The organism is Bacillota bacterium (assembly GCA_013178305.1).
Classification (GTDB): domain Bacteria; phylum Bacillota; class Sulfobacillia; order JABLXB01; family JABLXB01; genus JABLXB01.
Map to the genome: position 1 here is coordinate 115,343 of JABLXB010000002.1, position 57,671 is coordinate 173,013.

Sequence of the window (57,671 nt, forward strand, 5' to 3'; positions counted from 1 at the left end):
GGCGTCTTTTCGCTGCTCGTCGTGCAGGAGGGTTCCGGCGCTGCGCCTGATGCGGGGTCCGGCGCAGTGGTCGAGGAGTGCGTGCGGACGCTCTCCCTGTTGCACACGCTCTCGTGCCACGCGCCGCCGAGCGCGGTCATCGACACCGCCGCCTCGGAACTCGGCGTAATCGCGCTGGCGGCCTCTGGCGAGATGGGGTCGAGCCGCGCAGGCAACGTGCTCAAGTTCATCGAGATGGCGAGGAGCGCCGAATCCAGGGGATATGCGACGTTCAGAGAGGTCGTCGCGTTCCTCGATCTGGCGGTGACTGAGGGCGAGGTTGACGAGATGTCCGCCTTCCCGGTCAGGCGCAACGCCGTCCGCCTGATGAACCTGCACAAGGCCAAGGGCCTCGAAGCCCCCGTCGTCTTCCTGGCCGACCCCGCCGGCGAGAGAGACCACGAACCGACCGAACACGTGGCGCGCGGCGAAGGCGGCCGCACCGCACACTTCACGATTTTCCGCGAATCCGGCCGCGGTCGCGAGGTGCTCGCAGTCCCGCCCGGCTGGGACGAACTTCGGGCCAGGGAAGAGCTGTTCCAGGAGGCCGAGAGGCGCCGCCTCCTCTACGTTGCGGGGACCCGCGCGCGGGACCTGCTGGTGATCAGCGAGTACGCGGGAAAGCCGGAGGCGAGTCCGTGGAATGCGCTGCTTGAGGGCCAGGACATCGAGGAATTGGCGCCGGCCGTCCCTCCTGCCGTCGTAGCCCCGGCGAAAGCCTGGGTGCCGCTCACGGCGCCTGAGTCCAGCGGCGACCCCGCGATGGCCTCCCGGCTCCGGAGAGAGGCGTTGCACAGGGTCACGATCCCCACCTACTCCGTGATCGCCGTCACAACCTGGGTGGACCGGGCCCGCCGCGACCTGCCGCCGGGGGAGCGTGCGCCGGAGCAGGCGACGCGGACCGCGCCGGCGAGCGTGGCCGGCCCCCAGGGCCCTCTCGGAGTGGGGGCGGCCGCCGGCAGGACGGCGCACCGCGTGCTCAGGGCGATCGGAGAAAATGAAGCGCTCGAGGCCGATATGCCGGCCGTGGTGCGCTCGATGGCGGAGGATGGCGGCGACGAACCCGGCGCGGTCGAAGGCCTCATCAACCTGGTTGTGCCCGTCGTACGCTCGCCGCTGTGGTCCCGCATGCGGAACGCGGAGATGAGGCTGTTCGAAGTGCCCTTCGCGACCCGGGTGGATGCCGGGTCACCGCTGACGGTGGTCACCGGCGTGATCGACCTTGTGTTCAAGGAGGCGGATGGCTGGGTGCTCGTTGACTATAAGACGGACACCGGCGCGGACGACCGCGAGCTGTTCCAGCGCTATGCCGCGCAGGTGCTGGCGTATTCGACATTGTGGGAAGACCTCACGCGGGAGCGTGTCAAGGACGCCTACATAGTAAGGTGCGCCACCGGCGGAGCGGTGGCGGTGCCTTGCACCCATAAGCTGGACAACGCCTGGGGCCAGTGATATGATATGTGCAGCGCTTTTTGCGCAAAGCAAATAGTTTGGAGGTAAGAAATTGCGAGGTACGGTAAAGTGGTTCAACGCTGAGAAGGGCTACGGATTCATCAGCAAGGAAGACGGCACCGGAGACGTTTTCGTCCATTACACCGCCATCCAGTCCGAGGGCTTCAGGAGCCTCAACGAGGGCGATGTCGTGGAGTTCGACGTCGAAGAGGGACGCAAAGGCCCGCAGGCCCAGAACGTGACGAAGGTTGTCTGAAACTGTAATACAGTGATAATGACAATCGAACAGAACTGCCGCTCTGGGGCGGCAGTTCTGTTGTTTAACGGGGCTGGACCCGGCTGTTCGGGCCGGATGCCCTACTCCATCTTCTTGATCCCGTCAGCGCGGGCGTCGCCCTCCCGTGTTACGAAGGTCTTGCAGCAGGTATCCATGCAGCTTTTCACCGGTGTGTGCGGGAAATCGGCCGCCTGCAGGGCGTTGAAGGTGTGGGGCGTGGTATCCCCGGTCCTATCGGAACTCACCATTATCTGCTCCGCGTTGCAGTAGTTGTCCTTCGCCCAGTAGTGGCAGTTGTTCACGCTGCACCTGATGGCTTTGTTTGCCACGGTATCACCTCCGGTTCTGTTTTTCCCGAACGTTACGTCAAGTATACTGTGCTTTACTTACGTGCGGCTGTCCGCTAGGATGTGGACAAAGGTTGCCAAAAATCGAGGCAAGGAACACAGACACGGGAGGGTCACATCATGTCACAGTTCAAGGTGTTCGTCACGCGAGAGATACCGCGGGCAGGTCTTGACCTGCTGGGAACGAGGTGCGAGTTCACGGTAGGGTCGTATGAGGAAAAGCCGCTCGCGGAGGCCGAGATAAGGAATGGACTGAAGGGGGCAGACGCGCTCCTTTGCCTCCTGACCGAACGAATCACGAGGGAGATCCTCTCCGACTGCCACGTCAAGATCGTCGCCAACGCTGCGGTTGGATACGATAACATCGATGTCAAGGCCGCGACCGAACTCGGTATCCCCGTCACGAACACGCCGGGAGTTCTCACGGAGACCACGGCGGACTTCGCGTTCTCCCTGCTCATGTCGTCGGCAAGGAGAATCGCGGAGGCGGACAGGTTCGTCAGGGCCGGGAAGTTCACCGGCTGGGGTATGATGATGCTCCTCGGCAACGACGTGTACGGCAAGACCCTGGGCATCGTGGGCATGGGCCGGATCGGGCGCGCGGTCGCGAAGCGCGGCAAGGGATTCGGGATGAAGATAGTCTACACTGACCAGGCGCGGAATCCCGAGGCAGAGGCCGAACTCGGCGCGGAGTTCGTCTCGAAGGAGACGCTGTTCAGGTCGGCCGACTTCGTCTCCCTCCACGTCCCGCTCACGCCCGAGACGCGCCACTTCGTGGGTGCCGCTGAGTTCGCACTGATGAAGCCCACCTCCCACCTGATCAATACTGCCAGAGGGCCGGTCGTCGACGAGCAGGCCCTGCTTCAGGCGCTCAAGGACAGGAAGATCGCCGGCGCCGGCCTTGACGTGTACGAGCGCGAACCTCAGGTGACAGCCGGCTTGATGGAACTGGACAACGTCACCCTCGCCCCGCACCTCGCGAGCGCGAGCGTGGAAACGCGGTCGCGAATGGCCACCATGGCCGTGGAGAACATCTTCGCGGTTATGGACGGCCGGCGTCCTCCGAATCTGGTAAACCCCGACGTCTACGCAGCGCGAGGCTGAGCTCGCTCTCCCGCCGCGAAAGAGAGAATAGGGGCAAGAAACGCCCCTATTCTCCCCCAACCAGATGAGCAAAAATCGGTGGCTACTCGACCTCCGGCTGGTAGAACACGCAGACGCATGCTCCAGCTACGTTGGCTGCTGCGACAATGCTGATAAGGGTTGCAAGGATGGTAAGTACCTTCTTCATGGTGTCACCTCCCCGCGAGTTGTGCGGTGGTTAGCCGCCGGTTTCCGCTCAAGGCCTCTCTAGTCGACGCCAACGGCATCAAGTAAACTGTCAACTCCCATTATCAGGCGGGCGCCGGGTTCCGTCACACTGCACGACTGCCAAAGGCAACCGGCGGCAACAGCACCTGCGATGGAAGACGCAAACGAGGAATGCCCTAAGTATTGGAGTGATAACAACAAGTAAGTCAGCAGAACGAAGACTGCTACCGGACGGAATCTCAGGTTTCTCAAGTCCCTCGAGTCTCGTGGGGCGGTCCGGGCAAACAGACACGCCGCCGACACAGTATAGGTTGCCGCGACAAAGATAGGACTCGTGGCCAAACCGTGGACAGCGGCGGCTTTCCCGATTGTACTGTAGACGACAACAGTCACCAGCGCGCACCTGCCGGAGGTGCTGCAGTGGGCCCCGGCCGAGAACACGCGCAGAATGAACGCGGCCGCAGCTGCGGTAAGGCCCTGGGCAAACGAGCCCAGAAGAAAAGACACCGCGGCTACCAGCCCCATCCCTGTAAGCCACGAGAACACGATGTCGAATCCAAACCGCAGGGTCTTTTCATGGGCGGCCCCCAGATCGAGTTGCCCAGCAAGCCACCGTCCTGCAGCCGCAGCAGCCGGAGTCGTGTTAAGCAGCCGGATGCGTCTTGCTTGCATGCCTACGAGTCCTCACTCCTCGAATCCAAAGCACGAGCATAACGTAGAGGGCCAGGACTGTCGGCGTCACAAGGCCGAAGACCGACCTCATAGCTATGTTAGCCAGCATGTCCTCGATGTGAATCCCAAGCACTCTGAGTACATAGAAGCATACGACTTCCTCTACAAATAGGAACAGCGTGAATCCGCCGAACGTGGCGCACGAGGCTGTCAAGAACGGTGGTCTGAACATGTAATAGATCAACGGAAGCAACACAAACATCATGAGAATAGTGTGAATTCCAAACCGTAGCGGCATGATCCGGATGACTTGAGCCGCAGTCGTGCCGATTACTCCAACGATCATGAGCCTCCTAAGATCGAATCTGATCCCCCAAGTTGCCATGCCGGCTGCGGATATTGTCATAAACTCGAGCCAGCCATGAATGATGGTTACTGCCAATGATGCTGCGTCCATCTGCTGCCTCCTCTACAAGCTCCCCCCGAAAGCCCATTTCTCTGGTCGTTTCCTGCAGTTTCGGCGAACCTGGCAGAATTACCTTCTGATGGTCCGCGTTTCCAGCAGGAGAACTCGTGTTTCCGCCGGAAAACCGCAATGAGTACGGGACTTGACCAATGGGATCTGACGGAGGTCATCGAGGATGGCTGAACGTGCTGACTGGATTCTGATTAACGCGACCATCCATACTGTCTCGTCTGGAGTTGCCCGTGCGATGGCACTGCGGGACGGCCGTGTCATGGTGGTCGGAGAGCGCGAGCTCGTTAAGGGTTACGCGGGCCCGCGCACGAGGGTCACCGACCTCGGCGGTGCGACGGTGGTCCCCGGACTGATAGATTCCCACCTGCACTTCGAGAAACTTGGGATGGCGAACCTGCAACTCGACTTCGCTCTGAAATCGAAGGACGAGACACTTGACATTCTGGCGGAGGCAGCGCGGGCAACGGCTACGGGCAAATGGTTGGAGGGCCGCGGCTGGAACAACGCGCTCTGGCCGGGCGGCGAGTACCCGACTCGTCACGACCTGGACAGGGTGAGCCCGTCCAATCCGGTGTTCCTCAAGAGGGCCTGCGGTCACGCATGCTGGGTCAACTCGCTCGCCCTGGCTATGGCCGGCGTGGACCGGAACACGCCCGACCCACCGGACGGCGAGATCGTCCGTGACGAGACGGGCGAGGCGACGGGTATCCTCGTCGAGAAGGCCATGGCGCTGGTGTCCAGGGTTATTCCCCCACCCGGCGCCGCCGAGCGCAAGAGGGCGATGGTGGAGGCGGACAGGCTCTGTCTCGCCGCCGGCCTCACCGGTATCCACGACGCGGGGGTGGACCTCGAAACAATCCCGCTCATCGAGGACCTGTTGAAGGAGGACGCCGTGCGCGTCCGCCTGTACGAGATGCTTCTCTGGGACGTCACCGGCCGTAATTATCTCAGGGAAGCCAGACCGGTCGCCAGCCGGTTCCATGACCGACTCACGGTGCGGTGTATCAAGGCGATCGCGGACGGCTCCCTGGGCACCCGCAGCGCGGCAATGCTGGATGGTTACTCCGACAGGCCGGATTGGTCCGGCGTCGTGAATTACTCGGAGGAACAGGTATCGGAAATGATAACCTCCTGCCTCGAGTCGGGGTGGCAGCTGGCACTCCACTGCATCGGCGACAGGGCGAACCGCCTGTTCCTCGACCAATACGAAGAGGCGGCGTGGGCCCGCGGCCTCGCGGGGCGGCCTACGGGTGACTCTCCGCGGTTCAGGTGCGAGCACGCGCAGGTGGTCGCCCCTGGCGACATACCGAGGTTCGCGTCTCTCGGCATCATCCCTTCAATGCAGCCCGTGCACGCCAGTTCGGATATGAACATGGCGGAATCCCGGGTCGGAGCAGAGAGGGTCCATGGGGCCTACGCCTGGCGTTCGTTCCTGGCTACGGGCGCGAGGATCCCCGCCGGGAGCGACGCGCCCGTCGAATCCCCGAATCCGTTCTGGGGGATCTATGCAGCTGTAACCAGGCAGGACTTCAACGGCAACCCGCCGGGCGGGTGGTACCCGGAGCAGCGTATGTCGAGACAGGAGGCGCTCCGCGCGTTCACTATCGACGCCGCGTACGCCGCATTTGAGGAGGACCTCAAGGGTTCGTTCGAGCCCGGAAAGTTGGCAGATGCGGTGATTATCGACCGGGACATCATGACCTGCCCCGCGCTGGAGATCCGTGACACCAGGGTCCTGGGCACGATCTCCGGCGGCAGGATGGTCTACAGGTCAGCCGATCTCGCTGTCCCCGAATGACGCTCAGGGTCGCGGCGAGCCAGCAGGTATCGGCCGTGTCACCGGGGAATACCTATTGACGCCCGGTGCCTCGCGAAGGAGGGCCCGCGCGCGGCAGGTGTACTCATGGCAACCCTGTTTCAGATGTTGAGCAAGCACTTTCTCGGCGGCATCAGATACGTGTGGATCGCGGCCCTCCCCGTGTCCGAACTGCGGGTCGCCATCCCTCTCGCGATACACGCCGGGGTCAATCCATTTGAGGCCTTGGCTTTGTGCGTAATCGGAAACCTCCTCCCCGTCCTGCCTCTACTGTGGGTATTCCAGCCGGTCACCTCGTGGCTCCGGAGACACGCCGCGCTCAAGCGGCCCGTTGAGTGGATGTGGGCCAGCAATCTCAGGAAATCCCGCTCGATCCGCGCTTACGGCCTCGTGGGGCTCGCCGTGTTTGTCGCCATACCGGCTCCCGGTACGGGCGCGTGGACGGGGGCAATCATTGCCTCTCTGCTCAAGATGCCGTTCTGGTCTTCGGCGGTTGCCCTTTCCATGGGCGTCGTGATCGCGGGGATAATCGTGACGGCCCTCAGTGTCATGGCCCTCTAAGCCCCCATGAAAAGGCCGAGCGCCCGGGCGGTTATTCCCCGGGCGCCCTGGGTGTCGATCAGAAGTCGCCGAAGATGAGAAGGATCAGGATCAGGAAGATGATGAACGCGAAGTTCCCTCCGAAGAAACTGCCGCCTTTACCCTCTACCACTGGTGTACCCCCCTTTCACTTGCACCTGCATTTTATGCGGGGGGCTATGCAGCCGTTACATAAGTGACGCTTACGGCTACACCGCTTGCTGCCGCGCCGCTTACGGCTACACCTCTTGCGGCCAGGGCGGGGCCGCTCAATGCTCAGGGCAGTCCCCGCGAGAGCAACCTCTCGACGAGCCGCACGTCGGCTCCAACCATCCGCCCGTCGTCCAGTTCACGGAGGCCTTCAAGGTCCACCCACCTGACGGATTCGCACTCGAGGGCTCGGGGCTCCCCGTCAACGATGGCGCACCTGTAGCACAGCAGCAGGACGCGGGACTCAGGGTAATCGTGGAAGAAAGCGTGATAGATGTCACCCGCCCTCACTTCTATACCGAGTTCCTCGCGGAGTTCGCGCTCAATGCACTGTTCGGGGGACTCGCCCGGCTCGATTTTCCCGCCCGGGAACTCCCACTTGTACGCCAGGTCGGAGCCTCTCCGCCTCTGCGCGATCAGCACCTTCCCCTCCCGCTCGACGATGCCGGCCGTGACGATGACGGTCGGGCGGGCACGTTCGTCTCCATACTGCAACACCTATTCCTCCATCGTGGCTCCCCCGCGGCGTGGCGCGGAGGACGTCAAGTACGCGAACAACGCGGCCGCCCCTACCATCACGGCCGCGGCGAGATAGAACGCCGGAGCGGGGTCCCCCGAGGGCGTGGCCAGGAAGCCAGCCGCAACAGGCCCGAGGCTGCCTCCCACCAGCGCGACACAACCGTGCAGCGATGATGCCGCTCCCCTATACGATTCCCCAGCACACTCTATGATGATCGACAAGAGCGACGGGTTTACGAGGCCCGAGCCCGCGCCCCAGAACGCGAACATGAGGGCCATGGAGCCCTCCGACCATGCCAGGGCCATGCCGCACGCCGCGATCGTGAGCAAGGCAAACCCCACCATCGTGAGCATCCTGGAAGAGAATCTCTCCGTGAGCCTCCTCAGGCTGAGCGCGGAGGCAGCCCAGGTAATTCCCATCGGGATCATGAGCAGCCCCGCCAGGAAGCTCGAACCGCGAAGGCGCAGCGCGACCATGAACGGCGCCGACGTGAGGAGCACGAAGTACGCGCCCGTGGCCGCGAACTTCGCCACCAGCGCGGCCAGCATGGCTCGCGACCCAAGGACTGGTGCGAGCCCCCGGGCGTATTCCGCCGTGCCACGCCTCGACAAACACGGGCGGGGCAGGACTGCGACGCAGAGAACGGCGGCGGGGATGGCAAGCGCGTACACGGCAAACGGGGCTTTCCAGCCCAGTTGCGCGAGGGCGCCCCCCACGAGGGGGACGGCCACCTCCGAAATGGCTATCGTCCCCGTCACCGTCCCGAGCACCCTGTTCCTGTCCTGCGGACAGGTATAGGCGTCTCCGATGAGGCCGTAGACACTCGACATGAGGCCGGCGCCGCCGACTCCCTGCACGGCCCGACCCGCCAGGATCATCCCGAAATCCCTGGTGAACAGGGGCAAGACGCCACCGCCGGCGTACAGTAACAGCGCGGGGATGAGCACCCTCTTGCGGCCGGCGCTGTCGGCGGCCATCCCCACGAACAACGCGGAGATACCCGAGCTGATGGTGTAGGCTGTAATCAGCATCCCGACCACGGGTCGCGTGACGCCGAGGCCGGTTGCCACCAGGGGCAATCCGGGGACGATTATGGAGTTCGGCGTCATCGCCACCACGGTGACGAAGAGGAGCGCCGGGACGAGAAGTGCGTTCGAAATGTCCAACGGAACCACCAAGAGCGAATTCTCCTTGGCTTCGCGGTTTCCTGCCCGGGCCGGAGGCTGCCGTCGCGCACGGCGAGAAGGCCGCGGAGGTCCCGGCGTAGAACTCACATGCTCCACGACGGTTTCCCCGGGAGGTGTCGATAGTGTCAGGAGTGGCTCGAAACATCGCGGAGGGGCGGTTCCGGATCGGGATGGTGGGGTTCGGGAACGCCGGAAGGGAATTCGCGCGAATCCTCCTCGAGCGGGGAGACGAGCTGGGGCGTCAGGCCGGCGTCAGGCTGCTCGTCACCGGGATCCACACCCGCACCAGGGGAACGGTGTCCGACGGGGAAGGGATCGACCTCGCGGCCGCGCTCGAGCACCTCGACGAGACGGGCCGCCTGCCGTCCGCCGGGGAACACGCGCCGGAAACGAGGGATTCCGTCTCTTTCATCCGCTCGTGCCCCGCGGACGCGATAGTCGAAGTTACTACGCTGGACGTCATGAGCGGCGAGCCCGCTACCACCCACATCGAGACCGCCTTCCGCGTGGGGATGCACGTCGTCACGGCCAACAAGGGGCCAATCGCGTGGCATTACCGGCGCCTTGATGCCCTCGCCCGCGAGGCCGGGAGGCGGCTCCTGTTCGAGTCGACGGTCATGGACGGTGCGCCCGTCTTCAACCTGGTGAGGCGATGTCTCAAGGGGTGCTCCATAAGCGGTTTCACCGGCATCCTGAACTCGACGACGAACTTCATCCTGGACCGCGTCAACGCGGGGGAATCGTTCGATTCGGCCTTGAGGCGGGCGCAGGCAATGGGCATCGCCGAAGCGGACCCGAGTCTCGACATCGACGGGTGGGACTCGGCGGCCAAGACCGCGGCCCTGATGAACGTACTAATGGACGCCGGTGTGACCCCCCTCGACATCCGGCGGGAGGGCATACGGGGCGTCACCCGCCCCCGAGGCCCGCTCAGGCTGGTGTGTCGCGGCGGTCGCCAGGGCGGCAGCGTCCGGCTCGAGACCGTCCCCGAGGGGCACCTGTTCACGACCGTCGCGGGGACCTCATCAGTTCTCGTGCTCCATACCGACCTGATGGGTGATCTCGTGATCGTCGAGAACGAGCCGGGCGTCACGCAAACTGCCTACGGAATACTGAGCGACATACTGGAACTCACAGGCAATTAACGTCGCACCAACCCCCTGCATATTATGTAATGCTTAAACGGAATCAGGGGGGTTTGCATGATGAGAGGCACAACGAGAGCGCCGGCGACTCTTCCGGTAACGTCGCCGATCACTTCACCGTTGCCGTCGCCCGCTCCGACACCCGGCTTCCCGCCGGTAGTTTCGCCAATAGTCTCTCCCATCACCGAACCGATCGGGTCGTTCCCGCCTACCTGCCCGCCGATGTTCCCGGTCGCGCCGATAACACCGCCGATGTATCCACCAAGTCCGCTAATGCCGCCCGTATGCCCCCCAATGGGGCCTCTTTACCCTCCGGGCTACGGGTGGGCCGGCATGCCGGGGTATCCTTGTATGCCCGGGATGATCGGCGGGGAATACGCTGAGGCCTGCCCGCCCATGGGTGGCTACGGCGGAATGCCTGGCGGGATGATGCCGTACGGCGGGATGATGCCGTATGGCGGGATGATGCCGTATGGCGGGATGATGCCGTACGGCGGGATGCCGGGTGGAATGTACGGTGACATGTACGGCGGAGCACCCTGCATGTGCCCGAGGTGCGGGTACATGCACAGGTACGGCGAAGCACCGTGCGGCACGCCAGGCGGGTGCGGTTGACGGCCGGCAATGGCACTCGTGGTCCGAGAACACAACGCAAGGAGGGTAGAGCATGGATAGCTGGGACTACTACGGAGATGACCCGGTGGCCTCGCAGCAGATGGGCTTCCCGTTCGGTTTCGGGTTCAGGAGGCCTTTCTTCCCTTTCTTCCGCTTCTTTCCGTTCTTCTTCTTCCCGTTCTTCTTCTTCCCACGGCGCCGTCGCTGGGGGTGGGGCAGCCCATGGTGGGGTGGCGGATGGGGTTGGTGATTGCGCCTTAAACTTGAGGGCCGGCATTGGCCGGCCCTTTCAATTCAACCACCCCGCGCTGCTAGTCGCCTCGCGCGTGTGCGGCGCTCCATCAGCCCTTCCCATGCGCGGCGTACCTCGCGCACGCGTCATCGATCTCCTTCTCCGCGAATTCCCTGTCGCGCCAGCCCTCGACGCGCGTGACCTTTCCTTCGAGGCTCTTGTAAGTGGCGAAGAAGTCTTCGATCTCCCTTCTGACGTGGGAACCAAGATGCCCAAGTTCCCGTAGCTCGTCGTTCCGCGGGTCGCGCACCGCGACCGAGATGATCTTGACGTCCCTGCCCTTTTCGTCCTCCATCAGCAGGGCGCCGACCACCCTCGCGCGCACGAGACACCCTGGGAACGTCGGCACTGCCAGGACCACCATAATGTCAATGGGATCGCCGTCCTCCGCCAACGTTCCAGGGATGTATCCGTAATCGGTGGGGTAATGCACGGAGGAATAGAGCACCCTGTCGAGCACGAACATCCGCCTCGACTCGTCGTATTCATACTTGTTGACGCTGAACTTGGGTATCTCGACTACCACGTCGACGTCCACTGTTTCACCCGCTCCTAGTATGTCTCACGCGAGGAACATCCTGCTGGGCCTGTCGGCCGGGGCCACCTCGACGTCCACGTCGAACCTGCGCGCGAGGGCGGAGTTCGCTGCGCGGAGCGCCAGTTGGGGGCGGTTGCAGTCGAGGCTCAAGTGCGACAGGAGAATCACCCTCGTCTCGTGCGTGACTACCTCGGACAGCGCCCGGGCCGCCTGATCGTTGGACAGGTGCCCGACGTCGCTCAGCACGCGGTATATCAGCCTCGCCGCCCTGCCGGAACTAAGTTCCATCGCCCTGTCGTGGTTGCTCTCGAAGATGAGGTGCGTCGAATCGCGCACGGCGTCCGCCACTTCCGGAGGGACGCACCCGAGGTCGGTTACTATCGATAGCGCCCTCCCGTCGCAGCAGACGGTGTAGCCCACGGGCTCGATGGAGTCGTGCGGCTTGAGAAACGCCTTCACGCGGCAGTCCCCGAGATCCACGCCCGACCCCGGCGTTATGGTTCTTTTCAGGTCACTGTCGATGCGGTCACGATTGACCCAGCGCTGCCAGAAACCGCGCGTGGCGTACACCGGAATGCGATACCGCGCCGCGAACGGGTTCCTGATCTCGAGCGCCGCGGTGTGGTCGCCGTGGTCGTGAGTGACGAAGATGGCTGAGATGCTCTCCGGCGCCACCCCCATTTCGGCGAGGTAGCGCTCGAGTCTCCGGAGAGTGACGCCGCAGTCGATGAGTATCCTCATCCCACCGGGCGATTCGACGAAGTAACAGTTACCATACACACTGGAACTGCTTATTGAGCAGAACCTGATGAATCCGGACACCGGCCGCCTCCGGGCTGCTGCGTCGGCCGGAGCCACAAGCCGTGCCCCCGGCGCTACACGGAAATGATTCCCCCAGCAACGCCGGATTCCTGCCTGCCGACCGGTCTGGCCGGTCGCCCGTCAGGAGCCCGAACCGCGGTGGAACGCCCTCTCCACCGCAGAGACGAGTGCGATCGCGCCGAGAACACCAACGCCGCTCTGCAGGAGGTTCCCCGCCGTCTCGGCCACGGCCGCAGCAGGGTCGAACATGACGGCGGTGGCGACTGCGTACCCGGCGGTGATTATGAGGGCGCCTGCGATCATGGACGGTACCCGGTAGCGCCTGCCGTATCTCGTGGGGACCGCTCCCGCGACGTATCCCGCGACCCCCTTGATCACGAGTGTCCACGGCGCGAACGTCGCGTATCCCGCCCACACGTCCGCCAGCGCCGAACCGACGGAGGCGGTCGCCGCCGCGAACGGGCCGCCCATCACCGCGGCGGCCGTGTAGATGAACACGTCCCCGAGGTGGTAGAAACCTGTCGGGCCCGGTACCTTCAGGAAAGTGGTAGCCAGCGTGATGAGTGCGGTGAAGACCCCGTAGAGCGACAACCTTTGAGCGCTGCTCATTGCGACTCCCCCAAAAACATGATGCCCCGGGACCAGCCCGGGGCTCGCGGGGATGCGCCTGTTAGCGCGCCGCTTACAACGAGCGCGCTGCAAGGCCCTCTCCCATTCAGACTTTACTGTCGGCCCCGGATTCTCACCGGGTCAATCGCTGAGGCTGATGGGCTCGTCCCCTGAGGGCATCACCACCGGTTGGGAATCGGGACGGACCGGTTGAAACGGTCCCCCTAACCCTACCCCGAAGGCTCTCTCACCTTGAATATACACCTGTTACCGGGCGCGGGCAACAGGGACTAGATCATTTTGAGCGTCGCAGTCCTCTTGACGACGACTCCTCCGCCCCCTTGAACGTCGTCGCCTCGATCTGTACTCATTTCTTGTTTCTCCTCTGCAAGAAGGCCCTGGTGCCCGATTCAAATCCCTTGGTCGTGGCCACCTGCGTATTGCCAAGTGACTCAAGGAGCATGCCAACCTCCCAGTCGATTTCGAAGCTCTTGTTCGCAAGGAACTTCAAAAGCCAGAGGGACGTGGGGCTCTTGCCGGCGAGGTCCAGTGCAAGCGCCCTGCATTCTTCCAACACTCTGCCATCGTCCACAACCCGGTTCACCAGGGTCAGCCTGTAGGCTTCTTCGGCGTCGACGAGCCTGCCGGTGAACAGCAGTTCCTTGGCAACCCCGCTCCCAACCACCCTGGTTATCCTGAATGAGCCACCGGCCCCCGTTATGCTCCCCAGCGTCACCTCGGGGAGTCCCACCCTGGCCGACCTGGCCGCAATACGTATGTCGCAGGCCAGCGCCATTTCGAAACCCCCGCCAACGGCGGGACCGTTGATGGCGGCGATTACGGGCTTGGGCATCGTCTCTATCACGGCGTTGATCTCGGCCCCCATCGCGGCATGGTGTCTCGCCGCATCGGGACTATACGTTGCAAGCTCCTCGATGTCCGATCCGGCGCAGAACCCGCGGCCCATACCCGTTATGATCACGACTCGGGCGCGATCATCCGCTTTGACTTCCTGGACTTTCTTCAGAAGCATCTCCATCATGGCGTCCGTCATGGCGTTGAGCACGTGCGGCCGGTTCAGCTTGATGATAGCTATCGGTTCCTCCACCTCGACAATTACCTCGGGCTCGGAGCCCATCGCTCAGCCACCTCACTCTGCGTTTGAGTGTCGCACCGCTCAGATCACTTGATCGCTTCGAGGACTTGCCTGGCAATGACCAGCCGCTGGATCTCGTTCGTCCCATCGTAGATCTGGGTGATCTTGGTGTCTCTGAAGTACCGCTCCACCGGGTAATCCTTCATGTACCCATACCCGCCGTGTATCTGGACCGCGTTGGAGACGTGCTTCATGCATTCATCGGTCGCGAACAGCTTCGCCATCGCCGCTTCGAGGGTATAGCGACGCCCAGTTGTCATGAGAAAGGCAGCCTGATAAGTCAGGAGGCGTGCGGCTTCCAGGGACGTACGCATATCCGCAATCATCCACTGGATCGCCTGGAATTCGGCTATGGGTTGGCCGAACTGAACACGCTGCTTGGCATATTTGACGGACGCTTCGAGGGAGGCCTGCATGATGCCGAGTGCGAGGGCCGCAACATAAATCCTCGCGGGGTCAAGTGAGGACAGGGCTATCTTGAACCCCTCGCCCTCCTTGCCGACCAGGTTCTCTCGGGGAACCCGCACATTCTCGAAGTGGATCTCGGCGACGGGGTTCCCCCTCTGGCCCATCTTCCTCTCGTGCTTCCCGACCATGTAACCGGGCCTGTCAGACTCCACGATTATACAGCTCAGGCTTTTCTTGCCCTTCGAGCGGTCCGTCAGCGCCACAACGTGCGTAAAATCAGCAACGGGCGCCAGGGTGCAGAACGTTTTCGTGCCATTGATTACGTACTCGTCTCCCTCGAGCTCTGCAGTCGTGGTAACCCCGCCGGCATCAGAACCGGCATTAGGTTCGGTAAGCGCGAAACTCGGAATGATATCGCCGCTGGCCATGCCTGGAATCCACTTCTCCTGCTGCGCCGGGGTCCCAAACTTCTCCAGAATCCACATGTTCTGCCTGAACGAGGTGAGGAGGCCGGACATCGCCGCGCTTCCTCGCGCGACTTCCTCGGCCGTTATCGCCGCAGGGACACCCGCCATGCCTAGCCCTCCCAGTTCGGGCGACAGCTCGAGATCGAGCAAATTGACTTCAGCAATCTTCTTCAGGATGTCCCTCGGGAACTCGTCTGTCTCGTCGATCTCCGCGGCCCGGGGCACGATTACCTTGTCGACGAACTCACGCGTTGCTTTTTGAATCGATACCTCTTCCTCCGAAAGCTGGAAGTCCATGGTTTTTCGCCCCCCTCTAGATCACTTTTCTGTCGTGCAAGTCTTTGATGTAGTTCCGGTCGAAGCCAAGCAGTTTACCGTAAACCTCCTCATTGTGCTGGCCCAGCGTGGGAGGTGGAGCGTAGACCGCACCCGGCGTCGCCGAAAGCTTCGGGCACACACCGCTTAACCACACCGGACCAGCCCCGGGATAGTCCACCTTCTCCACCATACGGCGTGCCTTGACCTGCGGGTCATCGGGGACCTGATCTACCGAGAGTACGGGCCCACAGGGAACGCCGGCTTCGTCGCATATCGCGATGACTTCGGCAACGGTGTGCGTTTTGACCCACCCGCTCACGACTTCATCCACGAGGTTGACGTTCTGGCGACGCGCAGTGTCCGACCCAAACCCCGGGTCCGATGCCAGTTCTTCACGCCCCATCGCCTTCGCGAATCTGGCCCACAGCACATTTCCGGTAACGCCTATGACCAACCAACCGTCCTTGGCCTCGTAAGCGTTATAGGGAGCGTTGCCACGGGTGCGACTGCCATCTCGCTGCCACACCTCTCCCAGCGCCATGTAGTTGGTTACCGCGTTCTCCAGCACCGCAACGACCGCATCGTGCATGCTGGAGTCGACCCACTGACCCTTCCCTGTGCGTTCGCGATAATGCAGCGCGGCCAGCGTCCCATACGCACCGAACAGGCCGCCGAGGAAGTCCCCCATGGCATTCCCCGTGCGCGTAGGCGGCCCATCGGGGTAGCCGGTGTAGCTCATGAGTCCCCCCATCGCCTGGGCTACTATGTCAAGGGCTGTTCTGTGGGAGTAAGGGCCATATTGTCCGAACCCGCTAACGGACGTCATAATAATCCCGGGGTTCACCCTGGACAACTCATCGTACGAGATCCCCAACCTGGCAAATGTTCCGGGCCGGAAGTTCTCGACAACCACATCCGATACCTTAACGAGGCGCTTGAAGATGTCCGCGCCCTCGGCTGTGGCGAGGTTCAGTGTAATGCCTTTCTTGTTTCGGTTGGAGGCGAGGAAACACGTTCCTATCACGTCCGATATAATCGGCGCGATCTTGCGTGATTCGTCACCTTCGGGCCGTTCGACCTTGATAACCTCCGCTCCCATATCAGCCAGGAGCATACTGACGTACGGTCCAGCCAGGAAATGCGTAACGTCGAGCACGCGTACCCCTTCGAGAGCCATTTCCACAGCAATCATCCCTCCACTCATGAGGTCATCCTCGCTTGTAATGGATTGCAAGAAACGTGCCGCATGCCGGTGGCCTATCCGGCCGGGGATGCCCGCGGCTGCCCTGACCAGGTTAACGCGCTTTTCGACCCCATGAGGAACACTCGAGCGCGTACTCAGTTATCGAAAGGCGCAAGAGGGAGAAACGCATTTCAGTCCGAATCTTGTATTGCAGTAAACGCGTTGCAGAACATTTCAGCATGCAATTCCGGCAGGCGCGAGCCATGCGCCTCAGGTCAGGTGACACAGTTGGACTCTTCAAAGATCCTGGTGGTGCTGCCGGACAGTGAGACGGCAGCGGTAGTGCACGAGGCCGCGAACGAGATGAATCAAAGCCTCAGGGTGATCGTGGGCGTCCTGGAGAAGGGCGTGGAAGCCGCCTGGGATGGAAAACGGAGCGGTTTCGAGGTGATCATCAGCAGGGGCGGCACGGCGCTGCTCATCCAGAAAAGTGGGCCCGGCCTGCCGGTCGTCGAGATACCGGTGACTCCTTACGACATCATCACGAGCCTGTACGAGGCCAGGGTCTACGGGCGGAACATCGCGCTCGTTGGGTTCTCAAATATTGTGTTCGGCGCCAAGGGAATCGTGGGCATTCTGGAAGAGGTGTTCGGCGTGCGCCTCACCCTGACTTGCGCAGAGAGCTCCGAGGACATTGAAAGCCAGGCGTCGCTTTTGAAAACGCAGGGTATCGAGGTGATGATCGGCGGCATTCTCGTCGTTGAGGCAGCGCGCAGGCACGGGATATCGGGCGTTATCCTCAGATCGGGTAAAGACGCCGTAATAACCGCCATTCAGGAGGCCAACAGGGTCGCGAGGGCTACCAGAGACGCCCAGCACCGCGCGAATCAGCTGAGGACCATCATCGACTTCACTTACGACGGGATCATCGCCGTGGACAGGGACGGGGTGATCACGGTGTTCAACCCCGTTGCCGAGCGCATCATGGGGGTCAAGGCATCGAAGGCGATCGGAAAACCCGTGAAAGATGTGGTCCCTACGACCCGGCTGACCGAGGTGCTGAAGAGCGGCAGCGCCGAGCTCGGGCACCTGCAGAAGGTGGGCAACACTCAGATACTGACCAACCGTGTCCCGATAGTAGTGGGTTCGGAGACCGTAGGAGTAGTCGCCACCTTCCAGGAGATCGGCAAGATCCAGACTGATGAGCAGAAGATACGCCGCGCACTCGCGAAGCGCGGCTACGTAAGCAAGTACACATTTGACGACGTCGTGGCTTCGACGCCCATCATGCGGGAGACCATTGAAAGGGCGCGGAGGTTCGCCCAGACGGACAGCACCATCCTTCTGGCCGGCGAAACCGGGACCGGAAAGGAGTTGTTCGCGCAAAGCATTCACGCGGCCAGCCGTCGAGCCAGCCAGCCGTTCGTCGCCGTCAGCTGCGCCGCGCTACCCGAGAGCCTGCTGGAAAGCGAGTTGTTCGGCTACGTTGAGGGCGCTTTCACAGACGCAAGGCGCGGCGGTAAAGAGGGCCTGTTTGAAATCGCCCATAAAGGCACGCTCTTTCTCGACGAGGTCGGAGAGATGTCGGACCGGCTTCAGGCCAGGCTGCTCCGGGTGCTCCAGGAGAAGGAAGTCATGCGTGTCGGCGACGACAAGATCATCCCGGTGGATGTGAGGATCATAGCGGCGACGAACCGCGATCTGGGCCGCCTCGTCCGGGAGGGGCGCTTCAGGGCCGACCTGTTCTACCGGTTCAATGTGCTCAACATACGCATCCCTCCACTCCGGGAAAGGGTGGAAGACATCCCCCTGCTGGCGGATTCTCTCATGCTTCGCTGCAGCCAGCGACTGGGCAAGTCGGTGTCTTCGATCACCCCCCACGCCGTCAGGGCGCTGCAGCTTTACGACTGGCCGGGAAACGTGCGCGAGATGGAGAACGTCATCGAAGGCCTCTGCGTACTGGCGACTGGACCGGTCATTCACGAGCGCGATGTCGTCCGGATCCTCAATACGGCGCCTCATGGGGAACCCGTTCAGCCGGGAGACGACGAACAGGGGGTGCTGAAAACCCTGGAGGCCTCGGCGATAATCAAAGTGCTCCGCGATTCAGGCAACAACCGGAAAGAGGCCGCAAGGCGACTTGGGATAAGCACGACCACACTGTGGAGGCGAATGAAAAAGCTGAGACTACGCACCGGCGACTGACGGAAGCGGTCGGACGGAACACGTTGCATTCTGCAAATCCCCGGTCATGCGATCAGTTTTCATCCTGCAATACCCCTGGCGCATACTCCAGGACGGCGGTCGAGCGTCGATGGGCCATGAGTAGGCACAGCAGCATCTCCGTACTGCTCCAGCCCACTCCCCGTCAGTAGGCATGGAACTTGCTATATGTATGAGCCGAAAGCGAATTGCCTTCGCCGAGACGGACTGAGGAGTGTGACTCGTGGCCGCAGGTGTCAGGATTCCCCACGCTACTCTCACTACGTTTTGCTCCAGGGTACTGGAGATGTGTGGCCTGCCGGAGCCCGATGCGGCGCTGGTCGCCGGCTCTATGGTGGCAGCCGATCTCCGCGGTGTTTCATCGCACGGCGTCGCCAGGTTGGGTACATATGTCAAGAGGGTCAACAGTGGTCTGATGGAGCCACGGGGTAGGGTGACCGTGGTTTCTGAGACCCCATCCACAGTACTTGTCGACGGCGGAAACGGGTTCGGGCAAGTGGCAGCCGCGTTCGCCATGTCACTGCTCCTGGACAAAGCGAGAACAACCGGAATTGCCTCGGCAGGCATCAGGAATATGAACCATTACGGCATGGGTGCCTACTTCGCGATGATGGCCCTGCCGCACGACATGATCGGAATCGCGGTGAGTAACGCCCCGCCCGCGATGGCCCCCGTCGGCGGCGCCACCGCGATGCTGGGCACCAACCCGATTACCATAGCGGTCCCGACCGCGACGGAGCCACCGCTGGTGCTCGATATGGCGACGAGCCTGGTTTCAAGGGGGAAGGTACGGCTCGCCGCTAAGGAAGGCAAGAAGATCCCGGTCGGGTGGGGATTGGATTCAAGTGGCAGCCCCACCGACGATCCTGTCAGGGTCCTGAACGGCGGGAGTCTTACCCCGATCGCCGGGCCCAAGGGTTATGGCCTCGCCCTGATGATAGACGTCCTTTCCGGAGTGCTCACAGGGTCGGCTTTTGGAACGGCGATCAAGGCCGTCGACGACCTGTCGGGGAAATCCGGCACAGGCAGTCTCCTCACCGCAATCAATGTCAGCGCGTTCATGGACCCGCACGAGTTCAGATCCCGCCTGGATGAGATGGCGCAGGCCATCCGGCAGTCCCCTCGCGCCACGGGCGTCGATAGGATATACCTGCCGGGCGAGATCGAATGGGAGTGCGAGAAAGATAGGCGGAAGAACGGCATTCCGCTTTCGGGCGCAGTGGTGGATGATCTAAACGCGCTTGGGACCAGCAACGGCATAGATTTTGAGGTCGCGTGACCCGGGGGGTATAGGGATGGGACGAACAATGAGAGTAAACATGCAGGCGTTGTCGGTAACCGAGGACGTCAACAACGGTGGGCACAGCGGTCTCGGAGGCAGGGGCCTGACGTCCAGGATCGTGCTTGACGAAGTCAGGGCGACCTGTGACCCGCTGGGTCCCGACAACAAGATGGTCTTCGCGCCCGGACTGTTGGGGGGCATCGCCCTCACCAGCGCCGGCCGGCTCTCGGTGGGCGGGAAAAGCCCCCTGACTGGGGGTATAAAGGAGGCCAACGCCGGGGGCATTGTAGGCAACCAGCTCGCTCGTCTCGGGATCTCGGCCATCGTTGTTGAGGATAGGCCCTCGGGGAAAGACGACTGGTATCTCCTGAAGGTGGACCGTAACGGAGGCACTCTGTTGCCCGCCGGCGACATAGTTGGACTGGGCACCCACGCAACCGTGGCGAGATTGCAGGAGCGGTTCGGGAAAAAGGCCGGCATCTGCTGCATAGGTCAGGCCGGCGAGAAGCGCATGAGGGCGGCCTCGGTGGCGGTCACGGATATCCTGAATCAGCCCAACCGCCATGCGGCGCGTGGCGGCCTCGGCGCCGTCATGGGCTCCAAGCAGCTGAAGGCCGTTGTCGTGGACGACTCGGGCGCTTCACGGAGGACGGGCGCCGACGACGAGGCCCTGAAACGGGAGGTCGCCGCGTTTGCCAAAGCGATAATCGACAACCCGAAGACGAAGAACCAGGCGTTGTATGGCACGGCGTCAATCGTAAAAGCCTGCAACTCGATTGGCATATTCCCGACCAGGAACTTCAGCTCCGGGCAGTTCGAACACGCGCTCGAACTCACCGGCGAGAAGATTTACGAGATATGCACCGGGCGAGGCGGCGAGGGGAATCCCACCGTGTCGTGCATGAACCCTTGCGTGATCAAGTGCGGCAACATCTTCCCGGACGCGCTCGGGAAGCAGGTCGTATCGACGCTCCAGTATGAGACTATCGGCCTGATGGGCTCCAACCTCGGGATGACCAATCTCGATGCGGTCGCGGTGCTCAACGCCCTATGCAACGATATCGGTCTCGACACCATTGAAATGGGCGCGGCGCTTGGAGTCGCGGCCGAGGCGGGGCTGCTCGAATGGGGCGACGTCCAGCAGGCCGCTCGCCTTCTGAAAGAGGTTGCCGAGGCAACTCCGGTGGGGCGAGTGCTGGGACAGGGAGCGGCGGTAACAGGCGCGGTTTTCGGGGTTGAACGGGCCCCGGTAGTTAAAGGGCAGGCGATGCCCGCATACGACCCGAGATCCCTCAAGGGCAATGGAGTCACCTACGCTACCTCTCCGATGGGCGCGGACCATACCGCCGGGAACGCGTTCGGTTCGCGCGACAAAGTCAACCAGCTGCAGGCGGCGGGTCAGGTCGACCTCTCGCGAGGCCTGCAGGTCTTCGCTGCGATGCTGGACAGCCTCGGCCTGTGCATCTTCGCCCGCCAGCCGGTCCTCGAGGACCCGACGATGCTGGTCAACATGGTGAACTACCTTTACGGGTGGACGTGGACGAAGGAAACCCTCAGCGACCTGGGCAGGAAGACCGTGGGGTTCGAGCTCGAGTTCAACAGGCGGGCGGGGTTCACCCGGGCCGACGACAGGCTGCCCGACTACATGTACACTGAGAAACTCCCGCCGCACAACGTGGTGTTTGACGTGACCGACGAGGAGATGGCTCAGGTCTGGCCGGATCGATGAGAGTCCGCGTGGAGCTCCAACTGACGCTGGCGCTGGACCAGCCGGGGGGCGTATTCGAACTGCTCGTGGAGGACGACGCCACCGTTGAACACGTCCTCAAGCGGCTCGGGCTCGAGTATGACCAGGTCGGCCTCATCGTGAGGAATGGACTCTCGCTGGAGGCCGGCGATGTCCTCCGGGACGGCGATATACTGATGGTCTTCCCGCCACTCAGTGGCGGCTGAACCCGGTTGTCTTCCCTGCGCCCGGCAGACAGGCCCAGCGCGCAGGGTGTGGCAATTCATAACGACAGTCAGGGAGGTATGGTGATGGCCCAACAGAGGATCGTCCGCGAACAGGACGTTCAGGGGGTTTCAAGGATCCCGCCAAGGGTGTCCAAACTCCTCATCTCCGAAATGAGCGTGGGGGCGAAAAACGTCTCGATGGGCGTTAACGTAACCGCCGTCGGCAGCATGATCCCCGAGCACGTTCACCAGGCCGAAGAGGAAGCGATGTTCATCATCAGCGGCCAGGGCAAGCTGGTCATTGAGGACGGGAAGGAGGAATACGAGGTCAAGGCGGGTACCGCGATATTCGCGCCCCCGGGTCTAAAGCACAAGATCATCAACACGGGTAACGAGGAACTGAAGCTGGTGTGGGCCTACTCCCCACCCCTTCCGGATCACCGCATCAAGAAGTAGCTGTCGAGGGTGATGCCTGGCGTTAGCGCTAAACCACCATCGTTTGAGGAGGTCAAATCGTGTTCGACAAGACGAGGAATCTCATGGTGAAGTTAGGCCTTCCTGCGGGAGACGCGCACGATCTCCCCACTTCGGGGAAGACGTTCCCCGACGGCGCCCATTACAGGCTCGAGGTCCCGACGATCAACTCCGCAGTGGCGATGCAGGCGCTTCTCGAGGCTTCGAAGGAGTACGGAATAACCATCAACCGCGTGGACGAGACGTACGGCGCGTTCCGGCATACGCTTTCGGAACTCCGTGATTTCGTCGCCCTGGCCAAGGAGTACAAGGTGGAGCTGAACCTCTCGGTCGGGCCGCGCGCAACCTACGACACGAGCGCGACGAGGCTGTCGACCCAGGGAGTAAGGATCGGGTACAGGCTCCGCGGCATGGACCAGGTGATCCGGGCGATAGAGGACGTCAACAGGATGGTGGAGCTCGGCTGCCGCGGCGTGCTGGTTTACGACGAAGGGCTCCTCTGGGTGCTCAACGAGCTCCGCAAGCAGGGCGAGCTGCCCAAGAAGATGCATTTCAAGCTTTCCGCGCACTGCGGCCACGGTAACCCCGCGTCGTTCCAGCTTATGGAGAAGCTCGGCGCGGACTCGATCAACCCCGTCCGTGACATGACGCTCCCGATGATGGCGGCGCTGAGGCAGGCAGTCAAGGTCCCGCTCGACATCCACACCGACAACCCACCCGGGTCCGGTGGATTCATCAGGACGTACGAGGCTCCGGAGATGGTCAGGGTCGCTTCCCCCCTCCACCTGAAGACCGGCAACTCGGTTGTAGGCGGTCACGGGGAGCTGACCTCGGCGAGCGACGGCCGCAACATGGCCGCCCAGGCCGCGATAATCAAGGAAATGATGGAGCGGTACTGCCCTGAGGCCGTGCAGAGCGTCGCGGGCACGCCCGACATGGCGGTTCCCGAGTAGAATACTGAGACCGCCGAGGAGGTGACATCTCGTGGCGAACTGGGAGATCCCGCCCAGGGGTGGTCACATGGACCTGGCCGACGGGGTTTATTTTCAGAACATGACGGGGAAGCAGGTCGAGGAGAGACTCAAGAAGAATGATATCATCCTCATCCCTATCGGGAGCACGGAGAATCATGGAGCCGGCGCCCCGTACGGCGAGGACACCTTCCTCGTCACGAGGATGGCAGAGCAGATCGCACTCAAGACGGGGTGTACAGTCGCGCAGCCTCTCTGGTATGGTTCGCATCCCTGGGGGCATCTCGGGATGCCGGGCACTGTGGTCGTGCCCGAGGACATATTCCTCGGGATGATCAGGGCAATGATTGCAGGGTTCTGGAATGCCGGGTTCCGCAAACAGATCCTGCTCAACGGTCACGGGCAGGAATACGTGATTCCCACGGCTATTCACGAGTTCATGAAAAAATACCAGGTCCCGGCGATACTCGTGTTCCTGAACTGGCCGACGGTGATCCCCAACTATCTCAAGGACAAGGCAAACGGCGGCGCCGTATTCGAGACGCCGTTCCGGCACGCCGACGAGGCTGAGACATCGTACTCCATGGCCCTGTTCCCCGAGATGGTGCACCTCGAGGACGCGGTGGATACCCATCCCCACGGTTTCTTCCCTGAGGGCCACATCGACAAGGGCGGCGATATATTCCAGAGGCCCATCCCCGGCCACGGCCAGGCGGGGCTCAGCCACCTGGAAGTTATCGCCTATCCCGAGGGGGTCATAGGCAGGCCGACTCTGGCCTCAGGCGAAAAGGCGCGGGAAGGGCTGAGGGTGCTTCTCGATTACGCAGTGAAGCTGATCGAGGACATCAAAGAGAGGTTCCCACCAGGGGTGTTGCCGCCGGCGTCGGACATAACGCAGAGGCCTGCGGAAGACATCGACGCAGTGCTGAAGGGACCGTTCAAGCGGGGCGGTCGCCACATCTACACGATCCACTATCCGCCGTGATCGTTGCCCGGCGCCGCCCTGCTCGCGCACGGTGGCGCCGGATGGCAGTTTACGGTGCATGTCGAACTCGTAGCGTCCGGCCAACAGCAAGTCACCTAAATCAACAGAAGGGGGTAGAAAGATGTCCTGGAAGAGCATCGGTTCCAAGTTGCTCCTCGGTCTAGTGTGCGTGAGTCTCGTGGCAACCCTCGCGGGGTGCGGCGGCACGACCGCGAAGTACCCGGAGAAACCGATGACCCTCGTCCTTGGGTGGGCGGCAGGCGGCATGACGGACCGCGTTATGAGGTTCATCGGCCCCATCGCCGAGAAGGAACTCGGACAGCCGTTCGTCATAACCAACATGCCGGGCGCGACCAGCGCAATCGCAATGCAGCATGTCTTCTCCCAGAAGCCTGATGGATACACGATACTCGGCGGGTCGGAGAACCCCGCGCTGTTCCAGGTGCTCGACGTTTCGCCCAGGAACTACGACGAGTACGACCCGATCATGCTGCTGGCCATGTCGATACCGTGCATCGTCGTCGAGGCCAACGCACCGTGGAAGGATATCAAGGAGTTTATCGCAGCCGCGAAGGCCAAGCCCGGGGGGATCAAACTGGGCAACACGGGCATAGGCGGTCAACCGCACGTCACCGGGTCCATGATGAAGGCCGGTCTCGGAGTTGAGTTCGCCATGGTCCCGTACGACGGTGAGGGCCCGACGGTCACGGCGACCATAGGCAAGCATGTCGACTTCACGATAGCCGGCGCGACCGCGGCCGTGGAGAACATGAGGGCCGGCAAGATCAGGATCCTCGCCACGTTCACGAACGAGAAGGTCCCGCTGCTCCCCGGCGTCCCTGCTCTGGGCGAGGAATTCCCCGAGATGAAGAAGTATCTCCCCTGGGGCGCCTGGTACGGCGTCTTCGTCAAGAAAGGCACGCCGCAGAACGTCAAGGACAGGCTGACCGCCGCGTTCAAGAAGGCGATCGAGGACCCCAAATGGAAGGAATTCACGACGCAGATGGTAGCGAACCCGCTCTCACTGTCGGGTGACGATGCCGTCAAGTTCATCAAGAAGTGGCAATCGGTGACCACCTGGACCCTGCATGAGGCGGGCGCCGCCAAGAAGTCGCCTGCCGACTTCAACATTCCCAAACCGTAGCGCATTTCGGGCCCGGTGGTGACGTGTTTCCCACCGGGCCCGGGTTTACGCACAGTGAGACCCGGCCGCCCGGGTGCCGCAACGCACAGTACGCCGGCCGGGCAAAGGGGGTTTTAAGGTGGACAAGTCGCGAGCCACCTTGCTGGTTGCGCTGGGAAGCATCCTGTTCAGCCTGTTCATCCTGCACGAATCGACAACAATGCCGGACTTCGGTGTCAGCTACAAGAGCCCCGCCACGATGCCGGTATTCATCGGGATCGTGATGGCCATATCGGCGATCCTGGTAGGGTTCGAAGGACACAAGTCCATGCCAAAGCGCGAGGCGGGCGCGCCGCTGTTCACCTGGCCGAAGCTGTCCGACCCGGGGTTCAGGCGTTTCCTTGTGATTTTCGTCATGACAGTTCTGTATGTCGTGGCGGTTCCCTACCTCCATTTCACGATCACGTCCATCATATTCCTCGGGGTGACATTCTACCTGTACCGGATAGGTTCACCGCTGAAAATGGCGGCGATCACGCTCGTGTCAGTGTTCGCGATACAGTTCATGTTCCAGAACGTTTTCCGCACGCTGCTTCCATGACTAGAGGTGAACCTCAATGACTATGACCTTTACCGAGGTCATACTCGCGGTGCTCAGCCCGAAGAACCTATTCCTCATCGCCGCCGGAGTCTACTCCGGCATCATCGTGGGCGCCATCCCGGGACTGACGGTGACGATGGCGGTGGCGCTGCTGGTTTCCCTCACGTACGGGTGGCCCATGGTGGAGGCCACCGCCTTGATGATGGGGATCTACGCTGGTGGCGTGTACGGCGGCTCGTGGTCGGCTATCCTGATGAACATACCCGGAGCCCCTGCCGCGGTATCAACGGGGTTTGACGGCTACCCGCTAGCCAAGCGTGGCGAAGCAGGCCAGGCCATAGGTCTCGCTACCACCCAATCGTTCGTGGGCGGGCTGCTCGGAATCGCGGCTCTGGCCTTCGGCGCCCCGGTGGTTGCCAACTTCGCCCTGGGATTCGGTCCGCAGGAGTATTTCCTCCTGACGATGTTTGGTATGGCTATACTGGGTTACCTCTCGGGGACCTCACTCCCGAGGGGAATCCTGGCAGCGGCCTTCGGGGTGTTTTTCGGTCTGGTAGGAATGGACCCCGTGTACGGCACGGGGCGGTTTACGTTCCACAACGTGTACCTCCTGGGTGGAGTCCACTTCATCCCCATCCTGATCGGCCTCTTCGGGCTTTCCGAAGTCTTTTACCAGATGAAACAGGACGTCCAGGGCGAAGTGACCACGACGGTCGGTAGCGTCATCCCCAAGTTCTCGATGATGGTCAAGAACATGTGGCTGACACTCCGGTGTGCAGTAATCGGCGTATTCATCGGCGCGCTGCCTGGTGTGGGCGGGGATGTGGCGGCCCTCACGGCGTACGCCCACGCGAAACAGACGGTCAGGAACCCAAGCAGGCCATTCGGTGAGGGGGCCTACGAAGGCGTTATCGCGCCTGAGACAGCCAATAACGCCTGTATAGGCGGGGCGCTGATACCGATGATCACCCTCGGCATACCGGGTGACGCCGTTACCGCCGTGCTGCTCGGCGCGATGTATATTCATGGGCTTAAACCCGGTCCGATGGTGATGCTCGAATCGAGGAGCTTCTTCTGGCTGGTTGTGGCGAGTTCGTTCATCGCCAACATCTTCATGGTGCTGCTGGGGCTCGGCACGGTCGGGTACTGCTCGAGGATCATCATGGTCAAGAAAGAGATACTGATGCCCATCGTGGTGCTGTTCAGCCTGCTCGGATCGTTCGTCGTCGAAAACAACATCTTCCACGTCATCATCGCGATGGTGTTCGGTATACTCGGGTATTTCATGAAGACCCTGGACATCCCCGTCGGCCCAATGGTCCTCGGGGTCATCCTGGGACCCATGGCCGACGTGTCCCTGCGAAGGGCGCTCATCATCGCCGATGAAAGCATACCCCGCCTACTGTGGTCGTTCGTGACGCGGCCGATCAGCCTGGTGCTCGCCCTTGCGCTGGTATGGATACTCCTCGGGGAGACGCCCCTGTTCAGGATCATGAAGTCGAGGTTGTTCCCTGCCGCGGGCGGAGCACGCGGTTGATGGTGCGCACGACTGGCGTTGAAAGTCGCTGACGGGACTACTTGTTAAGGAAGGTGAGACGCCGGTGACCATGACCTTGAGTGAGGTCATCCTCACCGTACTCAATCCAAAGATCGTGTTCCTCATCGCTTCGGGCGTGTATTCAGGCATCATCATCGGGGCGATCCCGGGTCTGACGGTGACAATGGCGGTGGCCCTGCTGGTGTCATTAACATACGGCTGGCCCATGGTCGAGGCGACCGCCTTGATGATGGGCATCTATGCCGGGGGAGTCTACGGGGGTTCGTGGTCGGCCATACTCATGAACATACCCGGAGCCCCCGCGGCAGTCTCAACCGGCTTCGATGGATACCCCCTGGCGCAAATGGGCGAGGCGGGGCCTGCGATAGGCCTGGCAACCACGCAGTCGTTCCTTGGCGGGATACTGGGTATAGCGGCGCTCGCTTTCGGCGCTCCAGTCGTGGCGGAATTCGCGCTCAGGTTCGGACCTCAGGAGTATTTCCTGCTGACAATGTTCGGCATGGTCATCCTGGGGTATCTCTCCGGGGCGTCCCTGCAGAGGGGGATCCTCTCAGCTGCCTTCGGCGTGTTTTTCGGACTGGTCGGAATGGACCCGGTGTACGGCACCGGGCGCTTCACGTTCGGCAACGTTTACCTGCTCGCGGGCGTCCACTTCATCCCGATCCTCATCGGGCTGTTCGGGTTGTCCGAGGTTTTCTACCAGATGAAGCAGGACGTCAAGGGCGAGGTCGCCTCGGTTGCGGGCAGAGTTGTTCCAGGACTGTCCCAGATGATAAAGTACTTGGGCGTGACCGTAAGGTCCGCGATTACCGGTGTGTTCATCGGCGCGCTGCCGGGCGTCGGCGGGGACGTGGCAGCCCTGACCGCCTATGCGCAGGCGAAGCGCACGGTGAAGAACCCCAGCAGGCCCTTCGGACAGGGGGCGTACGAAGGCGTGATAGCGGCCGAGACGGCAAACAACGCATGTATTGGCGGCGCCCTGATCCCGATGATCACACTGGGAATACCGGGTGACGCCGTCACGGCGGTCATACTGGGCGCGATGTACATTCACGGGCTCAAACCCGGTCCGATGGTTATGCTCGAGTCGAGGAGCTTCTTCTGGCTAATCGTCGCCAGTTCGCTCGTCGCCAACGTGTTCATGATTATCCTCGGCCTGGCCACAGTCGGCTACTGCGCCAGGGTCATCATGATCCAGAGAGAAATCCTCATGCCTATCGTGGTCCTCTTTAGCCTGCTGGGTGCGTTCGTGGTCGAGAACAACATGTTCCACCTCATCCTGGCGCTCATCTTCGGAATCCTCGGGTATGTAATGAAGAGCCTCGATTTTCCTGTCGGTCCGATGGTGCTCGGGGTGATTCTGGGACCGCTCGCGGACGTTTCGCTGAGAAGGGCGCTGATCATCGTCGACGAAAGCATCCCTGCCTTGCTGCGGTCATTCCTGACGAGGCCGATCAGCCTCATCCTGGTAATCGCCCTGGTCTGGATGTTACTGGGCGAAACCCCGGTGTTCAGGTTGATCAAGGCGCGGCTCACGCGAGGCGGGAGCACCACGGCGGAGAGCTGATGGCGGAACGGGCGGCACGGCCTCACGTGAATCGTGCGAAGCCACGATTGCACTGCACCAAGATCGGAGGGATGTTTGAATGTCCAAGCCTAAACTTGCAGTATTCGGCTTGCATCACGGTTTCAAGCACGCCAGCGACATCAGGTACGGCGATTTCGCGGAGCTCGTCGCAGCCTGCGGAGACACGGACCTGTCGAGGCAGAGGGCGGCGCAACTCGGAGTACCACTCCACGAGACAATTGATGGGTGCCTCGACGCCGTCGGCTCCAGGATAGACGGCGCGGTCCTCGCGCTTCCCAACGACCTCCACTGGCCGGTGACCCGCGAGTGCGCCAGGAGAGGCATAAACGTCCTCGTAGAGAAGCCCATTGCGGGCACGGTGGAGGATGCCAACAGGATGATCGAGGCGGCCGACAAGGCCGGCGTCAAGTTCCTCGTCGGCCACCACAGGCGGTTCTCGGCCAAGCTGCGCAGGGCCAGGCAGGAGATCACCGGAGGAGGCATCGGCCGCCTGGTCGGGGCGAACGTGATGTGGGTGGCCAAGAAGCCTGACCCCTATTTCCAGGCCGAGTGGCGGGTGACCCCTGAAAAGGGTGGCGGACCGCTTCTGATCAACACGATCCACGATATCGACGATCTTCGCTTTGCAACCGGCCAGGACATATCGTGGGTATTCGCCAAGGCCGTCAACATCGTGAGGGGCAACAGGGTCGAGGATACGGTGAGCATCAGCTTCGGGACAACGGGTGGCGCGGTCGGCACCATATTCGTTTCGGACGGCGTGCCGTCCCCGTGGTTCTACGAGTCCAACGCCCGAGAGAACCTGGTTTTCGCAATGTCCTTCGACAACTCGTACTTCTTCTTCGGGACGACCGGCAGCCTGGCGTTCCCGAACTTGAGGAAGTACTGGTACGACGACCCCGCGATGGTGGGCTGGAACTACCAGATCAAGGATGAGGCCCTGCCTGTGCCCGCGGTGGACCCGATGACGGAGGAGATCATCCACTTCTGCAAGGTCATCAAGGGTGAGGAGAAGCCGTTCGTGACCGGTCCGGATGCGACTGTCACCCTCAAGGCGATCAATGCCGTAAAGAAGTCAATCGCCGAGGGAGTACCGGTGGAGGTCGAGTAGCCGGCGCGTCGATCACGGTATTCGAACCGCGAGCCCGGGACGGCTCGGATCGACGACGCGCAGTGACGAGGGAGGTAGTCTCATGAAGGCAGCTGTCATGCTGGAGCCCAACAAAATGGCAATACAAGAGGTGCCGGCACCGAAGGCATCCGGGAACGAGGTGGTCGTCCGGGTACGCGCGTCCGGAGCGTGCGGGAGCGATATCACCATCTTCAGGGGACGCCGTGCGGGGATGAAGTACCCGCACATCTCGGGGCACGAGGTGGCGGGAGAGGTCGTCGAGGTCGGCCCGAACGTCAAGAGGGTGAAGATGGGCGACAGGGTCGCGCTCGAGCCCAACATCCATGACGGGACATGCCCGAACTGCAAGCGCGGGTTATCCATACTCTGCGACACCAAGGTAATCGTCGGCATCGACCTTCCGGGCTGTTTCTCCGAGTACGTCAAGGCGCCTGAGGACTACTGGTACAAGTTCCCGGACTCGCTGAGCTGGGAGGAAGGCGCCCTCATAGAGCCCGCCACCGTCGGTGTACACGCAGTCTACCGCTCCGACGTCAAGATTGGAGACCAGGTGTGCGTGTTCGGAGCGGGCCCCATCGGAATCCTCACGATGATGGCGGCAAAGCTCGCCGGCGCCGTCGTCACCATGGTCGACGTCGTTCCCGACAGGATGGAGGCGGCGAAGGGCTTCGGAGCCGCGCACGCCTCGGATGGCCAAGACCTTCCGGAAAAGTACTTCGACAACGTGTTCGAGGCCACGGGCCAGCCAGACGCGTTTCTGTCCGCACTCAGGATAACACGCCGGGGAGGCACGATCGTGACGGTGGGTCTCGGTTCCAAACCCGTCACGTTCGACCTGACCGCCATAACCAGGGGCGAGCTGAACGTAAAGGGGTCCGTCGCCTGCAACGGCTACGACTTCCAGAGGACGATCGACCTGATTGCTTCAGGGCAGATGCCCGTCAAGAAGATGATCGACACCGTGCTCCCACTGGAGGAGACCGAGAAAGGCCTCAAGATGATGGAAGACAGGATAGCACTCAAGCCGATCTATGTCCTCTAAACAGTGACTCACTTGTGATGTGGCACGTTCCGGTATTCGCTTGAGGGCGCCGGCGCAGATTGTGGAGGGTCTCCCGTGAAAGGGACAGCGTATCCAAACCTGTTCTCGGAGTTCACCGTTGGGTCTTTCTCAGCCAGGAACCGCGTCGTCATGGCTCCCATGGCCACGAACTTCGCCACGCCCGACGGTGGAACGAGCGAAAGGCTCATCCAGTACTACGAGGCGAGGGCGAGGGGCGGGACGGGGACCATTATTGTCGAGAACACCAACGTCGATTACCCACAGGGGGCTAATGGCGCCGTCCAGCTGCGCCTCGACGAGGACAGGTTCATCCCCGGACTCTCGACGCTGGTAGAGCGCTTGCACATGTACGGCGCCAGGGTTGTGTTGCAGATCAACCACGCGGGGGCCTCGACCAGGAAGGAACTCGCTTGCGGGTTACAGCCGGTGGCCCCCTCCCCCATTCCCGCAAGCCGCGGCGGCGAAGTGCCGAGGGAAATCACCGGAGCCGAGATGGATGCGATCGTCGAGAGGTTCGCCCAGGCCGCTTATCGGGCCAAGCGAGCGGGATTCGATTCCGTCGAAATCCACGGCGGGCATTCCTACCTGCTGGCGCAATTCATGTCACCCCTGACGAACACGAGGACCGACCAGTATGGTGGGTCCCTGGAAAACCGCATGAGGTTCCCGCTGGCGGTGGTACGGGCAGTGCGCCGCGCGGTGGGCGACGGCTACACCCTGTTCCTCCGGTTCAGCGCGGATGAGTTTGTCGAGGGCGGCAGGACGGCCGAAGAGGCAGTGCCCATAGCAATTATGTTCCGCGACGCCGGGGTGGACATCCTCCACGTGAGCGCGGGCAACGGTTACTCCTTGCCCAAGCAGATAGAGCCTATGCCGTACGAGGAGGGCTGGCGGGTCTACCTGGCGGCTGAGATACGGAAGGCCACGGGGATGCCCGTTATCACCGTGGGCACGATCCGCAACCCTGAGTTCGCGGATCTCGTCATAAGGGAGGGTTCGGCGGACCTCGTCGCCATGGGCAGGGGACTGATCGCCGATCCGGAGTGGTGCAACAAGGCGGCGTCGGGTCGCCAATCCGACATATGCCCGTGCATCTCGTGTAACGTGGGATGCGCCGGCAGCAGGATATTCGGTGACGTGCCGCTCAAGTGCGCGGTCAACCCACTTGCGGGCCGCGAGTGGCTGTTCCGCGACGCGGCCGGCGGTGCGGCCGGGGCGAGCGTCTCTGCAAAGCGGGTCGTAGTAGTAGGAGGCGGTCCCGCGGGCCTGACTGCCGCGATATACGCCAGGAAGGCAGGCCACGATGTGACGCTGCTCGAACAGGCTGAATCCACAGGCGGGCAGCTCAATTTGGCCGCGGTACCACCGGGCAAATCCAAGATCGGATGGTTCACCGCCTACCTGAACAGGTCCGCTGAAAAGGCGGGAGTGGCCATAAGATGCGGGGCGCGGGTCACCGCAAACACGCTGGTCGATCTCGGCGCGGACGCAGTAGTAGTGGCGACCGGCTCGCGACCCGCGTGTCCCCCGGTACCGGGCCTGGCGTCGGCCTTATCGCGCAGCGTGGTGACGGCGCATGAGGTGTTGGCCGGGAAGGTCGACGTGTCGGGGCGTCGAGTTGTGGTCTGCGGCGGGGGACTGGTCGGATGCGAGACCGCCCTCTACCTCGCAGGCATGAGGAACGTCGTTTCTGTGGTGGAGATGCTCCCCGAAATCGGGCGCGAAGTCGACCCGATCTACAAGGAGGAACTGCTCAATAAACTCGAGGACCTCGGCGTTACATTCTTTCCATCGCGAAAGATCGTGACTGTCCAGGACGGCCACCTCAGGGTGGAGCCGTGCGACAGACAGGCCGCGCCTGAAGAGATACCCTTCGACCTGGCGGTGCTGGCGCTTGGCGCTGTACCGGCCCACGAGCTGTACTACGAGATTCAGGGACTTTTTCCCGTGGTCGTCCGGGCCGGCGACTGTGACAGGCCAGGGAAGATCATCGATGCCGTCTGGCAGGGGTTCGTGGCCGCCCGTTCAGTAACCGAGGCTTTCCTGTCACAGAAGTCTTGAAAGGATGATGCTCATTGAAGGAGATCCATGTCGATCGGATCGTTGAGACCGTCAGGAATCTCTGCATCCAGGCGTGCTACGACCTGCCGGAGGACGTCCTCTCTGCCCTGGAGAACGCCATCAAACTCGAGGAGTCGGACGTCGGCAAGGAGCTCCTCGCGCAACTCGTGGACAACGCCCGGATGGCCGGGAGGGAACGCATCCCGATCTGCCAGGACACGGGCGTCACCATTGTGTTCGTCGAGATGGGGCAGGACGTGCGAATCGCCGGGGGCAGCTTCACCGATGCGGTGAACGAGGGTGTCAGCAGGGGTTATCGCGAGGGTTATCTCAGAAAATCGGTGGTCGACGACCCGATCTTCGTGAGGAAGAACTCGGGCGACAACACCCCCGCTTCAATCTACACGGACATCGTACCAGGGGACAGCCTCAGGATTATTGTGATGCCGAAGGGCACGGGAAGCGAAAACATGGGTGCCATCAAGATGCTGGTGCCCGCCGACGGCCCGGACGGGATCCGGAAATTCGTGGTTGAGACAGTGGACAAGGCCCAATCGAACCCATGTCCCCCCATCATTGTGGGGGTCGGGGTCGGGGGCATGATGGAACGTGCGCCCCTGATGGCCAAGAAGGCACTACTTAGAAAGGTTGGGACGCCGCACCCCAACCCGGAGATCGCGGCTCTCGAACGCAAGATCCTTGAAGACATCAACAACCTCGGTATCGGTCCCCAGGGGCTCGGAGGACGCGTGACCGCACTCGCCGTCCATATCGAAACCTGGGCCACACATATCGGCGCCATGCCTGTGGCCGTGAACATACAGTGCCACGCAGCAAGGCACGCCGAGACAGTATTGTGAGGTGAATGTTAATGCGAAAGCTGACGACACCGCTTACGGATTCCGTGGCTCGCGATCTCCGCTCCGGTGAGAGCGTTCTCATATCCGGCGTGATATACACCGCCAGGGATGCGGCTCACAAACGACTCGTGGACATGCTGGACGCTGGTAAGGACCTTCCCATGGATATCCGCGGGCAGATCATCTACTACGTCGGTCCGTGTCCGCCGAAGCCCGGGCAGGCCATAGGTTCGTGCGGGCCGACAACCAGCGGCCGTATGGACGCGTACACGCCCAGGCTGCTCGAGGCCGGCCTCAAAGGCATGATCGGGAAAGGTCTTAGGAAGCAACCCGTCGTGGACGCCATGAAGAAGCACGGCGCCGTTTACTTCATCGCCCTCGGCGGCGCGGGGGCGTTGCTGGCGAAGCGCGTCACGAAAGCCGACGTAATCGCATTCCCCGACCTTGGACCCGAGGCCATATACAGGCTCGAGGTAAGCGACTTTCCCGTCGTCGTCGGCATTGACTCGCTGGGGAACAATCTCTACGTCGAGGGGACCAGCCGTTACAGGATCGCTCCCGTTTAGGGCCTCGGCCGCGTTGCCGCGCCGGCCGGCTGGATGATCGAAGTAAAGAAAAGCCAACCCCATCCGGTGGTTGGCTCTCTTTCTTGCTTCAGTCCTTACCGTGTCGCCCTTGCGGCGCCGCCTGCAACTCCGCCGCCTGCAACTCCGCCCCCGCCTGCAACTCCGCCGCCGGCCGCGACGTTGGTTACTCCGACCTGGGCCGAGACTCCTGCGATGCCACCCTGGGCAGCGTCACCGGTCTGGCTGGCCGCCGGTGGGGTAGCGCCGTTCGCAATCTGCTGCTCGGCGAGCTGGAGCATTCTCCTGACCATGTACCCTCCGACATAGCCGTTCGTACGGGAGGGAAGGTCACCCAGATATCCCTGGTAGTTCTGAATCCCGAGTTCGTTTGCTGTCTCGAACTTGATCTGCTCGAGACCCTGCCGAGCCTGGGGGAACAGCAGTCGATTCCTGCCTCCTCCGCCACGCGGCATATTAGTCACCTCCTTGTTTTCGTCCCGTTTGTATTTTGCTCTTGTGATTCGTTATTATGTAGTCATTTTTTGGTATGCCGAAAACGCTTATTATACTGCGATTTTGGCAACCTGTGCCTCGGGACGAGGGGAGGGTGACCCCTATGTTTACGTCAACAAATGGAAAATCCGCACGAGACTGGACAGCGATGTTCATACCCTCACAACCGGGTTCCTCAGGGTGCCGATCCTCTCCACAGTCACCTCAACTACGTCTCCATGGCTGAGCCTCCCGATTCCGGAGGTAGTACCGGTCGCGATGACGTCGCCAGGCATGAGAGTCATGAATCCGGAACAGAAACTCACCAGATGCGCGGGGCCGAACACCATCTGGGACGTGCGCGAGGATTGTCTTACCTCGCCGTTGACGGTCGTCGTGATGGCCAGGTCGCTCGCGTCAATACCTGTGGCGATATACGGCCCTAGCGGGCAGAACGTGTCGAATGACTTGGCGCGGCACCACTGGCCGTCCTTCTTCTGGAGTATCCTGTCGCTGACGTCGTTCAGGCAGGAGTACCCGAGAATGTAGCGGCCGGCCTCCTCCACGGGGACGTTGCGAGCGGCACTCTTGATGATTATGGCCAGTTCGCCTTCGTAATCCGTCCTCCGGTCCGAGGTTAGCACGATCGGTTCATCGTGCGCGATTATCGAGCTCGGTGCCTTGAAGAAAACGATCGGCTCGTCGGGGACATCGAGTTTGAACTCACGCGCGTGATCCAGGTAGTTCAAACCGATCCCGATGACTTTGCCCGGGTCCACCGGCGCGAGTACCCGCGCCGATTCGAGCGGAACAGCGCGCCCGGTGGCCGCGAACGAGCCGAACACATCCCCCTCGATTTCGTAGAGTAAACCATCGCGGACCTCAGCGTAAAACCTCCTCCCGCCGGCCTCGCACCGCGCGATAAGCATATAGCGGTCGACCTCCTATCGTGTGGCCTGATGCCAGCGCATTTCAACCGGAGGGAATCCAATTCCTGCGATGCATATTCCAGCCAGCCGCGGGGGATAACCAGTCTAAGGGGGTATGACGATGACTCTTTCGACAGTATGGCCGATCATCGCCATCGTAATGCTGGCTCTCAGCATCATTCTCATCCCGAGGCACAGGTGGATCGAGCTGATACCCGCTGCGGTGCTGGGCGGGTTCGTGCTGTCATACGCGGTACAGGCGATCGGCGGAAGCGTCCTGGGATTGTGGACGTACAGTCACCAGCACATCCCCGTGCTGGGTATGCCAGTCTGGCTAGGAATCGCCTTTGCGGCCGAGGTGATGATTTTCCTGCACTTCCTGCCGCAGTCGCCAGGGTCCAGGCTTGCCTACGTCCTTGTGTTCTCGGCCGCGCTTGGACTGGCCGATTTCGCGCTGGCGCGGTACGGCCTCAAGACATTCAGCAGGTGGAATCCGTACTACTCGGCTCTCCTGTTCGTGGTAATCCACTATATCGTCATCTTCATTGAGTCTTACCTGCGCCAGCAGCAGCGGGCGAGAGCGTCCTGAACCCGTCCGCTTCCGGCCGGCGGCGGGCAAAGCGTGGTATGCGGGGTTCAGCCTGAAATAGGGCACGCTGCTGCCGGGGCGATCGCTGCCGCGAACGCGACCACCAGCAGCGCAACCCGGATTCGGCCAACATCTTTCGAATTGATAGGCATGAGACCTCACCGTCCCAGCCCTAAAGACGCCGCGCATTGGCCCGTGTTCCGTCGAGCCGAGATTAGCATGAGCGTCAATGGGGACAATAGTGACCAACACGGTGTTTCGGAGGGTTCGATGAATGAGAGGGACTGTAAAATGGTTTGACCCCGAAAAGGGGTACGGTTTCATCACGAGAGACGACGGCGCCGGCGATGTTTTCGTGCACTACAGCGCAATACAACAGGAGGGATTCAAGACCCTCCGCGAGGGCGAGGCGGTAGAGTTCGAGATCGTCGACGGACCGAGGGGCCCACAGGCCGCCAGCGTCACAAGAAGCCTCACCTGAAAAGTCTTACGCTGGTAATCCCGGGGCCGCCCGGGACCCGGCGGCCTGCTTTGTCCTGCGTGCTCGCGCGATGTAGGTGTGGCTTTCTCTACGGTGTCCCACCGAATTCGACGGTATCCCCCATCCCCGGCACGACCAGGCGGTACCGCCCGCTGAAGTGCTCCGCGAAGAACCCGGGGGTCTCGGTGTGTACAGGTACCAGGACTCGCGGCTTCATCCGCTCGACGAGTTCCACGATGCCCTGCCCATGTATGTGCCCGGAGGCGTGGAAGCCACGCTCGCGCCCCACGCCTTCGCGGTCCCCCGGATCGCCCACGAGGTCGATATCGAAATGCGCCAACCAGTTGCGCAGTCTGTCCATGTCCATGTGCATTTCCTCGTTGAACGCCTCGCTCGAGGAGTATATGTACGTGCCGCCGCGCGGCTGGATGTCGAGGAGTTCGTTTAGGTCGTAGTAGGAGAAGCACAGGATGAATTCCGACGGCGCGCGTGACACCGTTCCGCAGTCTACGAGCCTGCCGGGGGACGTGGCGTAGCATTCCAGGAGTCTTTTCTCCCAGGCCGCCTTGAGCGATTTGGTCTCGACGTACACCGAGATTCGCTCGTCGGTGTAGGGGTCGGGGACGCCGTCCTCGCCCGTGAGGCTCAGTGCCCTGAGCAGGTATGCGTCTTTCGCGCTCACCACCAGGCGCCTGCCGCACTCGGTCGCCACCTGAAGGAACGCGAGCAGTCTCTCGACGTTCCTGGGCCCGAAGTCCGCGATTATCAGGCCGCCGGATCTCCGCACCGCGTCCAACACATTTGCGTGGACCTCGTCTTCGGAAACCGGCTCGCGCGTGGACGGATGCGTCCCCTCGATGATGAGCGCCAGGGGTTGGAGCGCGGCCGCTTCCTCGATGAACCTCCTGGTCGCACCGGCGGAACGGCCGTGAAGGCGCAGGTCTCCCGTATAGACGACCCATCCGTCACCTGTGAGAATCCCAAACGCGCACGCGCCTGGGATCGAATGGTCTACAGGCCAGTGCCGCACGATCAGGCTGCCGATCCGCACGGCGCCGTTGGAGCTGTCGCCGGCTCCCGCCGGGGGTTTTGGGTTCATGCCGCGAGTCGAGCCGGTCTGCCCCCAGAACTCCAGGAACTCTTCGGTCGCGGGCCCGCGATCCATGAATGCAAACTGCCGCTGTTCGGACGGGACCTTCTTCGCGTTGCTGGATGCCAGCAGCCCGGCCTTGAGTTCCCTGGGGTTGAGGTAGCAAACCTCGCGTCCCATCCCGGACGGGGCCACGTCCTGCATGGCCTTGACGATAGTCGCCGTTGTGGAGGTCGAGTAAATGGGAACGGAGCCCGAAAGGAATGAGGCGTAGCCGGTGTGGTCGACGTGCCCGTGGGTCAGTAGCAGCGCGTCGACGCGGACGTCCTCGCGGAAACCTTTCCTCGAGCGGGCGCGGTCCCACCAGCCCTTCCCGGGGATCTCGAGGTCATCCCTGTATACCCCCTTGAGCGGCGGCAGGAGGCCCAACTCGAGCAGGTCTCCTATGCCGTGGGTCGCCCTGGCGGTGAGAAACTCGTCGAAAAACAGCTTTTCGCCTGCAAAGCTCGTCCCGAAATCGAGAAGGAGGCGGGTGCCGTCCGCCTCGAGCAGGAACTTGTTGCCGCCAATCCTGTCGCACCCGTCGTAGAAGGTGATCCGCACGTTTCGAGCCCTCCGTCGAACAGCATTCTCCGGAGTGGCTGCGTATCCTTCAGCGCCCGTTCACCGCCCGCAGGGGAGTTCGCCGAGCCGGTGGATGACTGCTTCGGCTTCACTCATGACCCTCTTGACTATCTCTGCCGCCGGGATCTCCTCGCGCACGAGCCCCGCGATCTGCCCCGACAGTACCGAGCCCCACTCGACGTCGCCGTCGATGCACGCTGCCCTGTACCTGCCGGCGCCGAATTTGTCGAGTTCCTCCGCCCCGGCTCCGGAGAGTTCCAACCGCTCGAATTCCCGGGTGAAGCGGTTCTTCAGCGCCCGCACCGGGTGGCCCGTGGTCTTCCCTCCGACCACCGTGTCCCTGTCCCCCGCCTCGATAATCGCACGTTTGTACGCGGGATGAGCGATGCACTCCGTCGCGCAAACAAACCTCGTTCCCATTTGCACGGCCCGCGCGCCCAACGCGAACGCGGCCGCCATGCCACGCCCGTCGGCTATGCCGCCTGCCGCGATTACCGGTATGCGCACGGCGTCGACAACCTGCGGTAAGAGCGCGAAGGTAGTCATCTCGCCGATGTGCCCGCCCGACTCCATACCCTCGGCGATGACCGCGTCGGCCCCCGCCTTCTCCATCCGTTTGGCCAGGACAGCTGCGGGAACCACCGGTATCACCTTGATGCCGGCTTCCTTGAGCCTGGCCATGTACGGCCCGGGATTCCCCGCGCCGGTCGTCACCACGGGTACTCTCTCGGCAAGCACGAGGTCCACCATGGCGGCGGCGTACGGCGAGAGGAGCATCACGTTTACTCCGAAAGGCTTATTGGTCAGCCTTCGCACCTTGTCGATCTCGCCTTTCACCCATTCGGGCGGGCTGTTGCCCGCTCCGACTATACCGAGCCCACCCGCCTCTGACACGGCGCCGGCGAGTTCACCTGTCCCCAGGTAAGCCATCCCACCCTGGAACAGCGGGTAATCGATGCCAAGCAAGTCACAGACTGGAGTCCTTATCACGCTAACACCCCCGCGCGGGATACGCCGATGCACCGGGATTGGTGGCCGCCGCGGCCGGGCCGTCCGCCCCGGCCTAGCAGTGAGTCTTAGGAGCAGGTCGTAATCCCTGGCGCTTCTTCCATTATAGCGGGAGCGCGCCGAGCGTACAAGCAAAGACCCCTGGGCCGAGATATACCTTAACGGGGGTTCACCTGATAGACGCAGGCTGGGCGGACAACCGCTTGATGAGCATGGTCCCATAGCTGCCGCGGGGAAGAAGGAAAGTCGCGCCGAGACGCAAACGGCCGGGATTGAGTTCGTCCGGCTCGGGCTGTCCCACGGCGAATTCGCTGGGAAAGACTACCGCCTTCCTCGGGGTGGGTTTGAAGAACGCCTGCCTGAGCTTTCTCAGGTTGAAGCGGCCGGGGTGAATGCCTCGCTCATCCAGGACCTGGGCGTACAGCGCCGCCGTGGTCTGGTCCGGGAATTCCGCCCGCGCAGCCGGGAGCGGCATCTCGAGTGCCCTCAGGTACTCGAGATGGGATACGGTCAGCGTCCCAAAGAACAGGTACGGGCCGGCGTCGCCCGGGTGACTGGTGAACGATACGCCCAGGCCGGCGAGCAGCCTCCTCAACACCTCGTTCCAGAGGTACGCCTGGTATGCGGCGAAGAACAGGGACATCTCCTCGGCGGGTATCATCTGCAGCGCCCTCACGTAGCCCCTGGGCTCCGCTGCCAGCAATCGCAGGATGGGCAGTTCCGCCCCATGGCCGGCGTGACCCGCCTGGATACCTTGCGCGCCCTCCCGCGCCGCGTCCAGCATCGCCGGCCAGTCCCCCCATGTCTCGCGCATCCGCGACTTGAGCCCGCGGACCGCCGGCGGGTCTTCGCGGCGTGATGACGTCAGGTATATCTCCAGGGCGCCCCGCCACTGCCCCTTGAGTATCCGCTCTGCAATGAATCCCCTCTCGGGGTCCATGCTGCCGAACCGCTGGTCATCGAAGTAGTTCGGGAAGCCACCCCGCTCGACCTCAGCAGCATTCTTGAGGAAGCGGACCGCTTCTTCAGCGTCAAACGAACGAAGGACGACCTGGAACCTGTTCCCGCGGATGAGGTCCGGACCCATCGGCCGGCCGGTGAAGCCGAGCCGCCTGAAGCGGTAGTCCGGCGCCTCCATTGTCAGGTCGCGCGACGACGCTACCGTGACGTACTGCAACGTGTGGGCGTGCCTGTCCTTCCGGCCCCCGTACGAGAACCGGCTGTAAGGCACGCCCGATCCGGCCGAGATGCGCCGGAGAAGGTCAACCGTGTTCCAGCCCTTCTTCTCCAGCAAATAGAGTCCGTAACGCCCGGAGGACTCCGCGCCGATATCCACAATCTCGACCACGACGAAGTCCTCCGGTATCGACTTGACCTTCATCGATTGCTCACGCGGGCGACCACCTGGGCGCCTGGGCCTAGCGGGCTGCCAGACCGCGGGCTACAGCTCCGGCGCCGGGGGAATGAGCCCTTTCTCCATCATTAACTTGGCCATCGCTATCGAGGACTTGATCATTTCCTCGGCATTCTTGTACAGCTCGTCGTACGTCAGGTTGACCCTCGCCACACCCTGCTCGACCGCCTTCGACCCGACGGCCGCAGCCTGCATGCAGTAGACTTCCCATTCGTCCATCTTCGGCAGGAGGTAGTCCTCCTTCAAGAGCCCCTTCGTCACAGCATAGTCGGCAAGCGCCTGCGCAGCCGCGATGCACATCTCGTCAGTGATGGTCTTCGCCCTTACGTCCAGGGCGCCGCGGAATATCGCGGGGAATCCGAGCGAGTTGTTCACCTGGTTCGGGAAGTCCGATCTTCCGGTGGCCACGACTTTCGCCCCGGCTTCCTTGGCCTCCCACGGCCATATCTCCGGCACGGGGTTGGCGCAGGCAAAGACGATCGCGTCCTTTGCCATGGCCTTTACCCATTCTTTCTGTATCGTTCCAGGCCCGGGTTTTGAGTATGCGATCACCGCGTCGGCGCCCTTCATCGCCTCAGGGACGCCTCCAACGACGTTCGCGGCGTTCGTCTTCACGCACAGTTCCCGCGCTTCTTTTATGCCCTCGAGGTCCTTGCGCCCCTTGTGCAGCGTCCCATTTACGTCGCACATCACGATGTTGCCGGGTGTCGCCCCCGCCGCCATTAGCACCCTCGCCGTCGCGATCCCGGCCGCGCCGGCTCCTATCATCGCGATCTTCATGTCCCCTAGCTTCTTCCCGACCACCCTAGCCGCGTTGATCATTCCGGCCACGGTGACAGCCGCCGTTCCCTGCTGGTCATCGTGCCAGACTGGAATGGTCATTTCCTTGCGTAGCCTCTCGAGTATGCCAAAGCATTTCGGCTGCTCTATGTCCTCGAGGTTTATGCCGCCGAACGACGGCTGAAGGTACTTCACTGCCTTGATGAATTCCTCGGAGTCGGTGGTGTCCAGGCACACCGCGACGGCATCGACGCCGCCGAGGTATTTGAACAGCAGCGCCTTCCCTTCCATTACAGGCATCGCGGCCTCCGGCCCGATGTTCCCGAGCCCCAGCACTCGAGTCCCATCCGAGACCACAGCGATCGTGTTCCACTTACACGTATAATCGTAGGCCAGGTCCTTGTCCTTCTGAATCGCCTTGCACGGCGCCGCAACACCGGGCGTGTACCAGATCGAGAAATCGTCCATGTTCCTGACGACGCACCTGGGAGCAGTCTGGATTTTACCCTTGTAGAACGGGTGCATTTTCATCGCGATTTCCGCGGGCTTGTTGGCCTTTGCCAGAAGCCCCTGAATCTCCTCAGGTGTTTTCATTCACGTTTCCCTCCCGGGTTTCCAGCATCGCGTCCGGGCCCGGTTTCCACGACTGGAACTGAGCGCCTGCGAATGCGTTTATTCATTCATTCGCACCGTGAGCAGACTTTCCTCCACGGAATTCCATAATCTCACTGCGATTGGCGTGGTTCGGGACCCTACGCGCTGCCGCGGAGCGAGAGCCCTGCCTGCAGCGCCTTCACGTTAAGGTCCTGGAGACGAGGCGGGACGTTTTACACCTTGTCACCGTACTTAATCTGTGTTGTGACGCTCCCACCCCGCTGGGCCATTCCGTGGATCTCCGACATCTTCACGTCGAAACCCATCCTCACCAGCCCGGCAGACAATATCTTCGATGTCAGGATCGTCCCCTGACCGCCTACCCCCACTAGAAGAACGCTCCTCGTCATCTCACTCGCCCACCTTCGCTATAGCATCAAACTTGCAGAGCTGCCGGCAAAGCGTACATCCATTGCACGCCGAGGCGTCTATCACGACCTCTCCGGCCTTGAAGGCAATCGCGGGGCACCCCATCTTCATGCAGGCCTTGCATTTCCTGCACTTCTCCCGGTCGACGAAACAGTAGACGTTCTCCCTTTTCTTCTGCGCGTCCTTGCGCAGCGCACACTCGCGCCGTGTGATGATGACGAAGGGCTCGGTCGCCTCGTACGCCTCCTTCACGGCCTTTTCAGTCTCGGCGAGGTTGTAGGGATCGACAATGCGGACGTGTTCGTCCTTGATCCCCACGGCCTTCACGATGCGCTCGATGTCTACCGGCATGGTCTCTTCGCCCATCAGCGTGACGCCGGTGCCCGGATTCTCCTGGTGGCCCGTCATGGCCGTTACCCGGTTGTCGAGTATGGCGATGACGATGTTGCTCTTGTTGTAGACTACGTCTATCAGGCCGTGCCTCTCACGAGCGTGGGCCGGCACGACGACGTACTTCCTGACATCCTTCCGGTATTCCCTGACACCGGCCTCCTGCCTTTCGCCCAGCTCCACCAGTCCCTTGCTGTGGCATATCCTGGTCGTCAGGCGGAGCAGTACGGGCGTGTCGAACCGCTCGCTCAGGGCGAACGCTTCCTTCACGAAATCCCTGCATTCCTGGCTATCCGAGGGTTCCATCATCGCCACCTTGGCGAACGGCGCGTAGTGCCGGTTATCCTGCTCGTTCTGCGAGCTGTGGCACCCCGGGTCATCCGCCGACACCACCACGAGTCCCCCGTTCACACCCGTGTACGCCATGGTGAATAGCGGGTCGGCGGCCACGTTGAGCCCGACGTGTTTCATGGCGTCCAACTACCGGGCTCCCATGATAGCAGCCCCCGCGGCGACTTCCAGAGCGACCTTCTCGTTGGTCGCCCACTCCGAGTAGACCTCCGGCGACAACAAATTCCCGTGGATGATGATTCTTGGTGATCCCGCCAAAACCTTGGCCCCTGGACCTGGGCAGACAACGCAACCCAGGCCCGCGGTGATAGTAGTGGCGGACGCGAGGAGTCAGGAGGATTCGCCTACCCGGCCACAACGTGAGAACACATTCGTTGCCATATCCCCTGACAGCGCATGAACTGTCGATAATGAGTCTGCACCAACCCGTGGTACTTCTCGAATTCCTCAATGACGTCAGAGAAATCGTGGTGAAGGATGCTGCTCAAAACAGGAACGGATGCATGTAAATTGTCGCGGATTCTGTGAATCTGTGTTTGGTATTGGTGTCTGTTTGTGATGTAAAGAAGTAGAGGCTTATACCTTATCCAGCCTATGCACGCTCGATGAAATCTCTGCACCACCACACTGCTATCCGGTCTCACCGGCTGCAAACGTGGGGGGAGCACCCCGTGCAACAGGCCTTTGTATCTCAAGAAGCCGTCATGGAACGTATAGCAGGGGACTTTGAGGACTGTGAAATCTGAAAGACAGGCGCTCAGGAATGTATCCTCCCCTCGGCCTCCTGGCGGGTTATAGAATGGGGGCAGAGAACTGTCCTGATAGAAAGTCTTGAGATTCAGGCCCAGGTTAGACCCGGAAATGAACTTCAACCCGTTGACCTCGTCAACGACGTGTCGTCCACCGGACAGTGTTCTAGACTTTGCGTATTCGATTCCACCTTGATTCAGCCGCTTCACGATGACCTGCCAACTGACAATGTCGTTACTCACAGCCTTGATGAAGCGGCGAAAGGCCTTCCTGGTCGAATCACTTTTCAGGTCAAAGAAGGGGATAGGTGAGATGTACCCGCAATGATGACCGTGGGTTATGTTCGCCGCGTCGATGCTTTCAAGATGACTCCTGAGGGTATCCTGCCACGTCCAGAACACCCTGTCTTTCCTCTTAAACACCGCCAGAGGGTATTCATCATCATCCAAGAATAGCAGGTAATCCATCCTATGCTTCAGAGCGGTGTATAATACAACGTTTCTCCTCTTGGCATAACCCCTTCCAAATACAGCCTTGACCTCATCAAGTCCAAAGGTTCCTTGACTACTCAGACTGGTTATCTCACGTTCGATAGCTGCGTCGTCGATGAACGTCACCGAGTCAACTGTGTCAAGAACCTCCTCGTCGATCCTCCTGAAGACTTCCGGCCCGGCGCCAGCATAGTCAGTGTCGTAAGCTATGAAGAGGTTAAGACTGATTCGTGCTTTATCAAAGCATGGACTGTGCCGCCAACTATGCACGTAAGTCTTCAAGACTTCAGGGAAATGCCGTCTGCCGGTGACAAAACCTATGCCTACCTTAACCCTATCGTGCTGACTTGGCGCACTCTCCGTAGAAACGAACAAAATAGACTCCTCCTCAATTACGGTATTGGACAGATGTGACGATAACCTCCTGTTTTGGCTCCTCCAATACCATGCAGATGATCCATGTGGCGATAGGATAGCCCAAAGACGGAGCACAAAGACTTACCAGCAGGCAAGATTCTCCGTAACTTACTCGCAATCCGAGGACGTCAAAATTGCGGAATGGCGTTGCGGGATCTACGGCAGTTCACCGTTATTTCAAAAGCATACCAGATCCGGCGCTGCAATCCAAGTGCGGGTTCCGATTGACCCTGGCGCCTCTGAGGAAGCGGGCATTGTTTGACCTGGCTGAGGCCAAGACTGCCATTCTGGAGGAACTCGCTAATCTGGACGCAAGGCCATTACGGAAGATCAAGGGGAGCAGGAAACCCCGCAGTGAGTGGACCTGCAGGCGGGACCGCTGGTCGGGGCCGGCGTAGTCGGGGTCTTCGTTTTCGGCCTCGTGAACAGGCTTCTCATCGTGCGCGGCCTTGACCTCGCTCCTCACGGGCATAACTGAACCGATCGAGCGCGCGTTCATGTTCCTCAGGCCGGTTCTTCAGGTGCTGCACGCCGTCCTGTCGGGCCTGTCATTGGCGGTGTGCACCAAACCACTACTCTTGATCCCGGTCGGCCTGGTCTTCGGCATCGTTTATTACGTGGTCTTCCGTGCCGCGATACGCGCCCTCAATCTACCGACACCGGGACACCTGGATGAAGAAGGAGCAGACCTCAGCCCGGCAGAATTGAGGGGCACGACGACCGTCGCAGACCGGTAGTGTCCCGGGAGGGGAAACCGCGGGTTTCCCCTCCCACGAGAGACTGGCAGGGGTGGGAAACAAGCCAATGTCGGACAAAGCTATGCGAATGATCCAGGCCCTTGGCGGAAAGGCAAACATCGTAGCCCTGGACTCCTGCATCACGCGCCTCCGCCTCTCGCTGCGGGACACCGGAGTATGACGGTGGGCAGCCTGCTACACACCATCTCATTGAAGTCTCCGCTTACAGGCAAGGTGGTACCGCTGGACGCGGTGCCCGATCAGGTGTTCGCACAGAGAATGGTCGGTGACGGAGTAGCCGTCGACCCATCCGAGGGGCTGGTCGTGACCCCCGTCGACGCGCGGGTCGAAACCGTCTTCCCTTCGGGGCACGCCATTCTCCTGCGCACCCAATCGAACGTCACGATCCTCGTCCACATAGGCATCGGCTCGGTGAGGTTGGCATACGCATTCGAAAAGATGGTGGAGGCTGGGGCTGAGGTGAAGGAAGGGGACGTGCTGCTCAGGTTCGACCTGGAAGCCATCCGCAGGGAAGCCGAGTCCACCATGTCACCGGTCATCATCCTTGACCCACCGCCGGGCCTTTCACTCCGCCACACTGCTCCGTGTTTCGTAGAGGCCGGCAAAGATCCCTTGTTCAGCGTCGTGTTACCCGGTTCTTCACACGGACTCACTTGAGCATGGCATACTCAATCGCGGTGAGGGGAAAACGCCATACCTACCGGAGGATGGCGCTGTCCCCCACGAGGTGAGTGGACGCATCCGCTGGCGCGAAAGGCTTCGTCCCGATGTCGTTCACAAGCTGCTGGTACTTGGGCTCGACGATGTTCGCCGCGTGCTCCCTGCATTTCTTGGCCATGAGCAGTTCCCACGACAGGTGATTCCTGACGTAGTTCAACTCCCTGGTCGAGATGGGCTGACGAGATTCCGCGGACGAGACTCCGCGCTCACTCAATACCGTTCCATCTTCCGGTGCTTAGTCTGCCCAGGGCGGATCTCACCTAGAGGGGTGAACGAAAAAAGCGCCCGGCGTTATCGTTCCGCCGGGTGTCTCGAGCCGCCTCAGATGCCACCGGTGGCGCCCGGCGATGTGGATTTCGCCTGGGCCATTCTTTAGAACACCTTTTTCCGCTCGCAGAATTCCTGAACGTTTACCAGCGCCTCTCCAAACCGTTGGAAGTGCACGACCTCCCGCTCACGGAGAAACTGCAGGCCCTGCATGAGGTCCACGTCGTCGGTCAGGCGGATCAGGTGCTCATAGGTTGCCCGCGCCTTCTGCTCGGCAGCCATGTCCTCGTGCAGGTCCGCTACAGGGTCTCCATGGGCCTGGATGTACGCCGCGGTCCAGGGCACGCCGTTGGGGTCCGCAGGGAAGATGGCCTTATCGCGGATGGCGTAGTTCTTGTCGAGCCCCGCCGCCTTGATCTCGTCGATGCTGGCGTGCTCGAGTAGCTTGTAGACCATCGTGGCGATGACTTCGAGGTGGGCGAGCTCCTCGGTGCCGATGTCCGTGAGCAGACCGCGGGTCATCCCTGTGGGCATGGTGTAGCGCTGCGTCAGGTACCTCACGGCGGCCCCGAGCTCGCCGTCCGGCCCGCCGTATTGCGTTATGAGGAGCGCTGCCATCCTTGGGTCCGGTATCGAAACCCTCACTGGAATCTCCAGTTTCTTTTCATATACCCACATGTTTGCGCCTCACCTCCTAGTAGCAGATTTCCCAGGGCCACGGGTCCTCGATCCACCGCCAGGGGAACTGACGGTCGTGGCCGTGCCCTGCTGCCATCAATGGGCCGTAACGGCGATCGTATTCCATATGCAACATGTGAAGGGCGTGTGTCACCTCGTGGTAGTCGCACAGCGCCTTCTCGTCGCCGGGATGGGTGTCAAGGTAAAGGTTGAGGTCAATAGCGGTGAACTCGAGCTCCTGGATCCTCCTCAACATCTCCATGCGCTCGGGATTCAGCGGAATGCCCACGGCCATCCCCCTTCCATGCAAACGCTCTTCGCGTAAGGCCTGTACAACTCGGGAAAGATCGTTCCAGCGCACAGCGCTTCCGCAGGGCCGTAGGTGGGGCCGTAAACCTGGTACGGGACGTACGCTTCGCCAAGGCTTATCCTGCGCGGCAGCAGCTTCGGCACGCACTCGGGCGGGACCACCTCTACCTCCCCCGCCACGCGCCTCATATACATGGAAACCTCCCCCTTAACATAAATAGGCTCGCTCGTTTACATATATTCCGGAGGCGGGGCAAAGGTCACTGAACGCAGCATCTTATGGCAAAGCCCTTCTAATTGAATGGTGTTAACGCCCATCCTGGACGCAGCACGCAGACCTGCTACAGCCGTGGCAGGTTGGAGTTGTTGTGGCACAGACGCACGACTGGCGCGCTTCATATTGTGTAGGCTGAGGCGCGCTACTATCACATGCGCACGTTCCTACCGAGCTCACCTGGAACTGCTGGCGCCGGGGTTAAACTGATCCAGTAGCGCCGAGCGAAGAGCACCTTCGATTCTGTCCTTTGCAGGAGACTAGCGCCAAACATGGAATACTCGACGTGCCCTGTCAGAAGCTAAGCGGTTGAAGAGGCTCTTCGACCCCATTTACGAAGAATAGTGGTCGCTCGAGAAATTCCATGGATCAAACCTGCTACAAAAGTAGCAGGTTTCGCCTTCTCTAGGCCTACCGACAGTATTCGACGATTCGCGACACGAAAGGTGGCTCTCGAGCGGTGTCCGTAGTACTTGGAGTAAGAGATGTCGACGCCGGGGGAAGGCATGTCTGCGCGTTTCACTCGGGTAAGAACGACTTGCTGGAGCTTCTGGTGCCCTACTTCCTGGCCGGCCTCAGCAACGGAGAGCTCTGCATGTGGGTTATTTCGGAGGTGATCAATAGGGATGAGGCAATCAACTCGATCGAAAAGGCCGCGCTGAAGAAGGGCATCCGCATGGACAGGGACCAGATAGAAATACTCTCGTTTGAAGACTGGTACCTGCAGGATGGTGTCTTCCAGGCAGGCAGAGTGAAAAGGGCATGGAGAGAGAGGCTATCGCTCGCCTTGTCGAAGGGGTATCGTTGCCTCAGGATTACGGGTGATACCTCCTGGCTGGGCCCGGAAGACTGGGACAAATTCGTCAGGTATGAGGACGAGATCGGCCGCGAGTTCGCCACAGATCCACTCGTTGCCATGTGCACATACCCTCTTAACCGGGTCCCACGGCCGAATATCGATCAGGTGCTGGCAACCCATCAGTTTGGCGTCATCAAACGGTGCGGTGAATGGAACCTCCTGCGGGCGGCGGGTCCGGATCGTTGAGAATAACCCTGAGGTGCAGGGGCCAAGTATGAACCCGCTACCATGAATGACGAGGGCAATGGGTGTAGCCGGGTTATTCGTGGCCAGCAGTGCATTGAGCAACGCTGCAACCAAGGAGGGGCTGGTCTTGGAAACAGGTCCCGACAACATTGGCCACATGCCACGAGACAGGTCGTGTGCTCCCCCGGGAGCAACAGCTTGCCTGCAGCAACCTACCAGGGTGCTGTCACAACAGATTCTGCAGGCTCAGAAAATGGAGACTATCGGCCAGTTGGCAGGGGGACTGGCTCACGACCTAAACAACCAGTTGCTTGTAATTCGCGGGTGCATTGAACTATGCCGCCTGGAAAACCCGGAGGACAGTGTCTCCGGCCACCTTCTGAAGCAGGCCCGCATGGCCGCCGACAGAGCAGCGGGCTTGACCCGGCAAATCTTGTTGTTCACGCGGCAACAACCACAAGACAAAAGGATCGTCGATTTGAATGGAAACGTCAGAGAACTCCAGGCTATGCTTTCACGGCTGATGGGAGAAGATATCAGCCTGGTCCTCGATCTCTCGGATAGTCTCTGGCCGGTCAACGCAGACGCCACCAACATGGATCAAGTGATCACTAACCTGTTACTCAACGCGCGGGACGCCATGCCCCAGGGAGGCGTGATCACCGTGAAAACGGAGAACGTGACACTTGACGAGGTACCCTGCAGGTCTTCGCCCTGCGCCCGGGCGGGCCGCTACGTGCGTCTTACAGTAAGCGACACCGGCATCGGAATCCCCGAGGACGTCATGCCGCACATTTTCGAGCCGTTCTTTACTACAAAACCGACCGGGACGGGGTTGGGCCTCTCGGTCACCTATGGAATAGTCACCGCCCATGACGGCTGGATAGTCGCCAGGAGCACTCCGGGTAGAGGGAGCACGTTCGAGGTGTACTTACCCGCAGTCACATTCCCGGCGAACTACGTGTTTCACGGCGGCGGAGAGAACGCTTCCCCCAACACGCCTCAAGGCCACGGCGAGCATATCATTCTCGTTGAGGATGAGCCGAACGTCAGGGCGTTGACCGAGAAGGTTCTGCAGAGTGGTGGCTACGTGGTTCATTCGTGCGGGAGGATATCCGAAGCGGTTGAAGTCTCCAGGTCCCGGAACAGAGAGATCGATCTTGTCATAAGCGACGTCGTCTTGCCTGACGGCAACGGCCACGAATTCGCGTTGAGATTCGCCAGCGACTACCCGTCCGCCGCCATACTCCTCGTGAGTGGATATCCGGACAGCAGGGCGAAGTACGAGGAAATCGCCTGCTCGGGGTTGCCGTACCTCCAGAAGCCATACACGTTTGGCGATCTGTTGCGTAAGGTTGACGAGGTCCTCAAGAGAAGGCAAGGAGCCGGGCCCGGCGCGGAATTGCCGACAGCAGCCCGACCCGCGGGCCTTAAGGGATGCGCCGGAGAAGGTGATAAACAGGTCGGATAACGCTGGTGCCGATTGGCTCCGTAGATTGGAGTGTTCACGCCAACTTTACCTTCTGGACGCGATCCTTGCAGACGACTTTTTCCGCAAAGACACCGGTCGCCTTTCTTATAATGAACGAGGCCGGCTCCCACAGTCGTTAGACGTAGGTTACACTGGGTGTGTCATGCACTCCGGTGCAGAGCTACAAACGAGAGGGGAGCCGACAGAAGGTGGCGGTCGCGGATAGTGGCAGGGAACCCGCGCGTTACTGGGGCGAGATACCGCACCGGGTCGAGTACATACGTAAGTTGATAGAGCTTAGCTCGGTATCGAGCTTAACATAAGTCGCCCCGCGCGGTTTACATACACTTTTGACTACGAGCAACCTGCAGGTGAAAACAACATTATCGCGTCCGGTCTGTCGGCGGAAGCCGCACTGCTCGCGTCCATCCGTGGGCAGAAACCGCACCACCCGCGTCTGTCTGTGGGCAGTGACTACCATTGCCGCTGATTCGCCGGCAATGGCAACGCTTCCGGCGCAGCTCTGTCGGCAGTATTCACGCTTGCGCGAGCAGCACGCCGGATTTCGCCACACTCAGCCCCCGGCGCCCGGCCACCGAATCCACGCCGCGCGAGTCGAGGGCATCCAGAATCGCCTGCGCGACCCCCCCGCCGCGCGAGGCGGCGCCAGCCATCGGCGATGCGCTACTTGGCCGCCTCGATCTGTGGTGGAGTTGCCTGAGAACCCTAGGGTTATTACGGCGGGTCTCTGCGAGCGAATGAGTTCGCTGCTGCAGGAATTCACGGCGTCCGGCTAAATATCGTACGAAATCTGCGTGAAGACATGACCGCCGAAGGCGAGGGCCGCGAGTTTTTCCCCCTCCCACTTCCATGGAGTGTCCTCCAGGTTGACGAGCAGCACACCGGCAGCATACATCCGGAACCGCAGGCTCGCTCACGCCGCACTTGACCTGGCTCTCTCGCACAAGCGGATCCTGGACATTGCGATCGAGTATCGCTTTGCCATCCGCGGGCCGGGATCGAGACCCTCACGGGGATCTCCACAGGTCCTCCTCAGCGTCCCCGAGAATGGCGAGAGCAGCCGGGAACGGAGACAGCGCGCGGCACAGGACGCCGTGCATGTGCGCCATGAGTATCCCGTAGTTTACTATGGGGACTCCGGCATTGCGCGCCTGCAGCAGCCGGTAGAGCATCTCCCGCCTGTTCAACATGCAGGCGCCGCAGTGGACTATCAGCCTGTAGTCGCGCAGGTTCTGCGGGAGCCCGCCACCGCCGCTGACCACGTCGAACCGGAGTTCTCCGCCCGCCACCTGTCTCAGCCACCGCGGTATCTTCACGCGCCCGATGTCGTCTTCAACTGCGTGATGCGTACACGCCTCCGCGATCAGCACCCTGTCGCCCGGCCTCAGGTCCTTCACCACCTTTGCGCCCGCGACCAGGGTGTTCAGGTCGCCCTTGTACCGCGCGAACAGGATGGAAAACGAGGTGAAAAGCACGTCGGGAGGCGTGTCGGCCACAGCCTTCAGGAAGGCCGACGAGTCGCAGACCACCAGCCTGGGCTGGAGCCGGACGTTATCGATCACGTGCCTGAGTTCCCGCTCCTTGACCATCACGGCTACCGAGTCGTGCTCGAGCACGTCGCGGATGACCTGTTGCTGCGGCAGGATGAGCCTCCCTTTCGGCGCGGCCTTGTCTATGGGGATTACCAGGATGACCACGTCTCCCGCGCCGATGAGGTCGCCCACGATGGTGGGCAGCGTCCAGTCTCTGGGAGCCGTCTGTACGACCTTCAGCTTCAGTTCGTCTATCCCCTGGCCGTTCAACGCGCTAACGACGACCGCAGGGACGCCGAGTTCCGCCGTCCAGTCGCGACCCTCCGCCTGCGGGTATGCGTCCACTTTGTTAACCACTGCCAGGACTGCGGCGCCCTGTTCCCGCACCTTCGCAAGCACTGTGCGCTCGTACTCTCCGATGTCGCCGGCCGGGTCTATCACGAGGAGAGCCAGGTCCGTCCTGTTCAGCACGGACAGCGTCTTTTCGACGCGGAGCCTGCCCAGGTCGCCGGCGTCGTCCAGCCCGGCGGTGTCCACGATGGTAACGGGACCGAGGGGGTGCAGTTCCATGGCCTTCGCCACGGGGTCGGTAGTGGTGCCCGGGACATCGGACACGATGGCGACGTACTGGCCGGTAAGGGCGTTGATCAGGCTCGATTTGCCGGCGTTCCGCCGCCCGAATATGGATATATGCAGCCGCTCGCCTGCCGGCGTTGCGTTAAGACTCACGCGCGTCACCTCCGGTTTGACGCCCGCCACGAATTGTTGACTCCTGTCTGTCCTGCGGGGCTGCGGCGGAACCCGCAGGGATGCCGGGGCCGGTAGTCGCGCGACTCTCCCGGATGCGCTTTATATGCCGCGCCCCCGCAACACCCGGCGTCGTCAACTCCTGGGGCTGAAGTATGGCGTCGAGTTCCTCGGGAGTGAAAAACCCCTCTTCGCGGATCACATCTGTGACAGTCCTGCCCTCGCTCAGGGCCCTCCGCACCACCCCTGTGGCCCTGTCGTACCCGAGGTACGGCGCGAACGCGGTTATGACCCCGTAGCTCCTGTTCAGCAGATCCCGGCACCTCGCCTCGTCGGCCTCTATGCCCGCGACGCACCTTTCCGCGAGGAGCCGCGCCGCCCTGGCCATCATCTCGAGAGACTGGAGGAGGTCATGGGCGATGAGCGGCAGGAAGGCGTTGAGCTCGAGCTGCCCCGAGGCCGCCGCAATGTTGATCGCCGCGTCGTTCGCCATCACCTGGAAGGCAACCTGTGTGACCATTTCGGCCATTACGGGGTTGACTTTCCCCGGCATTATGGAAGATCCAGCCTGGACCTCCGGAAGCCTGATCTCGCCGAACCCCGCGTGCGGGCCCGACGAAAGAAGCCGGAGGTCGGCCGCTATCTTGGCGAGGTTCACGGCCGCAGCCTTGACGAACCCCGAGACCTCGACGAACACGTCCGCGTTCTGGGTGGCCTCGACCATGTTCTCGGCGCGCGCAAGGCCGAAGCCGGTGAGCTCGCGGAGGATCTCGATCACACGGAATATATACCGCCGGTCGGCATTGAGGCCGGTGCCTATCGCTGTGCCGCCGAGGTTCACCTGCCTCAGCCGTTCCTCGGCCTTGTACAGGCGCCACCAGTCGCGGGCCACCGCCTCCGCGTAAGCGCCGAACTCCTGCCCGAGCGTGATGGGCACCGCGTCCTGCATCTCCGTCCGCCCGATCTTCAAGACGGCGGCGAACTGCTTTTCCTTCGCCTGCAGCGCCCCCTGCAGGCAGGCCATGGCCTGGGCCATTTCCCTGACCAGCCTGATTGCAGCCACGCGCAGCGCGGTCGGGTAGACGTCGTTCGTGGACTGCCCTAGGTTCACGTGGTCCAGGGGGTGTACAAGGGTGTAGTCGCCCCTCCTCCCGCCCAGTATCTCGATGGCGCGGTTCGCTATCACCTCGTTGACGTTCATGTTGGTCGACGTACCCGCGCCGCCCTGGAAGGCGTCGACGACTATCTGGTCGTGGAACCGGTCCCCGGCCAGCTCGTCCGCGGCAAGCGCTATCGCCTGTCCAATGGTTGGGTTGAGGAGCCCGACCTCGACGTTGGCGATAGCCGCCGCCTTCTTCACCAGGGCCATCGCCCACACCAGCGCGGGGTGTGCGCGGATGCCGGAGACCGCGAAGTTGGCCATCGCCCGCGCTGTGTGGATGCCGTAATAGGCGTCCGCAGCCACAGGCATCTCCCCCAGCAGGTCCTTCTCGATCCTCGTCTCAACACAGTTTCCGGTTCTCATCTCGCCGTCGTTCACGTGCTATTCGCCCCCGCCTGACTGGTCCTCAGAAGTACAGGTCCCGCCGGCCTGCCTCGATCAACTTGAGCCTGCGCTCCGTCTCCCGGCGGACGTTCTCGTTGGGGATGGCGGCCATGTGTTCCCTGATGGCCTGCTCCCCGACATTCTTCGTTTCCTCGGAAGCGTAGTCGATGAGGAATTCCTTGAAGGTGAGGATCGCGTTCGGCGCGCAGACGTTCTGGATCTCGCCGGTCCTGGCGAGCGCCATGAACCTGTCGCCGGTGCGCCCCTGGCGGTAGCAGGCAGTGCAGTAGCTCGGGATGTACCCTGACGCTGCCACGCTCCGGATTATCTCGTCCGGGCTCCGCCTGTCCTCCACGTTGAACTGGGCGGTCTGCGAACCGGCTTCGCTCCCGCCCGTGCGCCCGCCGGTTCGCCCGCACGTCTCCGCGCTGTAACCCCCCACCCCAGTGCAGGAACCCGCGCTGATCTGTGAGATGCCCGTGGCTATGACCTGGTCCCTGAACTCGGGCTTTTCACGCGTGGAGAGGATCATCCCTGTGTACGGCACCGCCAGGCGCAATACCGCGACGATCCGCCTGAACTCATCGTCGCCCACGATGCAGGGGAACTCGGAGGCGTCGACCCCGAGGGCGGGCCTCAGCCTGGGCACCGAGATCGTGTGCGGGCCGACCCCGAATTCCTTCTCGAGGTGCGCCGCGTGTTCGAGCAGGCCGAGTACCTCGAAGCGGTAGTCGGACAGCCCGAACAGGACGCCAAGCCCCACATCGTCTATGCCCGCCTCCATAGCCCTGTCGTGCGCCGTTGTATGCCAATCGTAGTCCTGCTTGGGGCCGGAATGGACGTCGCGGTACGTGGCACGGTGGTAAGTCTCCTGGAACAGGACGTACGTCCCGATCTTCGCGTCCTTCAGGCGGCGGTAGTCGTCCACCGTGGTTGCCGCGATGTTGACGTTAACGCGCCTGATGTTGCCGTTCTCGTTCCAGGTCTCGTAGATGGTCCTGATGACGTCCACAACGTAGTCGATGGGGCAGTTCACGGGGTCTTCCCCGCACTCCAGCGCCAGCCGCTTGTGGCCCATGGCTTCGAGGATCCTGACCTCCTCCGTTACCTCTTCGAGGGTCAGCCGCCTGCGGGGGAAGCGGTTGTCGCGCCGGTACCCGCAGTACCTGCAATTGTTGACGCAGAAGTCGCTGACGTAGAGTGGGGCAAAGAGGACGAGGCGCTTCCCGTATATCTTCTCCTTAATCTCGCGGGCGGCCGCGTACATCTCCCCCAGCCACCCGGCGTCGGTCACCTGGAGGAGGGAGGCGGCGTCCTCTTCCGGAATGCCCTTCGCCTCCCTCGCCCTTGCGATTATCTCGTCGAACCTCCCCCTGGACGGGGCCTTCGCCGTCTCCAGAATGCGGTCTATTCTCTCCTCATCGATGAACTCAGCGGTCCTGGTAATCTTCCGGGACATACCGCGCACCTCCGGTTTTCTCTTCACGTCTTCTCCCACTCCAACCGTACCCGCCGGCCATGGTCAGCCCGATCCCTGCAACCAGCCGGTTGAGCCTGTTGAACGATTCCCGGGGTTCCTCCGTAGACCCGGCCTTGCCGGGGTAGATCTCGTAATCCGGCCTGTAGCGCTGTGGCGTGATGTTCGGCATGATCACGTTAGCGCCGCACCGTAGCGCCTCCGCCCGGTAAAGCGGCCCCAGGGTCCCGAGCGCGGTCGTCGCCGGGATGTTGGCCCACGGGAGGTACAGCCGCATGATAGCGATGACCTTGAGGCTCAGCTCGGCTGAGCCGGCCGGCAGACTGCCCAGAGGGGTATCACCGTGGGGTATGAAGGGGCCCGCCGACGCCATGTCGACTTCCAGGCCTCGAAGCAGCAGGACGTCTCCGGCGATGGAGTCGAGCGTCTGCCCTGGAAGACCGACGATGATACCGGAGCCCACCTCGTAGCCGAGTCCGCGCAGCCATTCAAGGCACCTGAGCCTGTCCTTCAAAGCACAGCCGGGCTTCATCAAGGCGAACAGCGCGTCGTCCGAGGTCTCGAATTTGAGGAGGTACCTGTCTGCCCCCGCATCCCTCCATGCCCGGTACTCCCGTTTGGGCCTGACCCCAACGGACAATGTGATCGCCACGCCGGCCCTATGCTTAATTGACGAGATGATCCCTGCAAGAACGTCCGTTGTAAACCACGGGTCCTCGCCGCTCTGGAGCACCACGGTCCTGAGCCCGAGGCGCGACCCGGCGACAGCCGCCTCGACGATTTCCTCCGGCGTCATCCTGTACCGCCTGACGCGTGTATTGCTGCGCCTCAGGCCGCAGTAGAGGCAGTCCTGCTGGCAGTGGTTCGAAAATTCTATGATCCCCCTGAAATGGACGACATCCCCTCTCTCCGAAGAACGGACCCGATCCGCTGCGGCCAACAGGCGGTCCCGCTCGTCCGCGGCGCCGGACAGCATCCGCATTACCTGAGCAAGTTCGGTAGGCAGGTCCAGTGCAGCCTCCACAACACAGTCACCTCCAGCGCGGCTTCGAGATTATCCCCGGGCGCAGAGCCCCACCGCGGGCCCCGGGCGCAGATCCCTATTCCGGTCCCGGT

At 61.8% G+C, this 57,671-nt stretch carries 57 protein-coding genes, 3 pseudogenes and 1 riboswitch (1 of these 61 cut by a window edge); of the genes and pseudogenes, 31 read left to right on the top strand and 29 right to left on the bottom strand.

Annotated elements, in window-relative coordinates; genetic code table 11:
- A protein-coding gene (locus tag HPY55_05900) for a UvrD-helicase domain-containing protein (GenBank protein NPV70164.1) crosses the window boundary here: on the top strand, positions 1-1,491 show its end. It extends 1,827 nt beyond the left edge of the window; 1,491 of the gene's 3,318 nt are visible here — the last part of the coding sequence; its start codon lies off the left edge, out of view; its stop codon occupies positions 1,489-1,491.
- A gap of 52 nt (positions 1,492-1,543) precedes the next feature.
- Entirely contained in the window at positions 1,544-1,747 is a 204-nt protein-coding gene (locus HPY55_05905; GenBank protein ID NPV70165.1) for a cold-shock protein, read from the top strand.
- 101 nt (positions 1,748-1,848) lie between these two features.
- Here the strand turns inward: HPY55_05905 and HPY55_05910 are convergent, their stop codons facing one another.
- Complete coding sequence (locus HPY55_05910) at positions 1,849-2,070, bottom strand: DUF1540 domain-containing protein (protein NPV70166.1); 222 nt, start codon at positions 2,068-2,070, stop codon at positions 1,849-1,851.
- Between the two features lie 165 nt (positions 2,071-2,235).
- Here HPY55_05910 and HPY55_05915 point away from each other — a divergent pair, with 165 nt between their 5' ends.
- Positions 2,236-3,219, top strand: a complete 984-nt coding sequence (locus tag HPY55_05915; protein NPV70167.1) for a D-glycerate dehydrogenase — start codon at positions 2,236-2,238, stop codon at positions 3,217-3,219.
- An 82-nt stretch (positions 3,220-3,301) separates the two neighbouring features.
- Here HPY55_05915 and HPY55_05920 read toward each other — a convergent pair whose 3' ends face one another.
- The 3 genes from HPY55_05920 to HPY55_05930 are packed head-to-tail and all read right to left on the bottom strand — an operon-like array spanning position 3,302 to position 4,555.
- On the bottom strand, positions 3,302-3,406 hold the full coding sequence (locus HPY55_05920; GenBank protein NPV70168.1) for a cyclic lactone autoinducer peptide: 105 nt from the start codon (positions 3,404-3,406) through the stop codon (positions 3,302-3,304).
- Between the two features lie 59 nt (positions 3,407-3,465).
- Positions 3,466-4,098, bottom strand: a complete 633-nt coding sequence (locus HPY55_05925) for a hypothetical protein (GenBank protein ID NPV70169.1) — start codon at positions 4,096-4,098, stop codon at positions 3,466-3,468.
- Positions 4,070-4,555, bottom strand: a complete 486-nt coding sequence (locus HPY55_05930; GenBank protein ID NPV70170.1) for a hypothetical protein — start codon at positions 4,553-4,555, stop codon at positions 4,070-4,072. Before HPY55_05930 ends, HPY55_05925 begins: the two co-directional genes overlap by 29 nt.
- Positions 4,556-4,739: 184 nt before the next feature.
- Here HPY55_05930 and HPY55_05935 point away from each other — a divergent pair, with 184 nt between their 5' ends.
- Both HPY55_05935 and HPY55_05940 read left to right on the top strand, forming a co-directional pair.
- Positions 4,740-6,374 (top strand): amidohydrolase, encoded by a 1,635-nt coding sequence (locus HPY55_05935; GenBank protein NPV70171.1) that lies wholly within the window; start codon positions 4,740-4,742, stop codon positions 6,372-6,374.
- A 105-nt stretch (positions 6,375-6,479) separates the two neighbouring features.
- Positions 6,480-6,953: a small multi-drug export protein gene (locus HPY55_05940; protein ID NPV70172.1), complete on the top strand. Its 474-nt coding sequence runs from the start codon at positions 6,480-6,482 to the stop codon at positions 6,951-6,953.
- Between the two features lie 294 nt (positions 6,954-7,247).
- Here HPY55_05940 and mutT read toward each other — a convergent pair whose 3' ends face one another.
- Together mutT and HPY55_05950 are read right to left on the bottom strand one after the other, a co-directional pair.
- Positions 7,248-7,679: an 8-oxo-dGTP diphosphatase MutT gene (gene mutT / locus HPY55_05945; GenBank protein ID NPV70173.1), complete on the bottom strand. Its 432-nt coding sequence runs from the start codon at positions 7,677-7,679 to the stop codon at positions 7,248-7,250.
- Entirely contained in the window at positions 7,680-8,879 is a 1,200-nt protein-coding gene (locus HPY55_05950; protein NPV70174.1) for an MFS transporter, read from the bottom strand. It lies immediately after the preceding gene.
- A 131-nt stretch (positions 8,880-9,010) separates the two neighbouring features.
- Here HPY55_05950 and HPY55_05955 point away from each other — a divergent pair, with 131 nt between their 5' ends.
- The 3 genes from HPY55_05955 (at position 9,011) to HPY55_05965 (ending at position 10,898) form a co-directional block, all read left to right on the top strand.
- Positions 9,011-10,033, top strand: a complete 1,023-nt coding sequence (locus HPY55_05955; protein ID NPV70175.1) for a homoserine dehydrogenase — start codon at positions 9,011-9,013, stop codon at positions 10,031-10,033.
- Between the two features lie 351 nt (positions 10,034-10,384).
- Complete coding sequence (locus HPY55_05960) at positions 10,385-10,648, top strand: hypothetical protein (protein NPV70176.1); 264 nt, start codon at positions 10,385-10,387, stop codon at positions 10,646-10,648.
- A 52-nt stretch (positions 10,649-10,700) separates the two neighbouring features.
- Entirely contained in the window at positions 10,701-10,898 is a 198-nt protein-coding gene (locus HPY55_05965) for a hypothetical protein (GenBank protein ID NPV70177.1), read from the top strand.
- A 91-nt stretch (positions 10,899-10,989) separates the two neighbouring features.
- Here the strand turns inward: HPY55_05965 and HPY55_05970 are convergent, their stop codons facing one another.
- The 6 genes from HPY55_05970 to HPY55_05995 all read right to left on the bottom strand — a co-directional run bounded on the left by HPY55_05970 (position 10,990) and on the right by HPY55_05995 (position 16,462).
- Positions 10,990-11,478 (bottom strand): inorganic diphosphatase, encoded by a 489-nt coding sequence (locus HPY55_05970; protein ID NPV70178.1) that lies wholly within the window; start codon positions 11,476-11,478, stop codon positions 10,990-10,992.
- 24 nt (positions 11,479-11,502) lie between these two features.
- The gene (locus HPY55_05975) at positions 11,503-12,300 is read right to left on the bottom strand and encodes an MBL fold metallo-hydrolase (protein ID NPV70179.1); all 798 of its coding nucleotides are present in this window, start codon (positions 12,298-12,300) and stop codon (positions 11,503-11,505) included.
- A gap of 120 nt (positions 12,301-12,420) precedes the next feature.
- Positions 12,421-12,909 carry a hypothetical protein gene (locus HPY55_05980; protein ID NPV70180.1) on the bottom strand — a complete coding sequence of 163 codons (489 nt, stop codon included), beginning with the start codon at positions 12,907-12,909 and terminating at the stop codon, positions 12,421-12,423.
- A 90-nt stretch (positions 12,910-12,999) separates the two neighbouring features.
- A riboswitch (FMN riboswitch) is annotated at positions 13,000-13,156 on the bottom strand.
- Positions 13,157-13,276: 120 nt separating this feature from the next.
- Entirely contained in the window at positions 13,277-14,047 is a 771-nt protein-coding gene (locus HPY55_05985; protein ID NPV70181.1) for an enoyl-CoA hydratase/isomerase family protein, read from the bottom strand.
- A gap of 44 nt (positions 14,048-14,091) precedes the next feature.
- Positions 14,092-15,237: an acyl-CoA dehydrogenase gene (locus HPY55_05990; GenBank protein ID NPV70182.1), complete on the bottom strand. Its 1,146-nt coding sequence runs from the start codon at positions 15,235-15,237 to the stop codon at positions 14,092-14,094.
- A 16-nt stretch (positions 15,238-15,253) separates the two neighbouring features.
- A complete protein-coding gene (locus tag HPY55_05995) occupies positions 15,254-16,462 on the bottom strand; it encodes a CoA transferase (protein ID NPV70183.1) in 1,209 nt (402 codons plus the stop codon).
- Between the two features lie 267 nt (positions 16,463-16,729).
- On the opposite strand from HPY55_05995, the gene HPY55_06000 reads away from it, so the two are divergent.
- The 16 genes from HPY55_06000 to HPY55_06075 all read left to right on the top strand — a co-directional run bounded on the left by HPY55_06000 (position 16,730) and on the right by HPY55_06075 (position 34,881).
- Positions 16,730-18,646 carry a sigma 54-interacting transcriptional regulator gene (locus HPY55_06000; protein NPV70184.1) on the top strand — a complete coding sequence of 639 codons (1,917 nt, stop codon included), beginning with the start codon at positions 16,730-16,732 and terminating at the stop codon, positions 18,644-18,646.
- A gap of 241 nt (positions 18,647-18,887) precedes the next feature.
- The gene (locus HPY55_06005) at positions 18,888-19,943 is read left to right on the top strand and encodes an Ldh family oxidoreductase (protein ID NPV70185.1); all 1,056 of its coding nucleotides are present in this window, start codon (positions 18,888-18,890) and stop codon (positions 19,941-19,943) included.
- Positions 19,944-19,959: 16 nt separating this feature from the next.
- Positions 19,960-21,675 carry an aldehyde ferredoxin oxidoreductase gene (locus tag HPY55_06010; protein NPV70186.1) on the top strand — a complete coding sequence of 572 codons (1,716 nt, stop codon included), beginning with the start codon at positions 19,960-19,962 and terminating at the stop codon, positions 21,673-21,675.
- An 8-nt stretch (positions 21,676-21,683) separates the two neighbouring features.
- Positions 21,684-21,899, top strand: a complete 216-nt coding sequence (locus HPY55_06015; GenBank protein NPV70187.1) for a hypothetical protein — start codon at positions 21,684-21,686, stop codon at positions 21,897-21,899.
- An 84-nt stretch (positions 21,900-21,983) separates the two neighbouring features.
- The gene (locus tag HPY55_06020; GenBank protein ID NPV70188.1) at positions 21,984-22,355 is read left to right on the top strand and encodes a cupin domain-containing protein; all 372 of its coding nucleotides are present in this window, start codon (positions 21,984-21,986) and stop codon (positions 22,353-22,355) included.
- An 83-nt stretch (positions 22,356-22,438) separates the two neighbouring features.
- A complete protein-coding gene (locus HPY55_06025; protein NPV70189.1) occupies positions 22,439-23,326 on the top strand; it encodes a peptidase in 888 nt (295 codons plus the stop codon).
- Positions 23,327-23,357: 31 nt separating this feature from the next.
- Positions 23,358-24,329, top strand: a complete 972-nt coding sequence (locus HPY55_06030; protein ID NPV70190.1) for a creatininase family protein — start codon at positions 23,358-23,360, stop codon at positions 24,327-24,329.
- Positions 24,330-24,450: 121 nt separating this feature from the next.
- Positions 24,451-25,473, top strand: coding sequence for a tripartite tricarboxylate transporter substrate binding protein (locus HPY55_06035; protein ID NPV70191.1), 1,023 nt, complete (start codon positions 24,451-24,453; stop codon positions 25,471-25,473).
- Between the two features lie 118 nt (positions 25,474-25,591).
- Positions 25,592-26,053, top strand: a complete 462-nt coding sequence (locus HPY55_06040; GenBank protein NPV70192.1) for a tripartite tricarboxylate transporter TctB family protein — start codon at positions 25,592-25,594, stop codon at positions 26,051-26,053.
- 16 nt (positions 26,054-26,069) lie between these two features.
- A complete protein-coding gene (locus tag HPY55_06045; GenBank protein NPV70193.1) occupies positions 26,070-27,590 on the top strand; it encodes a tripartite tricarboxylate transporter permease in 1,521 nt (506 codons plus the stop codon).
- Positions 27,591-27,660: 70 nt separating this feature from the next.
- Entirely contained in the window at positions 27,661-29,178 is a 1,518-nt protein-coding gene (locus HPY55_06050; protein ID NPV70194.1) for a C4-dicarboxylate ABC transporter permease, read from the top strand.
- Between the two features lie 79 nt (positions 29,179-29,257).
- On the top strand, positions 29,258-30,310 hold the full coding sequence (locus tag HPY55_06055; GenBank protein ID NPV70195.1) for a Gfo/Idh/MocA family oxidoreductase: 1,053 nt from the start codon (positions 29,258-29,260) through the stop codon (positions 30,308-30,310).
- Between the two features lie 82 nt (positions 30,311-30,392).
- Positions 30,393-31,373: an alcohol dehydrogenase catalytic domain-containing protein gene (locus HPY55_06060; protein ID NPV70196.1), complete on the top strand. Its 981-nt coding sequence runs from the start codon at positions 30,393-30,395 to the stop codon at positions 31,371-31,373.
- Positions 31,374-31,448: 75 nt separating this feature from the next.
- Positions 31,449-33,455, top strand: coding sequence for an FAD-dependent oxidoreductase (locus HPY55_06065; protein NPV70197.1), 2,007 nt, complete (start codon positions 31,449-31,451; stop codon positions 33,453-33,455).
- Positions 33,456-33,469: 14 nt separating this feature from the next.
- Entirely contained in the window at positions 33,470-34,315 is an 846-nt protein-coding gene (locus HPY55_06070) for a fumarate hydratase (protein ID NPV70198.1), read from the top strand.
- Positions 34,316-34,320: 5 nt separating this feature from the next.
- Positions 34,321-34,881, top strand: a complete 561-nt coding sequence (locus HPY55_06075; GenBank protein ID NPV70199.1) for a Fe-S-containing hydro-lyase — start codon at positions 34,321-34,323, stop codon at positions 34,879-34,881.
- A gap of 269 nt (positions 34,882-35,150) precedes the next feature.
- Here the strand turns inward: HPY55_06075 and HPY55_06080 are convergent.
- Both HPY55_06080 and HPY55_06085 read right to left on the bottom strand, forming a co-directional pair.
- Positions 35,151-35,354, bottom strand: a pseudogene (locus HPY55_06080) (alpha/beta-type small acid-soluble spore protein).
- Positions 35,355-35,546: 192 nt separating this feature from the next.
- The gene (locus tag HPY55_06085; GenBank protein NPV70200.1) at positions 35,547-36,302 is read right to left on the bottom strand and encodes a fumarylacetoacetate hydrolase family protein; all 756 of its coding nucleotides are present in this window, start codon (positions 36,300-36,302) and stop codon (positions 35,547-35,549) included.
- Between the two features lie 121 nt (positions 36,303-36,423).
- Between HPY55_06085 and HPY55_06090 the strand changes: the two genes are divergently transcribed.
- Positions 36,424-36,891: a hypothetical protein gene (locus tag HPY55_06090; protein NPV70201.1), complete on the top strand. Its 468-nt coding sequence runs from the start codon at positions 36,424-36,426 to the stop codon at positions 36,889-36,891.
- Positions 36,892-37,165: 274 nt separating this feature from the next.
- Positions 37,166-37,372 (top strand): cold shock domain-containing protein, encoded by a 207-nt coding sequence (locus tag HPY55_06095; GenBank protein NPV70202.1) that lies wholly within the window; start codon positions 37,166-37,168, stop codon positions 37,370-37,372.
- Between the two features lie 88 nt (positions 37,373-37,460).
- Here the strand turns inward: HPY55_06095 and HPY55_06100 are convergent, their stop codons facing one another.
- From HPY55_06100 to HPY55_06130, 7 genes and pseudogenes are all read right to left on the bottom strand, one after another.
- On the bottom strand, positions 37,461-39,065 hold the full coding sequence (locus HPY55_06100) for an exonuclease (protein NPV70203.1): 1,605 nt from the start codon (positions 39,063-39,065) through the stop codon (positions 37,461-37,463).
- Between the two features lie 60 nt (positions 39,066-39,125).
- A complete protein-coding gene (gene fabK / locus HPY55_06105) occupies positions 39,126-40,076 on the bottom strand; it encodes an enoyl-[acyl-carrier-protein] reductase FabK (protein ID NPV70204.1) in 951 nt (316 codons plus the stop codon).
- Between the two features lie 187 nt (positions 40,077-40,263).
- A complete protein-coding gene (truD, locus tag HPY55_06110; protein NPV70205.1) occupies positions 40,264-41,475 on the bottom strand; it encodes a tRNA pseudouridine(13) synthase TruD in 1,212 nt (403 codons plus the stop codon).
- Between the two features lie 60 nt (positions 41,476-41,535).
- The gene (locus HPY55_06115) at positions 41,536-42,882 is read right to left on the bottom strand and encodes an NADP-dependent malic enzyme (protein NPV70206.1); all 1,347 of its coding nucleotides are present in this window, start codon (positions 42,880-42,882) and stop codon (positions 41,536-41,538) included.
- Positions 42,883-43,118: 236 nt separating this feature from the next.
- Positions 43,119-43,292, bottom strand: a pseudogene (locus HPY55_06120) (indolepyruvate oxidoreductase subunit beta).
- A gap of 1 nt (position 43,293) precedes the next feature.
- A pseudogene (locus tag HPY55_06125) lies at positions 43,294-44,196 on the bottom strand (hypothetical protein).
- A gap of 200 nt (positions 44,197-44,396) precedes the next feature.
- Positions 44,397-45,668, bottom strand: coding sequence for a hypothetical protein (locus HPY55_06130; GenBank protein ID NPV70207.1), 1,272 nt, complete (start codon positions 45,666-45,668; stop codon positions 44,397-44,399).
- A gap of 491 nt (positions 45,669-46,159) precedes the next feature.
- Between HPY55_06130 and HPY55_06135 the strand changes: the two genes are divergently transcribed.
- From HPY55_06135 to HPY55_06145, 3 genes are all read left to right on the top strand, one after another.
- Positions 46,160-46,447: a hypothetical protein gene (locus tag HPY55_06135; protein ID NPV70208.1), complete on the top strand. Its 288-nt coding sequence runs from the start codon at positions 46,160-46,162 to the stop codon at positions 46,445-46,447.
- A 67-nt stretch (positions 46,448-46,514) separates the two neighbouring features.
- Positions 46,515-46,628, top strand: a complete 114-nt coding sequence (locus tag HPY55_06140) for a PTS transporter subunit EIIB (GenBank protein NPV70209.1) — start codon at positions 46,515-46,517, stop codon at positions 46,626-46,628.
- A gap of 2 nt (positions 46,629-46,630) precedes the next feature.
- Complete coding sequence (locus HPY55_06145) at positions 46,631-47,125, top strand: PTS glucose transporter subunit IIA (protein NPV70210.1); 495 nt, start codon at positions 46,631-46,633, stop codon at positions 47,123-47,125.
- 40 nt (positions 47,126-47,165) lie between these two features.
- Here the strand turns inward: HPY55_06145 and HPY55_06150 are convergent, their stop codons facing one another.
- The 4 genes from HPY55_06150 to HPY55_06165 all read right to left on the bottom strand — a co-directional run bounded on the left by HPY55_06150 (position 47,166) and on the right by HPY55_06165 (position 48,637).
- Entirely contained in the window at positions 47,166-47,402 is a 237-nt protein-coding gene (locus HPY55_06150; protein NPV70211.1) for a hypothetical protein, read from the bottom strand.
- Between the two features lie 158 nt (positions 47,403-47,560).
- Positions 47,561-48,133: a manganese catalase family protein gene (locus HPY55_06155; protein NPV70212.1), complete on the bottom strand. Its 573-nt coding sequence runs from the start codon at positions 48,131-48,133 to the stop codon at positions 47,561-47,563.
- Between the two features lie 16 nt (positions 48,134-48,149).
- Complete coding sequence (locus tag HPY55_06160) at positions 48,150-48,410, bottom strand: spore coat protein CotJB (protein ID NPV70213.1); 261 nt, start codon at positions 48,408-48,410, stop codon at positions 48,150-48,152.
- A complete protein-coding gene (locus tag HPY55_06165; protein NPV70214.1) occupies positions 48,407-48,637 on the bottom strand; it encodes a spore coat associated protein CotJA in 231 nt (76 codons plus the stop codon). Before HPY55_06165 ends, HPY55_06160 begins: the two co-directional genes overlap by 4 nt.
- A 539-nt stretch (positions 48,638-49,176) precedes the next feature.
- Here HPY55_06165 and HPY55_06170 point away from each other — a divergent pair.
- Together HPY55_06170 and HPY55_06175 are read left to right on the top strand one after the other, a co-directional pair.
- Complete coding sequence (locus tag HPY55_06170; protein NPV70215.1) at positions 49,177-49,761, top strand: hypothetical protein; 585 nt, start codon at positions 49,177-49,179, stop codon at positions 49,759-49,761.
- Between the two features lie 127 nt (positions 49,762-49,888).
- Complete coding sequence (locus HPY55_06175; protein NPV70216.1) at positions 49,889-51,232, top strand: response regulator; 1,344 nt, start codon at positions 49,889-49,891, stop codon at positions 51,230-51,232.
- A gap of 1,028 nt (positions 51,233-52,260) precedes the next feature.
- Here HPY55_06175 and hydF read toward each other — a convergent pair.
- The 4 genes from hydF to hydE are packed head-to-tail and all read right to left on the bottom strand — an operon-like array spanning position 52,261 to position 57,537.
- Positions 52,261-53,514: a [FeFe] hydrogenase H-cluster maturation GTPase HydF gene (hydF, locus tag HPY55_06180; protein NPV70217.1), complete on the bottom strand. Its 1,254-nt coding sequence runs from the start codon at positions 53,512-53,514 to the stop codon at positions 52,261-52,263.
- On the bottom strand, positions 53,504-55,057 hold the full coding sequence (locus HPY55_06185; GenBank protein NPV70218.1) for an aspartate ammonia-lyase: 1,554 nt from the start codon (positions 55,055-55,057) through the stop codon (positions 53,504-53,506). Before HPY55_06185 ends, hydF begins: the two co-directional genes overlap by 11 nt.
- 43 nt (positions 55,058-55,100) lie before the next feature.
- Entirely contained in the window at positions 55,101-56,537 is a 1,437-nt protein-coding gene (gene hydG / locus HPY55_06190; GenBank protein NPV70219.1) for a [FeFe] hydrogenase H-cluster radical SAM maturase HydG, read from the bottom strand.
- Positions 56,509-57,537 carry a [FeFe] hydrogenase H-cluster radical SAM maturase HydE gene (hydE, locus tag HPY55_06195; protein ID NPV70220.1) on the bottom strand — a complete coding sequence of 343 codons (1,029 nt, stop codon included), beginning with the start codon at positions 57,535-57,537 and terminating at the stop codon, positions 56,509-56,511. Before hydE ends, hydG begins: the two co-directional genes overlap by 29 nt.
- Positions 57,538-57,671: the final 134 nt, after the last annotated feature.

What these genes read in the sequence shown, in the direction of transcription:
- HPY55_06055 (NPV70195.1), top strand. Translation starts at nt 29,258, where the DNA reads ATGTCCAAGCCTAAACTTGCAGTATTCGGCTTGCATCACGGTTTCAAG.
- HPY55_06165 (NPV70214.1), bottom strand. Translation starts at nt 48,637, where the DNA reads ATGTATATGAGGCGCGTGGCGGGGGAGGTAGAGGTGGTCCCGCCCGAG.
- HPY55_06140 (NPV70209.1), top strand. Translation starts at nt 46,515, where the DNA reads ATGTCGGACAAAGCTATGCGAATGATCCAGGCCCTTGGCGGAAAGGCA.
- HPY55_05980 (NPV70180.1), bottom strand. Translation starts at nt 12,909, where the DNA reads ATGAGCAGCGCTCAAAGGTTGTCGCTCTACGGGGTCTTCACCGCACTC.
- HPY55_05930 (NPV70170.1), bottom strand. Translation starts at nt 4,555, where the DNA reads ATGGACGCAGCATCATTGGCAGTAACCATCATTCATGGCTGGCTCGAG.
- HPY55_06020 (NPV70188.1), top strand. Translation starts at nt 21,984, where the DNA reads ATGGCCCAACAGAGGATCGTCCGCGAACAGGACGTTCAGGGGGTTTCA.
- HPY55_05960 (NPV70176.1), top strand. Translation starts at nt 10,385, where the DNA reads ATGCCCGGGATGATCGGCGGGGAATACGCTGAGGCCTGCCCGCCCATG.
- HPY55_06085 (NPV70200.1), bottom strand. Translation starts at nt 36,302, where the DNA reads ATGCTTATCGCGCGGTGCGAGGCCGGCGGGAGGAGGTTTTACGCTGAG.
- HPY55_05995 (NPV70183.1), bottom strand. Translation starts at nt 16,462, where the DNA reads ATGAGTGGAGGGATGATTGCTGTGGAAATGGCTCTCGAAGGGGTACGC.
- hydG (NPV70219.1), bottom strand. Translation starts at nt 56,537, where the DNA reads ATGTCCCGGAAGATTACCAGGACCGCTGAGTTCATCGATGAGGAGAGA.
- hydE (NPV70220.1), bottom strand. Translation starts at nt 57,537, where the DNA reads ATGCGGATGCTGTCCGGCGCCGCGGACGAGCGGGACCGCCTGTTGGCC.
- HPY55_05990 (NPV70182.1), bottom strand. Translation starts at nt 15,237, where the DNA reads ATGGACTTCCAGCTTTCGGAGGAAGAGGTATCGATTCAAAAAGCAACG.
- HPY55_05940 (NPV70172.1), top strand. Translation starts at nt 6,480, where the DNA reads ATGGCAACCCTGTTTCAGATGTTGAGCAAGCACTTTCTCGGCGGCATC.
- HPY55_06095 (NPV70202.1), top strand. Translation starts at nt 37,166, where the DNA reads ATGAGAGGGACTGTAAAATGGTTTGACCCCGAAAAGGGGTACGGTTTC.
- HPY55_06045 (NPV70193.1), top strand. Translation starts at nt 26,070, where the DNA reads ATGACTATGACCTTTACCGAGGTCATACTCGCGGTGCTCAGCCCGAAG.
- HPY55_06010 (NPV70186.1), top strand. Translation starts at nt 19,960, where the DNA reads ATGGGACGAACAATGAGAGTAAACATGCAGGCGTTGTCGGTAACCGAG.
- HPY55_06060 (NPV70196.1), top strand. Translation starts at nt 30,393, where the DNA reads ATGAAGGCAGCTGTCATGCTGGAGCCCAACAAAATGGCAATACAAGAG.
- HPY55_06155 (NPV70212.1), bottom strand. Translation starts at nt 48,133, where the DNA reads ATGTGGGTATATGAAAAGAAACTGGAGATTCCAGTGAGGGTTTCGATA.
- HPY55_06075 (NPV70199.1), top strand. Translation starts at nt 34,321, where the DNA reads ATGTTAATGCGAAAGCTGACGACACCGCTTACGGATTCCGTGGCTCGC.
- HPY55_06185 (NPV70218.1), bottom strand. Translation starts at nt 55,057, where the DNA reads ATGAGAACCGGAAACTGTGTTGAGACGAGGATCGAGAAGGACCTGCTG.
- HPY55_05935 (NPV70171.1), top strand. Translation starts at nt 4,740, where the DNA reads ATGGCTGAACGTGCTGACTGGATTCTGATTAACGCGACCATCCATACT.
- HPY55_06025 (NPV70189.1), top strand. Translation starts at nt 22,439, where the DNA reads ATGGTGAAGTTAGGCCTTCCTGCGGGAGACGCGCACGATCTCCCCACT.
- truD (NPV70205.1), bottom strand. Translation starts at nt 41,475, where the DNA reads ATGAAGGTCAAGTCGATACCGGAGGACTTCGTCGTGGTCGAGATTGTG.
- HPY55_05965 (NPV70177.1), top strand. Translation starts at nt 10,701, where the DNA reads ATGGATAGCTGGGACTACTACGGAGATGACCCGGTGGCCTCGCAGCAG.
- HPY55_06050 (NPV70194.1), top strand. Translation starts at nt 27,661, where the DNA reads ATGACCTTGAGTGAGGTCATCCTCACCGTACTCAATCCAAAGATCGTG.
- HPY55_05985 (NPV70181.1), bottom strand. Translation starts at nt 14,047, where the DNA reads ATGGGCTCCGAGCCCGAGGTAATTGTCGAGGTGGAGGAACCGATAGCT.
- HPY55_05915 (NPV70167.1), top strand. Translation starts at nt 2,236, where the DNA reads ATGTCACAGTTCAAGGTGTTCGTCACGCGAGAGATACCGCGGGCAGGT.
- HPY55_06035 (NPV70191.1), top strand. Translation starts at nt 24,451, where the DNA reads ATGTCCTGGAAGAGCATCGGTTCCAAGTTGCTCCTCGGTCTAGTGTGC.
- HPY55_05920 (NPV70168.1), bottom strand. Translation starts at nt 3,406, where the DNA reads ATGAAGAAGGTACTTACCATCCTTGCAACCCTTATCAGCATTGTCGCA.
- HPY55_05925 (NPV70169.1), bottom strand. Translation starts at nt 4,098, where the DNA reads ATGCAAGCAAGACGCATCCGGCTGCTTAACACGACTCCGGCTGCTGCG.
- HPY55_06090 (NPV70201.1), top strand. Translation starts at nt 36,424, where the DNA reads ATGACTCTTTCGACAGTATGGCCGATCATCGCCATCGTAATGCTGGCT.
- HPY55_06115 (NPV70206.1), bottom strand. Translation starts at nt 42,882, where the DNA reads ATGAAAACACCTGAGGAGATTCAGGGGCTTCTGGCAAAGGCCAACAAG.